We start from the raw sequence: 57671 nt of genomic DNA, 5'->3' as shown, positions 1-57671 counted from the left end.
ATGATGTCTTCAAAATCTTCTTTAGGCTCAAAATTCCCTGCCGAAAATACATCGACACCGCTGACTTTTAATTGGGTCGGAACCGTTGGGGCTTTAAAGGTCAAACTGCCATGTTCTGCCAAGTGACTTGCACAAATAAAAGCTTGTCCCCATAAAGGCTCGACTAAACCAAAGGTCTGACTGCGATGTTCAATACATTCACCCACTGCATAAATACTTGGGTCAAAAGTTTGCATGGTGTCATTCACCATGACGCCACGGTTGGTTCTGAGTCCTGCGCTTTGCGCTAGGCCAATATTCGGGCGAATACCGACTGCAAAGACCACCAAATCTGCATCTAACACAGTACCATCTTTTAAACGCACTTGGCTGACTTGACCATCTGTACCGATTAGCTCTTCAGTATTGGCTTCGGTAATAATCCGAATTCCTTTTTGTTCAATACTATGGCGAAGCATTTGACTGGCACGATCATCCAGTTGACGTTCCATAATTCGATTCATTAAATGTAAAACGGTGACATTCATGCCACGGCGTTTTAAACCATATGCCGCTTCTAAACCAAGTAAACCACCACCAATCACCACGGCATTAGGTTTGTTTTTACAATATTCCAGCATGGTATTGACATCATAGATATCACGGAAACTCACGACACCTTTTAGATCTGCGCCTTTTACTGGTGGCACAAAAGGTTTAGACCCTGTGGCTAAAATGAGTCGGTCATAATCCACCACAATGCCTGTTTGGGTATGTACTTGTTTGCGTGGACGATCAATTTTGACGGCAGGATCATCTGCAATAAAACGCATACCTTTGTCGCGATACCATGCATGTGGATGTAGCATAATGTCTTCAACTGTTTTTTCACCTGATAACACTGGCGACAGCATAATGCGGTTATAGTTGCCCCACGGTTCTTCACCAATGACGGTAATTTCATAACGATCTGGTGCCATATCCAATAAATCTTCCAGACAGCGCATACCTGCCAAACCATTTCCAATCAAAACCAACTTCATTTTTTCTGAAGAAGGTCCATTGTTGGTGATATAAGTCTTTTGTGCTGTAGGACTCACCCAAACACGACCATCCTGAATTTTGGTTGGGAACACCAGTAGTTTTTGATCTTTATCTTCTAAGCAACGTCCAGTGGCTAAACTAAAATGCTGCTTATAAATGGGCGATGCAATGACGCGTTCACCTTGTAAGTCGCCAATAATGCCACGGCTCATGACATTGGCTTGGCTGAAAGGATCTTTATTGCTCAGTGCATAAACGCGTTTTTCTGTCCCTACACGGAACAAAGCTATCGCTTGTCCTTCAACCAAAGCCCCTACACCCGTATTCGGGGTGATGTCATTTAAATCACAGACCTCAACCCAGTTTTGATCTGGAAGCATATTTTTATCATTTAAAATAGTCATTTGCGTTCTCCTTATTATGCTTCAACCATTGGAATACGGTCTTCAGCGCGTTCTGCGCTGTTTAATGGGCGAATTTGTCCGCGTTCTTGGGTAAATTGAATATGCGGATCAGCTTGCTGCTCAGCATTGGCATTGATATAGGTTTGGAAACGTTTACGAATTTCAGGGTTCTCAACTGCGGTACGCCATTCATCTTGATAAGTCCCAACAATGTGCTGCATACGACGTTCAAGTTCTGTGGCTAAACCCAGTGAATCTTCAATAATCACGGATTTTAAATAGTCTAAGCCACCTTCCATGTTGTCGCGCCATACACTGGTACGTTGTAAACGATCCGCGGTTTGAATGTAGAACATAAAGAAACGGTCGATATAGCGAATCAGCATTTCGGTATCTAAGTCAGATGCAATCAATTCTGCATGGCGTGGTTTCATGCCACCATTACCACAGACATAGAGGTTCCAACCTTTTTCAGTGGCAATCACGCCAACATCTTTACCTTGAGCTTCTGCACACTCACGGGTACAACCCGAAACTGCCATTTTTAATTTATGTGGTGAGCGTAAACCTTTGTAGCGGTTTTCGAGGAAAATGGCTAAACCGACTGAATCATCCACACCATAACGGCACCATGTACTGCCGACACAAGATTTAACCGTACGTAATGATTTGCCGTAAGCATGACCAGATTCAAAACCTGCGGCATTCAACTCTTCCCAAATCAACGGCAGTTGATGCACTTGCGCGCCAAACATATCAACACGTTGCCCGCCCGTAATTTTGGTGTACAGGTTGTATTTTTTGGCAATTTGACCTACAGCAATTAAGCCATCTGGTGTGACTTCACCTCCTGCCATACGTGGTACAACGGAGTAAGAACCATCTTTTTGGATGTTTCCTAAGTAGTAGTCGTTACTGTCTTGTAAACCTGCATGACTTGGTTCAAGTACGAAATCATTCCAGCAAGAAGCCAAAATGTTTGCAGCCGTTGGTTTACAAATATCACAGCCCAAACCATGCCCATGCTGATGAATCAAATCGTCGAAGGTTTTAATTTCATTCACACGAACCAAGTGATACAGCTCTTGACGTGAGTATGGGAAGTGTTCGCAAATATGATTATTGACCGTGACGCCTTGACGTTGTAATTCAGACTTCAATACCTGCGTTACTAATGGTGCACACCCTCCACAAGCCGTCGCAGCTTTGGTACATTTCTTTAACGCACCCAAAGAGGTCGAGCCGTCACTAATGGCTTGGCAAATATCGGCTTTCGACACGTTATTACATGAACAGATGGTGGCACTGTCTGGCAGTAAATCGACACCGCTACCGCCTGCTTTGGCGCCTAAGTCCGCAAACCCTGGCATAATGAGACTTTCTGGAACTTCGGGTAATGCCAGACCGTTCAGCATCATTTGTAGCAAGTCGCTATATTCTTTGGCATCACCCACCAATACAGCACCCAAAAGTTGGGTTTTTTCTGCATTCACCACGATTTTTTTATATACCAATGCAGCTTCATCGGCATAGAAATAGCTTAACGAATTTGGAGTCATGGCATGTGCATCACCGATAGATGCGACATCTACCCCCATTAACTTCAATTTGGTGCTCATGTCTGCACCAGCGAAAATATTGCATTCTTGCTGCATCACATGCTTGGCTGCAATACGTGCCATGTCATAGCCCGGTGCCACTAAGCCAAAAATTTTATTGTTCCAAAGCGCACATTCACCAATGGCATAAATATCTTCATCACTGGTTTGGCAATAATCATTAATCACAATACCGCCACGTTCACCAATGGCTAAACCACTTAAACGTGCAAGTTCATCGCGTGGGCGAATACCTGCCGAGAATAAAACGATATCCGTTTCGAGTTCTGAGCCATCGCCAAATTTCATTACATGAACTGCGGATGCCCCATCTTCAATACATTGAGTGGCTTTTTGGGTATGAACTTTAACCCCGAGGTTTTCAATTTTAGTGCGTAGTACTTTGCCGCCTAAGTCATCAATTTGCACGGCCATTAAGCGTGGCGCAAATTCCACCACATGCGTTTCTAGGTTCAGGTCACAAAGTGCCTTTGCGGCTTCTAGTCCCAATAAGCCACCACCAATCACCACCCCTGTTTTTGCATTTAAACTGGCAGCTTTAATGGCATCTAAGTCTTCAATGGTACGGTAAACAAAACAGTTTTGACGTTCATTACCCGGAATTGGCGGTACAAAAGCATAAGAACCTGTGGCTAAAATTAATTTGTCATAGCTAAGTGTTTCACCCTGATTGGTGGTCACGGTTTTATTGAGGCTATCAATTGCAGTGGCTTTGGTATTTAAACGCAGGTCTATTCCATAGGCATCGGCAAAGTCTGCACGTGCAAGTGATAAATCTTTGGCAGTTTTACCAGAAAAGTATTCAGTTAAATGCACGCGGTCATATGCCAAACGTGGTTCTTCTGCCAAAATGGTAATTTCTACTTCGTCACCTGCCTGCTCAAGTACACTCTCGATGAACTTGTGCCCGACCATACCGTGACCAATCATAAGTAGTTTCATATTCTTTCTCCTTAAATTTTTTTACTTATGCCATGTTGTTACGATCAAGCACGGCTTGTTCAAATAGACGTTGTTCTTTCTCTTTATGTTCAACCGAAAAGCGAATCATGAGCACAAAACTTGCTGCAATCACCACCAGTCCACCCAGAACCATGAGGCAAGTTTGAATATCTAAGACACCTTTGAGGAGGAAGCCTGCTGCAACCGCACCCACGTTGCCGCCTGCGCCAATAATGCCTGCAACCCCGCCTAAGGCATCACGATCAATAAATGGCACCAATGCATAGGTTGCGCCGCAAGCCATATGGGTGAACAAGGCAAACACTGTCATGGTTAAAATGGCCAACATCGCAGTGTTCATTTGTGAGAATACGATCAGGAACAGACCTTCCATAAGGATCATGCCGAACAAGACTTTAGTACGACCATCCAAACCCTTTTTGGTTGCCACTTTGTCAGAAATAATGCCACCCAAAGCACGAGCAAACAGTGCCAAAAGTCCGAAAATACCCGCAGCCAAACCTGCTTCTTTTAGTCCAAAGCCAAAGTTTTCGACGTAGTACATGGCCACAATGTTATGAATAAAAATTTCGATACCAAAGCATGCCGCGTAAGAGCCAAATAGAATCCAGACACGATAGTTACGGGCTGCATGCATTAAGATGTTTAAGCCACCTTTTTTCTCACTGCCAACTTGAATGCCTTGAGCGCGTAATTCCTTAAAGTTGCCTTGTGGGCAATCTTGTGTGTATTTCCAGTACAGCCCGCCCACAATCAGCATCATGATGCCAGGAACAAGTAAGGCAATTCTCCACCCCATAGCTTGTTCGACACCGAACATCACTAAAGCTGAAAGTAGAAGTGGCATTAAAGCTTGAGTGGCACCACCACCTGCATTTCCCCAACCCGCAGTAGTTGCATTTGCAGTCCCGACAACATTCGGGGCAAACATAATGCTGGTATGGTATTGAGTGATGACGAAACTTGCGCCAATTGCACCGATGAGCAGTCTAAAGAACAGAAAAGATTCATAACTGTTGGCCGATGCAACGCCAAATACAGGAATGCTGCCAAGAATAAGTAATGCGGTATAAGTTTTACGTGGACCGTATTTGTCACAGAGTGGACCAACAATCAAGCGAACCAAAATCGTAATCGCAACGGCTGCAATATTAATATTCGCAATTTGATCTTTAGTCAGATGAAATTCGCCTGCGATGACAGGCATGAGCGGTGCACAGGCAAACCATGCAAAGAAGCAGACAAAAAAGGCGAGCCAACTCATGTGGAAGGCTCGCATCGCTGAAGTCTTAAAATTAAAAAGACTTATTGTTGTGGCTTTTTTCTCATATAAATTTGAAGACATAACCCTCTCCTTCCTGAACTGAACGTATATAAATTCCCACTCGGCAGGTTTCTCTGCTTTACAGGTCGATCAGAACGGACATCGTTGGCCGTCTTACAAATTTTTTAAGAGTCGTCTTTGACTCATAAGGGATAATGCAATTGCTATGCCAATATTAATACCATTAACTTAAGTTACTATTTTATTTGAATAAATTTATAAATAACTATGTTTTCTTATATTGAAGCTGAAATTATGTTCAATCTCAAGTATTGGATAATTACTAGAAAAACATCGGAATTTGAGCTTCTGCCACTAAATTGCACATTTTGCTTTGTAATGGTGCACAGATAAATTTTAGGATTTGCTTATTTGTATTGTTTTGTATGTTTAATCACCAAAATGGTACATCGGCATGTTTATTGCTTGTTAATGCTACAAAATAAACATCAGTTCTGCCCTGATTAGCAGCCCAATAGCGATAGCTCAAATATGCCAAAGCTTAAAATTGCCCTGATTGATGATGATCAAGATCGTGCCAACTATATAAAAGATTCACTGCTTCAGCACGATTTTGACGTGGTGGCCTGCTTAACCATCGATCATTTAAATATGTTCAAATTAGAGCACTTACAGGCCGATGTCATTTTGCTGGATATGGATCATCCGCATCGTGACATTATTGAAAGTTGTGTGAGCCAGTTTGATTTACCGACTGTGCTGTTTACCCAAAACAGCCAAAAAGAGATGATTAAAAGTGCCATTGATGCTGGAATTACCGCTTATATTGTCGATGGTATTGATCCTGCAAAATTGGACAGTATTTTAGAGATTTCTATTGAACAGTTCAAAAAGCATAAGAAATTACTGACAGATTTAAAGGAAACCCAGAATAAACTGGCCGATCGTAAAGATGTCGAGAAAGCCAAAGTTCTTTTGATGCAACTGCATCAACTCACTGAAGATCAAGCATTTCAATTACTCCGTAAAAATGCCATGAGCCATCGAATTACTATGGGAGAAATGGCACGTCGCCTACTCGATGCGCAAGAATTACTACAAACCAAGTTGAAGGATTAAGCTATGCTAGAACTCGAAAAAACACATATTCAACTTGGCTATATTCCATTGCTCGACTGTATTTCTATACTTTGGGCAAAACATTGTGGTTATTTTGATGAGCTTGGATTAGATGTCACACTGGTTAAAGAAGCCTCTTGGGCCAGTCTGCGAGACCGTTTGGCTTTTGGATTATTAGATGCAGCACACTGTTTATCAGGTATTTTACCCGCAGCCTCAATAGGCACAGATCATATTGGCATTCCGTTTCAAACACCTTTGGTTTTAAGTGTAAATCGCGCTTATATCAGTTTAAGTCAGAAATTATGTTTTGATCTGGGCATTACCCATAACGACACCGCAACGGAAGTCGCAGCTAAAGTTGTTGCCGCGATTCAAAATGGACAAAATATTCAATTGGCACATGTATTTGCCAATTCTATTCATCATTTTTGCATTCGTGAATGGCTCGCATTGGCAGATGCAGAATTAGCCCAAAGCATTAAACTCAGAATTTTACCGCCACCTTATATGGTAGAAGCATTGAGCAATAATGTGATTGATGGTTTCTGTGTTGGGGAGCCTTGGAATACTCAAGGCGAAGTCTTAGGATTGAGTCAGATCGTGGCTTCTAGCCAGAATATCATTCCTGAAATTGCCGATAAAGTGTTAGCTGTGACCAAAGAATGGGCTACAGCACATCCGAATACTTTACAAGCAATTACTCAAGCCATTCAAAAAGCACAGCATGAAATCAAAACCATGCAGGATTTTAGCCAGATTTGGGCATTATTAACTGAATATGAGGTTTTACAATTTGAGTGTTCAGATCGTATCCATGTTCAAGAATTTTATAAAATTCAGAATATTATCCGAAATTTAATTGAAGATACGGCTACCCCTAAAGTTGAAGATTTTGAATGGCTGATTCAGCAAATGGCGAAATGGAGCAATGTTCAAGTGAATCATGCTGAGCTTAAAAACTTAAGTCAGCAATGTATCATTCAACTTTAGCTTTTATGGCTTAGATTAGAGTTTTCGCAAGGTTAAGATTTGTTCGCTGCGACCAAAAGGGCCATGTACATCATGCAGGACAGCACTGGTCAGACCAATACCATCTGTACCATATTGCTGTTCGACGTCTAAACCTAACCATTGTCCCTGAGGAATGCGATACAAATGAATTTGCAAATCTAAATTTGGAAATGCCCAGCCCGCTTGAGGGTCTTGGCGTGGCACAACACCATTTGCAGTATCCACCATGCCCATCAGTTTGACAAAATCTGACGTGGTTTTACCTTCCACCATGTTACATTGGTTGGTTAGCCAAACGAGTCCTTTTCCTGCCCTACGGGACGCTTCCGTACGGGTTTCAATGCTCTGAATATATCCACCTGGCCAGCATTTCATGCCATCCCAAATAGGTAATTGCTCTGGATGCTGAACTTTTTGGTCTTCAAGTCCCGCAATACTATGCGTGTCCTGTGTAAGCATTTTCCATGCACGGGCAACAATACAGGTTTTACCATTGGCTTGCATTTCGCTTTCAATCAACTCAATGGTTTTCCCACCTCGAATCATACGGGTGCTAATACTAAAATCGCCAAATCCAATTAAACCAAAAATATCGAGACTAATGCGCCCTATTCGCATGTCATCTCGGGGTAAAAATTGTTCCAATTCTGCACAAATTACGCCTGTTGCAGGTGCCATATGTTGCTCATGCGGATTCCAAGCACCTTGCGCATGAATATTTGATTGATAATGTGCAGTTACACTCCCATCCGCATGTTGTTCGCGTTGTATTAAACGATAATAAGCAGGCATATTCATATCCTTATTCTTTTGTGTATTCCTTAATTAAGTTTGTTGTTTCAATGGGCATTATTTCACTGCACAAAATCCGTAATAATTTAGAATTTGGCTGTAGGTTTTAACTTTTTTAAATCCAACATTAGATAAGAGTTGCTGCCCCATTCTTGGCGACACCAAGAAAAAATCTTGCTGTAAACGTTCAACCATTTTTTCACTTTGAACTGTGGTTAAGCCATTATTTTCACAAAGTTGCTTTAGTACAAAAATCTCATGTGCTTCGGTTTCTTTCATTAAGTCATAAGTCAGCAGCATCCCATTGGGCTTTAGTTGAGTAAAGATGTCTTTAAAGAAGTTTTGCTTTGATTCCAATGGAATAAAATGAGCCACCAGAATAGATAATACAGCGTCAAAAGTATGAGTTGTACCGATGGATTTTGTATCGCCATGAATAAAGCGAATACGGCTTAAAACACCTTTCTTTTCTAGAAGTTGCTTTGCCTTACATAACATGACATGTGATGGATCTAGCGCAGTAAAGTTCCAAGTTGGGTGCTTTTGCGCCAAATATTGAATTTCATATCCTGTTCCACAGCCCACCACCAGAATGTCTACATGTTCTTGTTCGGCATAATGATGAGTTAAAATGGCATCGATTTGCTGATGCGTTAACTCATAGCCTGGAATAAGCTTGCGGATATGGTCATCGTATCCATCCACTACTTGTTGGTTATTAAAGTCTTTCGCCATATTGCACTCTATTTAATTGTTATGCAGACGATATGAATGTGCTAAATGCTTTTCATCATTGCGTACTGCTTTCAGATTTTGCTTAAGCCACCGACATTGCATCCAAAGTCAGTTCCGCAATGGATGGTTTTGTCTTTTCAACCGTTAAACCTAATTTTTGAAATAATTGTTGATCTTTGCCCTGTGCGACATTTGGCGTCGTCAGCAGTTTTTCACCTGAGAAAATGGAATTTGCACCAGCCATGAATGCCAAGGCTTGGTCTGAATCAGTCAATGATTCACGACCCGCAGAAAGTCGAATATAGCTTTTTGGCATAATGATACGTGCAACAGCAATGGTACGAATCCATTCAGTCACATCGAGCTTTTCTACATCTGCCAATGGGGTGCCTTCAATTGGAACCAACATGTTAATTGGCACAGATTCTGGGTGAATAGGTAAAGTCGCAAGTTCAAGTAATAGCCCAATACGATCAGCAGTGTCTTCACCCAAACCAACAATACCGCCACTACAGACTTTCATGCCTGCACCACGTACATATTCAAGCGTATTTAAACGATCATCGAACGTACGGGTACTGATGATATTTGAATAATACTCACGCGAAGTATCAAGGTTGTGATTGTAGTAATCGAGTCCTGCATCTTTTAAGCGTTCAGCCTGAGACTGATTTAACATGCCTAAAGTCATGCAAGTTTCCAAACCTAAAGCTTTGACTTCACGAACCATTTCAAGTACATAAGGCATATCACGCTCATGCGGGTTACGCCATGCAGCACCCATACAGAAGCGAGAAGAACCAGACTCTAATGCTTCTTTGGCTTCACTAATCACTTTGTCTACAGCAATACGCTTTTCTGCTTCTAGTTTTGAATCATAACGTGCAGATTGAGAGCAATATTTGCAATCTTCAGGGCATTTGCCTGTTTTAATCGATAATAAAGTGCTGACCTGAATCTGGTTCGCATTAAAATTTTGTCGATGGATTTGTTGTGCTTGAAAAACCAAATCTAAAAAGGGTTGCTGATATAGATTTTGTATTTCTGCGCGAGTCCAATCGTGACGAAGTTCCATCATGATTTCCTTATTCTGTTTGATTTATTCAGACTTTTTCATTTTTTCCCTTTACCCTGAAGCAGAGTAAAGGGAAACTCCAAGTCAGAAGATCACGTTATGCAATATCTTCCAGTAAATTCAGCTCTTTACGCATAAATTCTTGAAGTCGGAATTTTTGTGCTTTACCAGATGCGGTCATTGGAAACTCTGTAAAGAAACGCACATAACGTGGTACTTTATTATGTGAAATATGTTCAGCACAGTAACGTCGAATACTTTCTTCCGTGGTTTCATGGTGCTCATGTAAAATGATACAGGCACATAGTTCTTCACCATAACGTGCATCTGGCAGACCAATGACCTGTACATCGCTGACATCTGGATGGGTATATAAGAAATCTTCAATTTCTTTCGGAAACAGGTTCTCACCGCCACGAATCACCACATCTTTAATGCGACCTTTAATTTTTACAAAGCCGTCATCATCCATTTCAGCAATATCACCCGTATGCATCCAACGCGCGTTATCAATCACTTCTTGGGTTTTTTCACCATCTTCCCAATAACCCAACATCACTGAATAACCACGAACACACAGTTCCCCTAGCTTGCCACGCGGTACGACTTTGCCTGCTTCATCCACAATTTTGATTTCTAAATGCGGATGTACGCGACCTACCGTACCGACACGTTGTTCCACCGTATCACTGGTCGAGCTTTGCGCACTTACAGGTGCCGTTTCGGTCATGCCATAACAAATGGTAATTTCCGTCATGTGCATTCGCTCCATGACACGTTGCATGATTTCGCGCGGACACGGGCTACCTGCCATAATGCCTGTACGTAAACTACTCAAATCAAAGTCGTTGAATTGTTCATGCTCTAAAGTGGCAATGAACATGGTGGGCACACCATAAGCTGCTGTACATTTCTCTTGCTGAATGGCTTTTAAGGTGTCTAATGGATTAAATACAGCCGATGGATAGACCATGGTTGAACCATGTGTAATACAGGCTAAATTCCCCATCACCATGCCAAAACAATGAAACAAAGGGACTGAAATACACACGCGATCTTGCGGAGTTAAATGAATCGCTTCACCGACAAAATAACCATTATTTAAAATGTTATTGTGCGTGAGCATGGTGCCTTTCGGGTTGCCCGTCGTTCCAGAAGTAAACTGAATATTAATGGTTTCATCAAACTGCAACTCACTTGCAACCCCTTCTAAATGATTAAGTTGTTTTGCGGTAGGTTGCCCCAACAGATCTTGGAAACGATGAATACCAGTATGCACGGCATCATCAATTTTAATCACGTGTTTTAAATGAGGTAAACGTAGCGCATTTAAGATTTTATCTTCAGCTTCTTGCAGCTCAGGTGCAATTTTGGTTAAAAGCTCTTGATAATTTGTGGTTTTAAATTGCGATGCAATGACTAAACCTTTACACGACACCTTATTCAGCACGTATTCTAGCTCGTTACTTTTATACGCAGTGTTTAGGTTGACGAGAATAATGCCTGCTTTAAATGCAGCGAATTGAGTAATGGTCCATTCCACACAATTGGGTGACCAAATGGCAAGCCGATCGCCTTTTTTGAACCCCAGTTTGAGTAAGCTACAAGCAAAAGCATTTACCTGTGCTTGTAGCTCTTTATAGCTTAACCGTACATTCTGATGCACACTGACCACAGCATCTTGATCTGCATATTGCGCACATGCCTGATCAAATTTTTCACCAATCGTCATGCCCAATAAAGGTTGACTGCTGGTTCCATACGCATAGCTTAACCGTACCTGTGTCATTTGAATCACTCTCCTTGATTCTTTGTAATTCTGATTCTTACTGTTTTATTTTGATCACAGAGATTACTTTGTACGGATTTCCCTCCTTTGCATATAAGACTATTTAATTACGATCCTGTAATTGCACAGCTTGTACACAAAAGTCTGCAACCTGTTTCACAAAGTAATCTTTGTAGTTTTGATCAAACATGACATTACGAGATGGATTTAAAGGTTCAATTACGACAAAAGTCATGCTTCCGACAATGCATAACGCCACCGTATTTAAATCTTCAAAACCGAACTCACCATTGACTTTCCCTTCGGCAAGAATCTCGTTAATCGTTTGTTTAATTAACTGTTTACTGCGAAAACGCTCATGCTCAACAATTGGATCTACAGGTTCGAACATGAGTGAATACGACAGTTGAGGACTGTTGAGTGCCCGCTTAACAAAGGTCGTGACAGCCTTATGTAATTTTTGTTGTGCTGTTAACCCTTCACTGCTCGCAATCGTATTCAAAATATGAATTTCATGCTGAATCGCTTCAGACAACACTTCAATTAAGACTTCACTTTTATTATCAAAATAGCGATAAACCAAGCCACTAGAAACGCCTGCACGTTCCGCAATCGCTTGAATTTGGGCATCTTTAAATCCCCCTTGAGCAATAAGTTCTCGCGCAGATTGCAAAATCGACTGTCGATTTTGTTCCATTCGCTCTTGCATCAATGTCGATCTTTTATAACTCATAATCTTATTCTCATCCAGATAAAATGAATTGTAAATCATTTTGTGAATTTTAGTTCACTTTTTTAAAAAATAGATGTATTGTAAAACTACAAGCACAACAACAATGCTTATTGGACAACAAATATAACCTCAGGATGAACAGCATGAACGCACACGTTCCATTACAACTTAGTCTACAAACCTTAAGTTTCGGTTTAGATGAAACTTTGATCGCACTGCGTGATTCAGTTGCTGCATTTTGTGCAAAAGAAATAGCACCAATTGCTCAACAAGTGGATCGTGACAATGTATTCCCTGCACACCTTTGGAAGAAAATGGGTGACATGGGCTTACATGGTTTAACAGTAAGCGAAGAGTATGGTGGTTCTAACCTCGGTTATTTAGCGCATATTATTGTTATGCAAGAAATCTCACGCGCATCTGCCGCTATAGGATTATCTTACGGAGCACATTCTAACCTATGTGTGAACCAAATTAAGCGAAATGGTAATGAAGAACAAAAACAACGTTATTTGCCTAAACTTATTTCTGGTGAATTTGTAGGTGCATTGGCAATGTCTGAACCAAATGCAGGTTCTGATGTGGTCAGCATGAAATTAAAAGCAGAAGAACAAGGCGATCATTACCTATTAAATGGCTCAAAGATGTGGATTACCAATGGTGGTGATGCCGATGTCTTGGTGGTTTATGCCAAAACTGATTTACAAGCAGGCGTTAAAGGCATGACGGCATTCTTGGTTGAAAAAGATATGCCAGGTTTCAGCCATGGGAACCATCTCGATAAATTGGGGATGCGCGGTTCAAATACGTATCCATTGTTTTTCGACAACGTTAAAGTGCCAAAAGAAAATGTACTCGGCGGTGTGGGAAATGGCGTAAAAGTGCTTATGAGCGGTCTGGATTATGAACGTGCGGTACTCAGTGCTGGCCCTCTAGGCATTATGGATGCCTGCATGGATACCGTAATTCCTTATATTCATGATCGTAAACAGTTTGGACAAGCACTTGGTGAGTTCCAGCTCATGCAAGGCAAAATTGCCGATATGTATTCAACTTGGTTAGCTTGTAAAGCGCTTGTGTATGCGGTGGGTGCTGAATGCGACAAAGCTGAACATAGCCGTAGCTTACGAAAAGATGCTGCCAGTGCCATTCTTTATGCTGCTGAAAAAGCAACGTGGATGGCAGGTGAAACCATTCAAGCATTGGGTGGTAATGGCTATATCAACGAGTTTGCAGCAGGTCGTTTGTGGCGTGATGCAAAACTTTATGAAATTGGTGCAGGAACTTCTGAAATACGCCGTATGTTAATCGGTCGTGAATTATTTAACGAAACGGCTTAACGCTTCTGGCTCACTTTATACAAGGAAGTTTATATGAATCAATTACAAACCCAAATGCAAAGCGGTCATGAAGAGTTGAATCTGGTGCAAATGCCAAAACAAACCAATCAGAACATCACTTTTGCTGGCGGAACTACAGATTTAAATCAACTGCAAAGCAAAATTAACAGCCGCAGTGAAGAATTTAAAAACAATCAGGCAACGATGTTAAATCTTGTTCAAGATTTAAAACAAATCAGCCAAAAAATTGCCTTAGGTGGTGGTGAAAGCGCGCGCCAAAAACATATTGCTCGTGGCAAATTGTTAGCCCGTGACCGTATTGATCAACTGATTGATGCAGGAACCGCTTTCCTTGAAATTGGACAATTGGCGGCACATAAAGTCTATGCCGATGATGTACCTGCTGCGGGCGTAGTTGCTGGGATTGGTCAAGTGAATGGTGTCACCTGCATGATCGTTGCTAATGATGCAACGGTAAAAGGCGGAACTTATTATCCACTGACGGTGAAAAAGCATTTACGTGCACAAGAAATTGCAGAACAAAACCGCTTACCTTGCATTTACTTGGTGGATTCAGGCGGTGCATATTTACCCATGCAAGATGAAGTGTTTCCAGACCGCGATCACTTTGGGCGTATTTTCTATAACCAAGCCCGTATGTCGAGCTTAGGTATCGCTCAAATTGCAGTGGTAATGGGCAGTTGTACCGCAGGTGGTGCTTACGTTCCTGCCATGTCGGATGAAACCATTATTGTGCGTAACCAAGGCACCATTTTCTTGGGTGGCCCACCATTAGTAAAAGCTGCGACAGGTGAAGTGGTCAGCAGTGAAGACCTTGGTGGTGGCGACGTGCATACTCGCCTTTCTGGGGTCGCTGACCATTTGGCCGAGAATGACGAACATGCCCTTCAGATTGCGCGAAATATTGTAGCGAATTTAAATATTCAACCGAATAAAACAGCAGAAGGAATTGAAGAACCACTTTTCCCTGCCGAAGAACTTTATGGCATTGTGCCAAGTGATACCCGTAAGCCTTTTGATGTTCGTGAAATTATTGCCCGAATCGTCGATGGTTCGCGTTTAGACGAATTTAAAGCACGTTTTGGAACAACGTTAATTACGGGCTTTGCCAAAATTTACGGTATGCCTGTCGGAATTATTGCCAACAACGGGATTCTATTCTCTGAGTCAGCGCAAAAAGGCGCGCACTTTATCGAGCTCTGTGTACAACGCAATATTCCATTATTGTTCTTACAAAATATCACAGGCTTTATGGTCGGACGTCAGTACGAAAATGAAGGGATTGCTAAACACGGTGCCAAACTGGTCATGGCAGTTGCTACAGCCAATGTGCCTAAGCTGACTTTGATTATTGGTGGATCATTTGGGGCTGGAAACTACGGTATGTGTGGTCGTGCTTATTCGCCACGTTTCTTGTGGACTTGGCCAAATTCACGGATTTCGGTGATGGGGGGTGAACAAGCAGCGAGTGTACTCTCGACCATCAAACGTGACCAAATTGAACAAAAAGGTGAATCTTGGTCTGCCGATGCAGAAGATGAATTCAAACAACCCATTCGTGATCAATACGAACATCAAGGTCATCCATATTACTCTTCTGCACGTTTATGGGATGATGGCGTAATTGACCCGGCTCAGTCTCGTCAAGTGTTGGGTTTAAGTTTGGCTGCGGCACTGACGGCGCCAATTCAACCAACCAAGTTCGGCGTGTTCCGCATGTAAGGGGTGAAAAATGGACTATCAATTTTTACAACTCGAACAGCAACAGCAAGTAGCAACGGTTTGGATCAATCGCGCTGAACTTCATAATGCGTTCAACACGACAGTGATTGAGGAACTACATCACTGCTTTCAACAGTTGAATGAACGTCATGATATTCGCGTAGTGGTTTTGGCGGGTCGTGGTAAAAGCTTTTCTGCTGGTGCTGACTTAAACTGGATGAAACAAGCAGGACAAGCCTCTCAAGCAGACAATGAAGCAGATGCGTTAAAACTTGCGAAAATGCTGCAAAGCTTAGCAACTTTAAAACAGCCAACCATTGCGCGTGTACAAGGTATTGCCTTTGGTGGAGGTATGGGACTTGCTTCTGCTTGTGATATTTGTGTAGCCAGTACAGATGCAAAATTTGCAACGTCAGAAGTTCGTTTGGGGTTGGCACCCTCAACCATTAGTCCGTATGTGATTCGTGCGATTGGTGCACGTCAGGCTTCACGTTACTTTCTCACGGCTGAACGTATTACGGCTGAGCAAGCGCTACAAATTGGTTTAGTCCATGAAGTGACCACACCTGAATTACTGGATGCCAAAATTGATGACATGATACAAGCCTTATTATTAGGTGGACCTGAAGCACAAGCTGCGTCGAAACAACTGATTCAAATGGTGAATCAACAAAGTGTCGATGAAAGCCTATTGCTTAAAACCGCGCAACATATTGCCCATGTGCGTCAAGGTGAAGAAGCAAAAAATGGACTGAATGCTTTTTTAAACAAACATAGCCCAGCTTGGATTAAGGCAACGGCATAACGATAATAAGGACAGAACAATGTTTGAAAAAATTCTAATTGCAAACCGTGGTGAAATTGCCTGTCGTGTTATTCGCACTGCGAAAAAAATGGGCATTGCGACAGTTGCCGTCTATTCAGATGCCGATGCTCAATCACAACATGTCAAACAAGCAGACGAAGCCATTTATATTGGTGAATCCCCTGCTTCTCAAAGCTATTTACAGATTGACCGTATTATTCAAGCGGCTCTAACTACAGGCGCACAAGCAATTCATCCAGGTTATGGCTTTTTGTCTGAAAATGACCAGTTTGCAGAAGCTTGTGAAAAAAATAACATTACCTTTATTGGTCCTCCTGTTTCTGCCATTTTAGCTATGGGTCTAAAAGCAACCTCTAAAGCACTTATGGAAAAAGCGGGTGTGCCCTTAACTCCGGGTTATCATGGCACCAATCAAGATGCAGCTTTCCTAAAACAGCAAGCAGACCAAATTGGCTATCCAGTGTTAATTAAAGCCAGCGCAGGCGGTGGCGGTAAAGGGATGCGTTTGGTTGAACGTGAAGCTGACTTCTTAAGTTCCCTTGCTTCTTGTAAGAGTGAAGCCAAATCAAGCTTCGCCAATGATGACGTGTTAATTGAACGCTATGTGATACAACCACGCCATATTGAAGTGCAAGTTTTTGGTGATACCCACGGTAATTATGTGCACCTATTCGAACGTGATTGTTCAGTGCAACGTCGCCACCAAAAAGTACTGGAAGAAGCACCTGCGCCATTGATGCCACAGCATAAACTAGAGGCGATGCGTCAAGCTGCAATTGATGCTGCACGTGCAGTGGATTATGTTGGTGCAGGTACGGTTGAGTTTATTGTAGAACAAGATGGTACAGCGTATTTCATGGAAATGAATACTCGCCTACAAGTAGAACATCCTGTGACTGAAATGATTACAGGACAAGACTTGGTCGAGTGGCAACTCCGCGTGGCTTATGGCGAGCCATTACCGAAGCAACAACATGAATTACAAATTCATGGCCATGCAATTGAAGCGCGGGTTTATGCAGAAGAACCTGAAAAAGGCTTCCTTCCTGCGATTGGTCAAATTAGTTATTTACATTATCCAAATCAAAATCAGCATGTCCGTGTGGATAGCGGAATTGTTGAAGGCGATGAAATTACCACGTTCTACGACCCAATGATTGCCAAGTTAATTGTTTGGGGCGAAAACCGTGAAGCAGCATTGGTCCAAATGCACCATGCTTTAGGTCAGTTTCATGTCGAAGGCTTAGGCAATAATATTGCATTCTTGGACCGTATCATTCGCTGTGATTCATTTAAAAATGCCAAACTGGATACTAATCTGATTCAACGTGAAGATGCGTTTTTAATGAATGCGGAAGTTGCTTCATCCGAAACCATTGTATCAGCGGCATTTATTGAACTATTGAAGCGTTTTCATCAGCAGCGAAATGCAAATCCTGTTTGGTCATCATCACCGCTTTGGCGTGTCAATGTGAAGACTCAATACGGCATAAAATTGCAACTGAATCAACAAGCTATTGAAGTCCATTTTAGCGCTATTGATAACGGTTTTATCGCGACCTATCAAGGTCAAGAATATCCAATTCAGGGGCAACTGTTTGATGCTCATTCAGCTCAACTCAATCTGAATGGCAAACAATCAAAATTGGCATTTAGCATTGATGCAGACCATTTAACTGTTTTCGAAAATGGGCAAACGCATAAATTTGCTTATATCCGTCCAAACTATGGTCATGACGATACTCAACAAAATGAGGGCAATCTAAAAGCACCAATGCCGGGCGTGATTACCCAAGTTTTGGTAGAAGCCAATTCACAAGTGAAAAAGGATGACATCTTACTCACTTTAGAAGCCATGAAAATTGAATATGCCATTCGTGCTCCACGCGATGGTGTAATTACTTCAGCCTACTTCCAGCCTGGTGATCAAGTCAAAGCAGGTGATGAACTGGTGGAATTTCAGGCTTTAGCAGAGGAAGTGGCATGACTGAATTTGTAAAAATTGTCGAAGTCGGTCCACGTGACGGGTTGCAGAATGAGAAAACCTCACTCACCCTTCAAGATCGGAAACAACTGATTCTGGATTTAATGCAAACGGGACTTAAAGCCATTGAAGTCGGTTCTTGTGTGTCACCCAAATGGGTGCCGCAAATGGCATTGAGTGATGAACTCTATGCTCAATTGCCAAAAGACCCGAATGTCCAATTCAGTTTGCTCACCCCAAACATGAAAGGTTTTGAATCTGCTTTGGCTGTCGGTTGTAAAGAGGTTGCGGTTTTTACCGCAGCTTCTGAAAGCTTCACGCAAAAAAACATTAATTGTTCAATTGATGAAAGCTTTGAAAAATTTGCCGATATTCTAAAAGCAGCCAAAGAACATGACATCAAAGTCCGTGGCTATGTGTCTTGTGTGGTTGATTGCCCTTATGAAGGTGCAATTGACCCGAAACAAGTCAGCAAAGTTGTAACCCGTTTATTTGATATGGGCTGTTATGAAGTCTCTTTGGGTGAAACCATTGGTACAGCCACTCCCAACCGTGTCAAAAACATGTGGGAAGCTTGTTTAAGCGAATTAGATGCTCAATTCATAGCAGGACATTTCCACAACACCTACGGCATGGCCATTGCCAATATTTACCAATCCTTAGAACAAGGCATTCGTGTTTTTGACTCTTCAATTGCAGGGTTAGGCGGCTGTCCTTATGCCAAAGGCGCTTCAGGGAATGTCAGTACCGAAGATTTATTGTATTTACTCAATGGCATGGGTTTTGAAACAGGGATTCATGTTGATGCGCTGATGCAAGCCAGTCAAAATATCAGTCAACGTTTAGACCGAAAAAATCCCTCGAATTATGCCAATGCCTATATGCAAACGCGTTGTGCTTAACAAATATAATATTATAAATCAGCCGCTTATTCAGCGGCTGATTTACGTTTTATACAGATCAAACCAACTTAATCAGCAGAAATATCTTCAAACAGAACTGAAGATAAATAGCGTTCACCGCTATCAGGTAAAATCACCACAATGTTCTTGCCTGCATTTTCAGGACGCGCTGCCAACTGTGCTGCCGCTGCCATCGCTGCACCGCTAGAAATACCCACTAAAATTCCTTCTTGAGTTGCAGTTTTACGCGCCCAGTCAATTGCATCTTGGCTAGTAATCGCAATAACTTCATCCACCAAATCGAGGTCCAAATTCTTTGGAATAAAGTTTGCCCCAATCCCTTGGATTTTATGTGGCGCTGGTGTGATAGTTTCACCACGCTTGGTTTGTCCAATAATTGCAGATTCAGCAGGTTCTACTGCAACTGAGTAAATTGGCTGGTTTTTCACTTTTTCAAAGAAACGTGAAATCCCTGAAATTGTGCCACCTGTACCTACACCTGCCACTAAAATATCGACCTGACCGTTGGTCGCTGCCCAAATTTCAGGGCCTGTCGTGTCTTCATGAATTTGTGGATTGGCTGGATTTTCAAATTGTTGTGGAAGGAAATAATGTTCAGGTTGCTCAGTGGCTAAACGTACTGCTTCATCTACAGCACCTTTCATTCCTTTCGCTGGCTCAGTCAATACCAAGTTTGCACCCAATGCTTTTAACACTTTACGACGTTCAATACTCATGCTTGCTGGCATGGTTAAAGTAATCTCATAGCCTTTTGCCGCAGCAACAAACGCTAAAGCAATTCCTGTATTACCACTGGTCGGTTCTACAATATGCATACCTGCTTTTAACGCGCCACGTTTTTCTGCATCGGCAATCAGTGCCGCACCAATACGACATTTCACTGAAAAAGCAGGGTTTCGGCTTTCAACTTTGGCAAATACATTTGCACCACCCGAAATGACACGATTAATACGTACTAATGGTGTATTACCAATCGCTTCGGCATTGTTACTATAAACTGCGATACCTAAATTATTTGGTGTTGGAAAGGCTGAATCAGTACTCATGTTATATCCCTAAGTTTATTGACTATTTATAACAGAATCATGATACAACCAATTTTGCTGAAATACAGATGACACTGAGCATTTTCTGTAGATTTCGTTTTAAAAACCTTCTTCGTGAAGATCTAGATTTCGGCATTTCCCTATGCCATTGCAACTTTAGGCTTCTAATATCGTTTGGTTCCATTGTTCGAGTACAGACACAGCCGCGGTGAAATCCATCTGCTCGGCTTGCGCTGTTGGAATCTCCTTAAACAACGCTTGAATACTTTCAAAAATTGGCACGTTTGAATCCTGTTGTTGTGCTAAATCTAAGCCAATGCCAATATCCTTTTGTAATAAATTCAAGGCAAAGGTTTTAGGAAAACTACGGTTCAATACCTTTTGCGCCATGATCGAATCAGACACCGTACTTTTACCACTTGAATGATTAATACAATTCAATGCCGCTGAAACATCAACCTGTCGCTGCTTCAGAATGGTCAGTCCCTCCGCCAAAGCCCACAAATGGGTGGCCATCAGAACATTATTTACGGCTTTTACCGCAAACCCTGAACCACTAGATCCAACATATTCAACCAAGCCAGCAAATGCAGAAATGATCGGTAAAGCACGCTGATAAGCTTGTTCATCTCCACCCAACATCACGGTTAAGATTCCCCGTTCCGCGCCAATCGTTTGACCTGATACAGGTGCATCTAAATAAGCAACCTGATTTTGCCCAAGCTGCTGAGATAACTTGCGTGCTGAATCTGGCACACCACTGGTACAGTCAATCCAGATACTGCCCGTTTTGGGTGGAAATTCAGCAATCAGTTGTTCAACATCTGCACTGGTTGGCAAACAGGAAATAATAAAATCGGCTTGTACGGCTTGTTCCAAACTCACAGCCTGTGTACCAAACTGCTGTGCATGTAGAACGGCTTTTTCAACTGTACGGTTCCAGACATACACGGGTAAACCGAGCTTGGGAAGATGGGAAGCCATATGCCAACCCATCGCACCTAATCCAATAAAAGCAATACTTTGACTCAATTGATCTCTCCATTCAGGTTCATTAAGAACCTTGCACAACGCTGTTGTTCGCTTCACTTTCCACACTTTGAACTTTTGCTACAGTCTCTTCACCACGGTTTAAAAATAGGTTGAGTAAAATCGCAGCTAGTGTTGCGGTACCAATACCGCCCAAGTCAAATGATCCAATGTGTAAACTGAAGTTGCCTGCGCCCATAATTAAACTCACGGCTGCAATAATTAAGGTGCTGTTTTGGGTAAAATCAACTTTGTTATCGACCCAGATTTTTGCTCCAGCGACGGTAATCAAGCCAAATACGACGATGGATGCTCCACCTAACAATGCGACTGGAATGGTGCTAATCACGGCACCAAATTTTGGTGATAAACCAAGTAAAATAGCGAAGATCCCTGCGACTACAAAAATGGTGGTTGAATAGACTTTGGTGACTGCCATTACGCCAATATTTTCTGCATAGGTGGTCATACCTGTACCACCAACCGAAGCGGATAAAGAAGTACACACACCGTCTGCGAAAAATGCGCGGCCCATATACGGCGACAGGTTTTTCCCTGTCATGGCTGAAACTGCTTTGAAATGTCCTAAATTTTCCGCCACTAAAATAATCGCGACAGGTGCAATCAGTAACATGGCATTTGCATTGAATACAGGAGTATGGAACGTCGGTAATCCAAACCATGCAGCATTGCCAATGATTGAGAAATCAATCGGTTTACCCCAACCCATGACATTCGCAAGCAAGAAGTATACAAAATAAGCAGAACACAGCCCAATCAGTAACAACAAACGACGCACCATGCCGCGAGTAAACACTGCAACAGCACTAATACAGACAATGGTAATCACTGCCATCCACGTATCGAATGTATTGGTAGATACACTTTTAATGGTAATGGGTGCAAGGTTCAAACCAATGATCATGACAATGGCACCTGTGACAATCGGCGGCATCAACTTTTCGATCCAACCTGTTCCCGTCTTCATCACCACAAGACCAATACCTGCATACACCAGACCACAAGCAATTGTTCCCCCAAGGGCTAAAGCGATGTTCGGATTTGAACCTGCACCTGCGTAACCTGTTGCGGCCGCGACTGCCCCAATAAAGGCGAAACTTGAGCCCAGATAACTTGGCATACGACCACCCGTCATCAGGAAGAATAAAATCGTGCCTATCCCTGTAATGAAGATGGTTAAATTAGGATCGAAGCCCATCAGCAACGGTGCCAGTACCGTTGCTCCAAACATGGCAAAAGCATGCTGCAAGCCTAGAACGATACTGCGACAGACTGGGAGATATTCATCAATTTGAACAGGTGTTGTATCTAAGTCACCTTGGTAAGGCTTAAATTTTGGAAACCACGATTGTTTTTCTTGCATGGGTTTCCCCTCCTTCTTATAGGGTTTGGTCTTTAGCACATACGGTGTGGTTCACAATAAGCACGGTTAAAATACATCAACGCATTTAAGCCCTGATTGTGTTGAATCGCTTTGACCTGACAGAACAAAACATCATGACTCCCCACACTCATGCTTTGCACAATTTCACAGTCAAAACTAATCAAGGCATCCTGTAAAACAGGCGCTTGAGTAGCCAGCGTTTCCCACTGACCCGCAGCAAAGCGTTCAGGCATTGGCGTTTTGCCACCAAAAATATTGGAAAGTGTCATCTGATGTGAAGCTAAAGTGTTCACACATAACACTTTATTGGTCTTAAAAGTCTCAAATACAGATGCAGAACGATTGAGACATACCAACAACGTCGGTGGTGTATCTGTCACACTACACACAGCCGAGGCGGTAAAACCTGCAACACCTGCGGGTCCAGAAGTAGTAATCACATTCACCGCAGCGCCCAGATTTGACATGCCTTCGCGGAATGCTTTCTGATCGACTTCAATATGTGTGGTTTTTTGCGTGTTATAGATTTTTTCTAAACATTCTTCTTTGATTAAACTTTTGAGTAATTCTGCATTCATGTTTGTTCTCCTGTCGGGGCTGATCTCGCTACTACCTAAGCAGTAGCGACATGGGCAACACTGGCTATTTCAACGAGGGCATCAGGCTTCACCAAACCAGCCTGAATGCAGTAACGTGCAGGTTTATCTCCCGGGAAATACTCGGCATAGACTTGATTAATCGCGGCATAATCCGCCCAATCTTTGACAAAAACATGGTTGAAGGTCACATCTTCCAGACTTCCACCTGCTTCTTTCAATACTGATTGAATGGTTTCTAAAATATGTCGGGTCTGTGCTGCTGCATCTCCGACATGAACCACATTGTTATTTTCATCAAAAGCCAATGTGCCTGAGACATACACAATATTGTCTGCCTTGGTGGCTGGAACATAGGGTGCTAAAGGTTTTGATGTTCCTGCTGGAATAATGACTTGTTTCGGCATCGTGATCGCTCCGTATTAGGCAGATTTTGCAAGTGGGTTGGTATTGGGAACAAAAGTGTCGACAAAACTTTGCGTATCGGACACCCAGCCAAAGAAGGTTTTGATGTTGTAGAGGCTTGCAGCTTGAATTTCTGCTGAACCCGCCTGATAACACGCATCTTTTAATGCCACCCCGAAGTATTCGAGGAAAAAGCCATCTCGTAAGGTCGATTCCACGCAAACATTGGTCGCAATGCCAACAAAGACTAAATTACGAATACCACGGGCACGTAACATGCTGTCTAATGCAGTATTAAAGAAACCGCTGTAACGAGGTTTTTCAATGACAATGTCTTGCGCTAAGGGTTGTAATTCATCGATCAGTTCAAAATCCCAACCGCCTTTTGCCAGTAATTTGCCTTGTAGCTCGGGTTGTTTACGCATAGTTTTAAGTGCATTAGATTTATGAAAATTTGGTGAACCGCGCCCCCCTGCTTCTACATATTGATTATCCCAGCCATTTTTAAAGTAAATCACCTGAATATGGGCTGCATGTGCTGCTTCGACCGCCTTTTTAATGTTCTGCACCACAGGTTGGGTCGCAGAAACATCAAAACCCGCTAAATCCAAATAGCCACCAATCGAGGTATAAGCATTCTGCATGTCAATCACAATTAATGCCGTTTGCTCAGGTGCAAACTGAATATTTTCAGGTTCTGCTTTTAAGGTTTTGCCTTGACCTGTGGCTTCGGTAAAATCGCTGATAATTGTATGTGTATTGACTTGGCTCATGCTGATTTCTCCAAAACTGTGACAGGTACTTGTTCCGCCAGATCCATCACAACATGTTGACGGCACTGCATAAGCGGTTGAATTTTTTGACCAAAATCTTCGACGCCCTGAACGAAATCATCAAAGGTTAATAAAATGCCCTCCGTACCTTTAATTTCACCAATTTCATCCAACATGGCTGCGACTTTTTCATAAGAACCGACCAAGGTGCCCATGTTGATATTGACGGGAGATACGCTCGATGCCATTTGGCGAATATTGGTATCGGTTCCTGAAGTGGTGTCTTTGCCGCCTTGATTCATCAACCAGTTAATCGCTTCCATATCTGCGCCATCGTTATAGCTTTGCCATTTTGCAAATGCTTCTTCATCAGTTTCAGCAGCAATCACCATAAACAACACATAAGTTTGAACATCACGTCCTGTTTTATCCGTATGTGCTTTTAGGCGATCATTGATTTCTGCATAAGCGGTTGGTGTGTTTAAACCTTGACCAAAGACAAAGTTGTAATCTGCATATTGCGCAGAAAATGCGAGTCCTGTATCCGATTGACCTGCACAGATAATTTTCATATCCGCTTGTGGTGTTGGGCTGACACGACAATCTTGCATTTCAAAATGTTCACCTTTGAAATCAGATTTGCCTGTAGCCCACAGTTCACGAAGAACTTGCACATATTCAGATAAATAGTCATAGCGCTTACCAAAATACTCATCACCTGGCCACATGCCCATTTGCGTATATTCAGGCGCTTGCCAGCCAGTCACGACATTTAAGCCAAAACGACCATTTGAAATGGAGTCAATAGTCGAAGCCATACGTGCAACAATTGCAGGTGGCATCACCAAAGTTGCTGCGGTTGCATAAATTTTAATTTTGCTGGTAACCGCAGCTAAGCCTGCCATAAGTGTGAAGGTTTCTAAGTTGTGATCCCAAAATTCGGTTTTGCCACCAAAACCACGTAGTTTGATCATGGACAAGGCAAAATCGAAACCATAATGCTCAGCACGTTGTACAATTTTTTTGTTGAGTTCAAAGCTCGGCATGTACTGTGGTGCATTTTCAGAAAGTAACCAGCCATTGTTACCGATTGGGCAAAAGACACCTATTTTCATGTGTTACATCCTCATTCAATTATGAAATTTCTAAAAACCTATACCTTGTTATTTTCTGGGATATAAATTTTTATATTCTTGATTTTATGAGTGCATGGAGTGTGCCAACTTTTTAAATTTACTTAAAATCAAATATTTAAAATCATTAATAATTTTATGTATTTTACCAATGGGTAAAATTACTATTTTTCACATGCACTTTTTTTGTGATTCATGATCTAAATTCGTGCACTTTTTTGACCAAATGGAAAAATAACCACAATAAAAAAGGCACTGAGCTAAGCAGTGCCTTTTTGAATTTTATATCAACCTATAGAATGCTAGAGATGAACCTCGGTTGTTAACTTGCAGCTAAATTTTCAGCAGGTTTCTTCAATAGTTTTTCCAAGAGTAATGTATTGAATATTTCAGGTTGCGTAACCATTACTGCATGCGCACCATGCGGCAGCACATCTAATTCAGCATGTGGAAATAGCTGTTTTAATTGATAACTTTGTTTATACGGCACCAGAAAATCATCTTCAGTCGCGATTAAATACATTGGAATTTTATTTAAACTCGAAATCGTTTCAGCCTTCAGTTCATAACGCATTAAAGCTTTAAGTCGGATGAAGACATTAAGTAAAGGAGGAAATTGTTCAATCTGCTTATTTTCCTGAATTTCTAAATCTAAAATATGTGCAGAAATCCATGCTGGCGGATATAAGAACAATGCTTGCGCTCGGACATACGCTTCGACACCTGCGTATTGCAATAAGGCGATTCGTGTACTAAAGCACTTGAATGTATGTGCATCTAACTGTTGCCAGCCATTTACAACTGTGAGAGACAACATAGTTTTTTCAGATTTTTCAAGTAAAACAGCCAGTTCCGCCCCAATAAAACCACCCAACGCATGTCCAACAAAATGGAATTCTTGAATATTCAATATAGATAATAAATCCATGACCTGTTTGGCTAAGTGGGTCATACTATAGTCTTCATTAAGGATGGCCGCATTTTTATGGCAACCTTCTTGATCATAAATCACCACATGAAAATGTTGTTGTAGTGCTTGTATTTGCGATGTCCAAAACTGTCCATGTCCACCTAAACCTGCCGATAAAATGATATATTCAGCGGATATTTTTTGTGAAGAAAAAACCTGATAATGCATAATGATTGATCTCTAAGAAAAATGTACTTTCTTGGGTTCAGCAAGAAATATGCCCATTTACTTTTCTTCAATGATTCAAAAAACGTTTTGATCTTTATTGTCGTATTTTCTAAAGATACGATCTGTTACATGCTTTATGTTCTATTTAGCAACAAAAGCATTTGTATTCTTAGACAAGATTGAACAAAATAATCTCCGAAACATGGTTCATAGGAATAACAATGTCCAATAAAGGTTATCGCCAATTTTATCGTCAACTCACACAGAAAATTCTAAATAAAGTGGTGAGTCCACAAGTATTAGGCACGACCTCTGAACTGGAACAGCAATATTCAGCTTCGTCCAACACCCCTATTTGCTATGTATTACAAGATGCCTCGCTCAGTAATACTGTACTGATTGATCATGAAGCGCAAAAGAGACAGCTACCTTCAGTCTATCAGCCCTTAAAGATTGGAACGGTTCAAGAAGAAGATTCCATTTTAGTTTTGAATGAAAAAAACCATCTTAAACAAGGATTACATTATCCTGAAAAACTTATTCATTTAATTGAAGTTTTAGAGAAAAACCTAGAATTGGATGTCGATTTAGTGCCTGTGACTATGTTGTGGGGACGTGCGCCAGAATACGAGGATTCTTGGTATAAAGCCTTGTTTGCTGATGCATGGTCAACACCATCTCCACTCAAACAAGCCATGAATATTTCTTTGTATGGCCGTGAAAACTATCTAGAGTTTCACAAGCCACTTTCTTTAAGAAAGTTACTCACTGAAGCCAAGGAATTGAGTCCGAATTTCTCGCCTGCTCACCACATAATGAAAGAGCTGAATGCCAACTTTAATAAATATAAAGAGGCAATTTTAGGGCCAGACTTATCTGACCGTCGTAATGTCATTAATAACCTTTTGATTAGCGATGGCGTTAAACATGCCATTCGGAAAGAAAGTATTGATGAAAATATCAGTATGTTTGAAGCTGAAAACCGTGCACGTCGTTATTTAACTGAAATTGCGTCTGACTTTTCCTATTCCACGTTACGCTTTGGCTATCTTGCTTTAACCAAATTATGGACTCAACTTTATGATGGTATTGAAGTTCATAACTTTGATACCGTACGTGAATTGGCGCAGGACTATGAAATTGTTTATACCCCCTGCCACCGTAGCCATATTGATTACCTGTTACTGTCTTATGTAATTTTTAACCGTGGTTTGATGGTGCCGCACATTGCCGCAGGTATTAACCTGAATTTACCGATTGTAGGTCAACTCTTTCGTGGTGCGGGTGCTTACTTTATTCGCCGTAGCTTTAATGGCAATGAACTGTATACTTCTGTATTTAAAGAATATTTACATAGTCTACTGATGCGTAATACCCCTTTAGAATATTTTATTGAAGGTGGACGTTCACGTACGGGGTTATTGTTACCAGCCAAAAAAGGCATGTTGTCGATGACCATTCAAAGCCATTTAAGAGGAAATTCCAAACCTATTGTTTTTATTCCGACTTATTTTGGCTATGAAAAACTATTGGAAGGCACTTCATACTTAAATGAACTCAGTGGTAAGCCCAAAGAAGCTGAATCACTTTGGGGAATTTTAAGTTCAGCGCGTAAAATTGAGAAAGTGTTTGGTCAAGTGTATGTTAACTTTGGCGAACCTATTTTTCTGGATGATGTATTAAAACAGCAAGATGCTGAAAAAATTAAACTAAAACTCAATGATAAACTGCCTGCTTCAGTGGTTAATACTGTCGATCAAACAGCACAATCGATTTTAGAAAATATCAATAAAGCTGTGGTGATTAACCCGATTTCAATCATTTCTTTAATTTTACTGAACGCACCAGAACATCAATTGACTGAATCAAGTTTAGTTACGGCGCTTGATCAATATCGGAAATTACTGCAACACAACCGTTATGATGATCGAATGATTATTTCTGAACTTTCTAGTGCAGAAATCATTCAATATGCATTGAAGTTAAAGCAAGTTGAAATTCATCATCAAAACTCAGAAACATGGGTTCGCGTTGCAGAGAGCCAAAAAATTCTATTGAGCTATTTCAGTAATAACATTCTGCATTGCTTTATTTTACCTGCTCTGGTTGCACGCATTATCCAACATTATGAAAAAATTGAGGTTTCTCAGTTAATTCAATTGGTACAGTCTTTATATCCATTTATTCAAGAAGAATTCTTTTTGAAATGGCAGCCAGAAGATGTCGAAATACAGATAAACGCTATTTTAGATCATTTTGTGGACGCGCAGTGGATAGAGCGTGATGCAACGCAAGTCGCGCAATTACCAGCCCATGTCGCAGGATTACAAACGCTTGCAGCGTTGTCTGAGCGTAGCTTAAATAACTTTATTGTGATGCAGAGCTTAATCACTCACTATGCAAATACGCAAACCTTCTCAGAAAAAGTGTTTGAGAAAATGGCAAAAGCAGCATTGCAGCAATTAAGTCAAAACAAGGTTATTACTCAAGGCTACTATTTTGACAGTGCTACTTTAAAAGGCTATTTAACGACCTTGAAAAAGCTAGGACTTGCCGAAATTACCCGTGAACATCTGCTACTGGCTCCAGATTTTGTACCCCAAATGCAACATCGTTTAGCATGGTATGCGCAAGATCACCAAGATGCATTTGATCATGCAAGCCTATTTAATGAAAAAGAACTTAAACATTTCTATGACAGTGTAAAAGTAAAAAAGAGTTAAGCGCCATCAATTACAGCATGTAATTTTAATCAAATTGCATGCTGTAATCAGCATTACTTATAAGAAAATCTGATAATTGTTTTCATTAAAAACCATCTAGATTGAAATTTTAGCTACATGTAATCTGCACATTGTAAGCTTATAATAGTGAGCTGATTTTAATGAGACGTACCAATGGAAAATGATTTTGAAATTACATCGATGCGAAATTCCGCTGAACATGTGGTGAGTATTTTAAAATCACTGGCTAATACGGACCGTTTACTCATTTTATGTCATTTGGCAAAACAAGAACTGAATGTTTCGCAAATTGAACAAATCACACAAATTACCCAGCCTACGCTGTCTCAGCAACTCATGATGTTAAGAAAAAGTGATGTTGTTAGCACACGCCGTGACGGTAAGCAAATTTTTTATTCGATTAAAGATGAAAAATTAGTACAGGTGCTGCAAACCTTATATGAACTGTATTGTACCAAGACTGTATTAAGTTAAATAAAATCATTATTCTATTTTCTTTCTTCTTGTGATTTCTGTGCATAATATATTCAAAATTACGCTTTAGATCAGCCTATGTCTAATTCAAAGAAATCATACTCAAAATATTTTCCAGCTTCTACTTGGCTTGCAGAATACAATTTTTCCAACTTTAAATCTGATCTGCTTTCCTCGGTCATTGTAATTGCCATGCTGGTGCCACAAGGCATGGCATATGCAATGCTCGCAGGTTTACCCCCAATTACAGGCTTGTATGCCAGCATGTTGCCCATGATTGTTTATGCATTCTTTGGCAGTAGTCCGACACTTTCGATTGGCCCTGTGGCCATTATTTCGATGATGACCTTTGCCACACTGACGCCATTTTTTGAGGCAGGTTCAGAAGCATATATTCAAGCAGCCTGTTTACTGGCAATGATGGTCGGGATTATTTCTTTCTTATTGGGCATCTTCAAATTTGGTTTTCTCATCCAACTGATCAGCCACCCTGTCATCCATAGCTTTATCATTGCATCGGCTTTACTCATTGCTTTGGGGCAAATCAAGTTCTTACTGGATATTCCGCTGCAATCCAATAACATTCTTGAATTGATCATTAGCTTTTACCACCATGCGAACCAAACACATTGGGGCACTTTGCTATTTGGCGTGGCAGCCATGCTGTTCTTAATTTATATACCCAAATTGCTAAACTTAGGTCATATCCAACAACGGTTTAAATTTTCAGGCTTTTTGATTAAAGCGATACCGCTGCTTCTCGTGGTTTTGTCTATTACTTTGGTTTCTATTTTACAACTTGAAAATGTTGGAATTAAAACGGTAGGTGCAATCCCATCTGGCTTCCCACCTTTAAGTGTTCCGAACTGGAGTTGGGATTTAGTACTACAACTTCTACCTGGCGCAAGCATGATTGCCATGATTAGCTTTGTCGAATCACTTTCAATTGCTCAGGCAACAGCGTTACAACAACGTAGCGCTTTAAATAGCAATCAGGAACTGATTGCTCTCGGGCTTTCCAACTTGAGTGCAGGCATAAGCTCTGCTTTTCCAGTCACTGGAAGTTTGTCACGTACCGTCGTAAATGCCGATGCTGGTGCCAAAACGCCAATGGCTGGTATTTTATCGTCCTGTTTTATAGTGGTTGTCAGCTTATTCTTTACTGGATTTTTTAAAAACCTCCCTTTAGCTATTCTCGCTGCAACGATTATAGTTTCAATTTGGAAATTAGTTGATTTAAAACCCTTTTTTGAAACATGGCATTATTCTAAAGCAGATGGTATTGCCATGTGGATTACATTTTTTGGGGTGATTTGCATCGATATTTCTACAGGATTAATTTTAGGGGTTATTTCAACCTTTCTGTTAATGCTCTGGCGTATTAGTCGTCCGCATATGGCTGTCATTGGATTGGTTGAAGGTACACAGCATTTTCGGAATCAACAACGCTATCCAGTCAAAACAGTAGACACGATTCTTTCCCTGCGGATTGATGAAGGTCTGAACTTTTTAAATGCCAGTAGTTTTAAAAGCTTCTTTATTAATGCGGTCAGTGAAAAGAAACATGTGCAATTTGTAATCGTAAATTGCTCTGGAGTAAGTAGTATTGATTATAGTGCCTTGGAAGTATTAGAAGAATTAGATGCCGAACTGCATAAACTCAATATCGAACTACATCTTTCCGAAGTCAAGGGACCTGTAATGGATAAACTCATTCATTCCCGACTTTATGAGAAGTTAGATGGACGTATTCATTTAACCCATTACCAAGCCATTCAGGCTTTAAATCCAGAATTTTTAAGTTTAACTTGAAAAGCTAAGTAAATAATTTCAAAGCTGTTATTTCAGATGAACGACATTCTAAAATCAATTTTTTGCAATAAAATTCGGTTTTTCCTCGTTTTAAATCAGAAAATATCAACTTTAAAAAGAATAAGTTAGTTTTTATATCAAAATATCTTTTATCCATTTTAAATTTTAGGTATAGAATTGCACACTTAATTTTTAACTCTCTGCCCTCGTAATACTGACAAGGCTAACCTATGTTTTCAGCTTTTGCGCGTTTAAGTTTAGTTACGCGAATCCTCATCGCCATTATTTTAGGGATGGTCGTTGCCTTTGTATTCCCTAATGCTGCTCCTTATTTGAGCCTTTTAGGTGACTTATTTATTAAGGCCCTAAAATCCGTTGCGCCTATTTTAGTTTTCGTTTTGGTCATGGCATCCATCTCCAATTTTAAAGTTGGACATAGTGCAAACCTTCGCCCAATTATGATCTTATATGCAGTGGGTATGTTGCTAGCTGCGTTCAGTGCTGTGGCTGCGAGCTTGGTTTTCCCAAGTACTTTATTTTTGGACGTTCCGGCACAAGCTGAATTACAACCACCAGGAAATTTGGCAGAGATTTTAAAGAATTTACTTTTAAGTTTTATTGCAAACCCTGTTACTGCAATTAGCGAAGCCAACTTTATTGGTATTTTAGCTTGGGCAATTGCACTAGGTGTAGCTTTCCGTCACGCTCATGACAGCACCAAAGTGTTTATTGCAGATGCGGCGAATGCAGTGAATCATGTCATCCGTATTGTGATTAACTTTGCACCAGTCGGTATTTTTGGTTTAGTCGCTGTAACTTTTGCAGATTCTGGTTTAAAAACCTTGTCTGCTTATGCGCATCTTTTAGCGGTATTGCTTGGAACAATGTTCTTTGTTGCGTTGGTGATTAACCCAATTTTGGTTGCTTTAACAACTCGTCAAAATCCTTATCCGCTTGTATTGCAATGCTTACGTGAAAGTGGGATTACTGCATTCTTTACCCGTAGTTCGGCTGCAAATATTCCAGTCAATCTTGATTTAGCAAAACGCTTAGGGGTAAATGAAGCTACAGCCAGTGTTGCCATTCCTTTAGGTGCGACAGTCAATATGGCAGGTGCATCAGTGACCATTACGGTATTAACTTTAGCGGCAGTCCATACTTTAGGTATTTCAGTTGATTTTACCACCATGATAATTTTATCTGTTGTGGCTTCAATCTCGGCTTGTGGTGCATCGGGTGTTGCGGGTGGCTCATTATTGTTAATTCCAGTTGCATGTGGTTTATTTGGTATTTCTTCTGATATCGCAATGCAAGTGGTCGCTATTGGTATGGTCATTAGTGTTCTACAAGACTCAACTGAAACGGCATTAAACTCATCTACAGATGTTTTATTTACTGTAGCAGTTGATCGTGCGTCACGTTAATATTATTTTATAAATAATAATTTAGACATTTATTGGATGGTTGTATCGAGATATGCCATTTCAAACTTTACCGTTTTGGATGCAACTAGGGGCATTCTTTCTCGCAATTAATGCGGGCATGATTAACGTACTCGGACTGGTGACCGTATTGCACCAGTCTGTTTCTCACATGACTGGAAACGTGAGTATGTTATCGATGGCAATTGTCCATTGGGACCCTGCTTCAATTCTCTATCTCTTTCTGGTTATCCTCTGCTATGTCGCGGGGTCTTGCTATAGCGGACTTATACTTGGAAATAGCACGTTCCAACTGGGTCGACGCTATGGTGTTCCACTGAGTCTAGTTGCTCTCTTTATCCTACTGTGTTGGCTCATTTTGCCCTATTTACCGCGTTATGCTTTATTGTGGGCTTGTGCGGCTATGGGAATCCAGAATGCAATGGTCAGCCATTATAAGGGGACTATTATTCGTACCACCCACTTATCTGGTGTTCTCACCGACTTGGGGCTTGCCTTAGGCTACCGATTGATCGGTTTAAAAGTTGGGCGGCGGCGAATAATTTTGCATTTACTCATTTTATTTGGCTTTCTGCTAGGTGGACTGGTTGCAAGCCTGATTTATCCTTATTTAAAATTAAATGCGTATCTCATTCCAGTCGCTTTAAGTTTCTGCTTAAGTCTGGTGTACTGGATCATTTACTTTCAATATCGTCATCATTAACCCTTTTGGAATTTATTATGGTTAAAAATGCTTTACAGGCACAGTTATTAAAAGCGGGTCTGGTAGACAATAAAAAGGCAAAAAAACTGTCTAAACAGGCGGTGCATGAGCAACGCACTGGACAAAATGACGATGCTGATATCAAAGCAAAAATTGCCCAAGACAAACAAGATAAAATGGCAAAAGACCAAGCTCTTGAGCAAGAAAAGAAAAGTATTTTACAAGAGAAAGAATTAAAAGCCTCAATTGTGCAAATGATTCAGCAACATAAAATTAAAGATGTTGCTGGTGATGTGGTCTATCAATTTATTGATGAAACCAAAATCAAAAAAGTGTATTTACAGCAGCAAGTGTATAACGCATTGGTATCTGGTAGTTTAGTGATTGCGAAAGATCTAGACAGCTATGCATACTTGCCTAAAGCACTGGCAGATCGTATTAATGAAAAAATGACTGGCTTCATTATTGTGAACAATTCTGAAAAGAATGAACAAGTGACTGATGAAGAAGATCCTTATGCAGCGTATGTGATTCCAGATGATTTAATGTGGTAATCAAAATCAAAAGGGCGTCATTTAGACGCCCTTTTCTATAATGATAAACAAAAATATCTTTAGAACTTCATGGTGGCTTTTAATACTGCCTGACGCGCATCACCTTGTGAAACAGTTAAATTGCTGACACTGGCTGTGTAATAGGTCGTATCAAAGAGATTATTGAGATTGAGTTTAAAGTTGACATCTTGCTTAGCAATTTTGGTGTCATAACTCACAAAAGCATGAGCGACTGTATAGTCTGGTAGAGTAAAGCTATTTTCAGTATCGCCTGCTCGCTTACCGACATAATTACCACTCACTCCCATGCGTAAATTACCATTGCCTAGTTGTCCATAGTCATAGGCAAAACTTAAAGAGGCGGTATTTTTGGCCACATTATTTAAGCGATTGCCAATTAAATCAGTATCTTCATCCTGTAATACCTTGGCATCTGTATAAGCGTATGTGAATGTAGCATCAAGCTGATCGGTAATTTGACCAGTCAGATCAAATTCCAAACCTTTAGACCCCACTTCACCAGAGGTATGTAACTCATTCTCACCCGTTGTAGTGTTGGTTACACTGGCCAGTACGTTGCGTTTTTTAATGTCATATAAAGCAAAATTGGCCTTTAGACGATCATCTAATTCATATTTCAAACCAACCTCATAGGATTTGGCTTTTTCAGGTTGTACATCTGAATCAATTTGACCGCCACTTAACGGCGCAATTGAAGAGTTTGGTTTCAATGACTCAGTATAACTGGTGTATACAGATAACTGATCATTCCATTTATAGACCAAACCTGCACGTGGTAACCAAGCATCATCATTGGTATTGGTGTTAATGCTGAAAGGTCGTCCTCGACCTGCCATTTGCTGATAATGGGTATATCGACCACCTAAAACGGCAATCCACTGATCTGTTAAATGAATCACATCTTGCAAATAGAAGCCATAAGTGTGCAATTTATCAGTTTGTTCACTGGCATTCGTATCAATACTGCTAGATGCAGTCACTTTGCCAAAAACAGGATTTAAATAATCAAGTGTGCTGTTTTCACCTCGAACCATGTTTGGTCGATAATATTTTCGGTATTCGATATCAGAACCAATTTGAAGGTCATGTTTAAATCCGAGCGCATTAAAGTGCCCTTCTAAATACGCTTGGCCCGCACTATCAACACTTTCTGCGCCCAATGTGCCATCAGTCCGTCGTGTAACGGTATGATTATTGGTATTCAGTTTGGTAATACGTAATTGATTCGCATCATAAGTTTCATAATTATAGCTATAACCCAAATGCCCAGACCATTGATCATTGATGTGATGATCTATACTTAACTGAGCCAGATGATCTTCACCGTTAGTTTGGTTAAAAGCTTCATCTAAACGCGTGTATTTTGAAATAGGCAATGCCTTATTGGTTGTCGGATCAAAAACTGTCGTACGGTCAAAAGGCACATCAAAATCACGATATTGATAGCTTAGATTCACTTGAGTTTGACCGTTATCCCACGCCAATGAAGGTGCAATTAAAGTTTGCTGGTTATAACCAAAATTGCGCCAATAATCTTGGTCTGAATAATCTGCAATGAAACGGTAAGCAAAATTACTCTGACCAATAGCACCTGTGGTATCCACGCTACCACCTAAACCATTTTTTCCATTTCCAAAGCTTGAACCATAAATAGAAACTTCAGATGCTTGTTCACGTTGTGGTTTTTTCGTCACCACATTGACCACACCACCAGGGTCCATAATGCCATATAAAAGTGATGCTGGTCCTTTAAGTACCTCAACTTGCTCAACAGCAGCATTCATTGCACGACCTTGTATAATTGGCATGCCGTTAATCATGATAGAACCATCACGGTTATCACCAAAACCTCGTTTCATTACCGTGTCTTGAGTCCCCGCCAAAGTGTTGCCTTGCGTAATCCCACTGACTTGAGTCAATGCCGCATCTAAAGTTGCAGGCTTAAAATCTTCAATATATTGGTTTGAAACCACATTCACCGTTTGTGGTGTTTCTAAATTCTTTTGTTTTCCCTTTAAGGTACTTGCAGTTTGCTGCCCTATTTTCTTATGTTCCGATTGTTTTGCAGTTAAATGAATGGTTTCTAATATTTCAGATGTCTGTATTTCGGCTGCATAAACCCATATTGGGCTGAGTGTAGTGGTCAATCCTAAAAAAACTTTAATGCTTAGGCTCAGTGGATGTAATGATTTCACTAGGTTGTAAACTCGATTTTGGGAGGAAATACTTTAAATTTGCGGCACATTCTAGCGCTAGTCATCAATAATGAGAATACTTATTATTTATCTTATGTAAATATTTTAAATAGATTTCCATATTTGTTTAATTATTTTAATCAAAATAGAAAAATTCAGGCTGTTTTTTAGCCTTTAGAAACTCTTGAAAAAATCATGGTATGTTTAAGAAATGTTATTCAACTTCATTCTGAAGCTGTTAATTTATAAAATATAAATCGATTAAAAATTGGAATTGAGGAAAACTTTGGAGCATTTTACTTTTATTGAACGTATTACAGCGTGGTCAAATCAATATGCTTGGTTAGATATGTCTTTATCTTTAAGCCTATTGATATTACTCGCGATTTTAACCAATTTTATTGCGAAAAAAATTGTTGTTCGCGGCATTCGTAAAGTCATCTCCAAACTAAAATTTACCAATCACGATATCGTGACTCAACATAATGTCATTCGTAGAATTGCCAATATTGTTCCTGCCATAGTCATCATGAATGGTATTGTGACAATCCCTCATTTATCCGTGAAAATTATTAGCTTGGTACAAATGGCGACACAAGCTTTTATTTTTTTCACCTTCGCGCTTGCCATCGGTGAAAGCTTAAATATCTTTAATGCAATTTATCAACGCAATCCCAAATCCAGAAACAAGCCGATTAAAGGCTATTTGCAGTTGGTGAAACTGGTCATTTTTGTGGTCTGTGCTTTGATGATTATTGGCACATTCTTGAAAAAAGATGTCTTTACGCTACTCGCTGGTTTTGGTGCGATGGCAGCCGTATTGATGTTGGTGTTCCAAAATACCATTTTATCCTTGGTGGCTTCTGTACAGATTTCATCTTATGACATGGTTCGCATTGGAGATTGGATTGAAATGCCTTCGTTAAATGCAGATGGCGATGTCATTGATATGTCATTACATACAGTCACCGTTCAGAACTTTGACAAGACTTTTACCACCATTCCCACCAATAAACTTGTGACGGATACCTTTAGAAATTGGCGTGGTATGGCACAAGCAGGTGTACGTCGTATAAAACGCGCGATCTTTATTGATCAGAGTAGCGTGCACTTTATGAATAAGGAAGAACAACAGAAATTGAAGGAATTCTTACTCTTAGATCAGTATTTAAATACCAAACAAGAAGAAATAGAAGAGTTTAATTTGCAACTCTCAAATCAGGCCGTTTATAACCAACGTCGTCTGACTAATTTGGGGACGTTTCGTGCCTATGTCGAGTTTTATTTAAAACAACATCCAGGTATTGCACAAAATCAGACCATTATGGTGCGTCAATTACAACCAACCAGCGAAGGTCTACCTCTGGAAATTTATAGTTTTGCCAACACCACGGTATGGAAAGACTATGAAGCCATTCAAGCTGATATATTCGATCATTTAATTGCAATTTTACCTGAGTTCGGTTTAAGAATTTACCAAGCGCCTTCAGGTTCAGACATGAACGTTTTAGCACAACATTCAGTACATGCACCGAATGACTATCTGCTAGACCGTACTAAATCCCATATTTAATCATGCATCCCCTTACTTTTTGTGAGGGGATTTTTTAACTCAAATGTACTATTCAAGGAAACAGTAAAAATACTTGATTTAAGTTGTTCTACCCGAACATTATTCACTGGCTTCAGCATGTTCACAATAATCAAAATATTCTAATTTAAAACTTTCTACGGCTTGCTGCTTTTGGGTTTCATTGAGAAGTATAGGTAAATCATAAGCATCTTCTACAATTGCCTCATACAGCTCTCTTGCCCCGTCTTCATATTCAAGTGCAATACTTTTCTGAAGGCTGAGCGGAACTTCATCTTGTCTTTCTTGCATCACATTCCCTGCAACAATCGCAATTGCTTGGCAAAAGCTAATGTTATCTTGAACAGATGCAAATACCGCTCCAGAATACAAACAACAGCAACACATTATTATTTTTTTCATAATGCACCTGTTTTATGTGCTTTAGTCACATTTTAACAAGCGGAATGTGAAGCTGCTGTAATTTCTTGTTGGACTAAAATAAAAGTATTGCCTTCTTATTTTGTTTCATAACTTTAACTAACGCTTGCTCATTACAAGCTTTAGGGCAAATAACAAGAAAATAGCTCCTGTAATTTGATCTAAGCATCGCACAATCTTTGGCTGTTTAAGAAACCTAGAAATTGGCTGCATCATAAAAATAAGTATGCTTGACCACAGGAACCCTAACACAACATGTATGGCAACCAGTCCCATAATCCAAATAAATGGGGTTACATCTTTTGGAATGAACTGCGGTAAAAAAGTGATATAAAAAAGCCCAACCTTGGGATTAAGAATATTGCAAAAAAATCCTTTTAAGAACCAATTAGTTGTTCTTTGTATGTCCATGTTGTTTTCTAGACTACTACGTGACTTGACCAACAACTGTAATCCTAGCCAAGCCAAATAAGCAGCTCCAATCCATTTTAATACGTTAAAAGCAAGTTCAGAGGTTGCCAATAATGCCCCCAACCCACATGCAACAACTATTCCCCATACCATGCACCCGAAGTTAATGCCTAATGCCGTTTGAAAAGCCTTTTGACGGGTTTCAAGTGTGGCTGTACGAATAATTAACGTGGTATCTAAACCTGGGGTAATGGTCAAAATAACGATTGCAATTGTATAAGGGATGAGTATTTCAAGCATGTTTGATCTAACTTAATTTTTTAAGTATGAGCACAATCAATAGTGGATTCATCCATATTTGGCAAGTTTTTTACTTAAGCCCTTAATATAAATGGATACCAAGGCAAATTCTGTAAGAGAGATACAGTAAACCGTAGTTACAACAATTAATGAGCTTTCACCTCATGGTGGGTGTCATTTGTGTAGTCCTGGATATCTTTATAACCCAAACTAATACAAATAATTCACCCGTGAGAGTTTTATCGGCTTGTACCCGAAAAATTCAGGACATCACAATACTAAAAATATGAATTACCACTAAAATTATTATGCATACACTTAAATTCAATTAAAACCTAAATCATTTAAAATAAAAAAATATGTTTTATCAAGTAGCCAATGTAATTTATATTTAAAAAAAATTTAAATAACTTCATCCTAATTAATCATATATTTTTATTTAAAATCACACATTTTACAATGAAAAAAAATGTCACATGAAGTGGGTAGCTTTATAATGATAAATATGCAAATTTATCATTAACTCATTTTAAAATGGATGGATTTAGCATGGCTAATCAAGAAAGTAATCAACATAGGCAACAAGAAATTGATCAAGAGCTCGAAAAAAAACAGCAAGATCAGCAATATCATCAAAACAAACAGGATCAGCAACAAAAGCAAGCTCATCAACAACATCAACACTATAGACCAGATCAACAGCGCCAACAAAATCAGAAGGATTACGAAGATATACAACGGAAAAAAGATCAAAAAAATCAGTAAAATGTTCACTGATGTATAAAAAAAGCCCCAATATCTTGCTGAGGCTTTTTTTATACACCTGAGTATCTCAGAAATCACCTTTATCGCCATTTGGTATAAGTGTTCTCACTTCAATCATTTCAAAGCATTTTTCTCATAGTTGAAACAGGATAAAAGTCATTTATTTAAAAGCTTGCCTTGTTACCAACGTATGATTCACTTGATGCATATGCATCAGTTAGCACTACATGCTTTACATATAGCTTTATGAAAGGTCAATACAAACAATATTTATGGATTGACTCAACGACATTAACTGTCTGTAAAAATCAGCAGATTCAACGACATAAATTCCTAGCAGTAATTGCAACCGCAACACGTGAAAAAAGTTCCATGGGGTGGTTCTTTGGCTCTAAGCTACGTTGAATGATGAATTCATCAGGAGAGATTGTGAGTACAGCTTTATCGAATGGACATACAGCAGATATCAGAATGGTTGAGCAATTAGTCGAAGGATTAGAAGTAAAACTCTATGCTAATCGAGAATATATTAGTCAGGAATTAAAGAGCAGATTAAAAGTACAAGGCACTGATTTAATTACTTATCATCGAAAGAACATACAATCTATGCAGTGCTCAAAAGCAGATGAACACCATCTGAAACAACGTAATAAAATAGAAACTTTATTCAGCTTGCTAAAAGGGACTTACAATCTAGTGACGACTAGAGCCCGAAGTGTTACAGGCTATTTAGCGGGTATTTATGCATTTTATGTGTATACCAATTAAATCACCGAAATAAGCCAACCATTCAAATTATAGAATCATTGGCTTAAACAGGATTCGGGGTAGATTAATAAATCAGGTCTACCTAAGTAGACCTTATTCAATGTTTTTTGAAGAGTGAATAAAGCTGAAAATAAAATTAATGCGTATTTGTTACTTCCCAAACAGAAGTTACGTCAGCACCGTCTATGACAAAATCAACAATTAGACCATCAATAGGTAAATTATTAGGATCGTTCCATTGCTCCACCGCAAAATAGAACCATTCACCACACTCATCACGAATCATGCCCAATTGTGTTTGGGAATCGTATCGTTCTACACATCCTCTCATATTGTCACCTTTATTATTGATTCAATTATTTAAGTTAACAATTACAGGGTATTAAAGTTATCAATAAGCCTGTATCGATAAAAATTTTATCATTTTTTTCCAAAAAAATACGACTCTTTGCACATTTTTCTAATAATTATTGACGGCGTATTCCATATTAAAATATATTTTTATAGAAATAACCGATCATTATTTTTCAATTCAATTCCCCGTTATTTCACTTGAAAATAGTGTTTATCCGTAACCAAAGTAATTCTGAGTTTTTGATAAAATCTACAGATTGGATTTTCATTTCCTTTCATGATTTGATCTGCGAATTTATCATCTTGCATGAGTACTGCATAAGTTTTATAGCCAAAAACTAACTCGCTTGGTATTTTTCCAGTTTGTGTAAATTCGTCAATTTGCTTGTTTATTTTCTTTACAGATAAATCATTCATGTGTTTTTAAAGTTTCGGATTAGGCTTACTTTTTTATAATTGAAAAACATGACAACAATGTGAACATCAACACCATCCGTGTTAGCTGACTTTATGATGGTGCGTTAGATTGATATGGATTACAATGAATTCAAACAAATTTCGGTTGTACTTTTACATATGAATTTAGGACAAATGAACGTTTTCATCTTCCTAATCCGTTATCTTTGAAAATACAATCCCGACTTTTTTCTTATGAAAATTTTATTTATCTTATTGTTATTTCTAAATTATGCAATTTTACCAAGAGGTTAATATTAATGCTTAGATGGTTCGAAAAGCGTGTAGATCCCTATCCTAGTCAAGGTTTAAAAGATCCACTGCCTACAACTTTCTTTGCATTTGTCTGGAGTGCATCCAAAGGCATACGTCCTTACCTGCTTATTTTAGTGCTTTGTACCGCAGGCGCTGCAAGTTTTGAAGCCTTGTTGTATGCCAAAATTGGCGACTTAGTCAATTGGCTCAGTAAAAGTCAACCCGATACGTTTTTGGCACAACATCGACAAAATTTAATGCTTCTGAGCATGATATTGCTGGGCAATATCTTTTTTGCTAACTTCCAGTCCATTATTAAACACCAAATTCTATTTAGCAGCTTCCCAATGCGTCTGCGTTGGAAGTTTCATAATTTATTATTACAGCAAAGTCTTGATTTCTTTCATAATGATTTTGCAGGGCGACTTTCTGCCAAAGTCATGCAAACAGCCCTTGCGGTGCGTGAATTCTGGATGATTTTAGGCGATATGCTGGCTTATGTTCTGATCTACTTCTTTACAGTCAGTATTGTACTCGGCTCAATCTCCCCATTTCTGATTATTCCCCTATTGGTCTGGTTAGCTTTATTCCTGCTCGCAGCGTGGTATTTCATCCCTCGACTCAGCAAAATTTCCAATGAACAAGCCGATGCTCGTGCGGTCATGACCGGTCGAGTAACCGATGCCTATACCAATATTCAAACGGTAAAGCTGTTTGCTCATGCTGGTCGTGAAAGTGAGTATGCCAAGTCATCCATGCAAGAGTTTATGCGAACAGTATATAAACAAATGCGATTGGGTTCAGGTTATGAAATAAGCATTAACTCACTCAGTATTGTGCTTTATGCAGGTGTACTTGGAACAGCTTTATGGTTGTGGATGGAAGGTCGTGCAGAGCTGGGTATTATCGCTGCAACTACCGCCATGATTTTAAAACTCAACAGTATTGCCGAATTTATGATGTGGCAAACATCTGCTTTATTTGAAAATGTCGGCACTATTCAAGATGGTATGAAAACATTAGGGCGTCCTATTAGTATTCAGGATAAACCGAATGCAACTACGCTTGAGGTGAAACACGGCGAAATTAAGTTTGAAGATGTCTGTTTTGCCTATAATGAAAAAAATGTCATTGATCACTTTAATCTCACCATACGTCCAGGTGAAAAAATTGGTATTGTCGGGCGTTCTGGTGCTGGTAAATCTACGCTGATTCAATTGTTATTACATTTCTATACCATCAACCAAGGTCGTATTTTAATCGATGGACAAAATATAGAGGATGTAAGCCAAGACAGCTTGCGTAAAAGTATTGCCTTAGTCACGCAAGATACATCGCTATTGCATCGTACCGTTGCAGAAAATATCAAATACGGACGTCCAGATGCCAGTGATGCAGAAATGTATGATGCCGTTCGTAAAGCCAAAGCAGAAGATTTTATTCCACAACTGACCGACCTTCGTGGTCATAAAGGTTATGACGCTTATGTAGGCGAACGTGGGGTAAAACTTTCGGGGGGACAACGTCAGCGTATTGCAATTGCACGAGTATTCTTAAAAGATGCCCCTATTCTGATTCTTGATGAGGCGACCAGTGCTTTAGACTCTGAAGTTGAAGCTGCAATTCAGTCCAGTCTGGATGATTTAATGCAAGATAAAACAGTCATTGCAATTGCACATCGTCTTTCTACCATTGCACAAATGGACCGTCTGATTGTCTTAGATCAGGGCCGAATTGCAGAACAAGGTACGCATGATGAATTGGTTGCCTTGAATGGTATTTATGCGCAATTATGGCAACGTCAAACTGGCGGTTTTTTAATTGAACAACATGAACTGAAAAATAAGGATAGTGCTTGATGTTGTATTTGGAAGATCTACACGTAGGTGATCGCTTTAAAAGCCGTGCTTATGAAATGACTGTCGACGAAATTAAGCATTTTGCGCATCAATTTGATCCGCAACCGTTTCACACCAACGAGATAGCAGCAGCTAACCATCCTATTTTTAAAGGATTAGCTGCTAGTGGTTGGCATACTTCTGCGGTAACCATGCGATTGTGGACAGAATGTTTTCCTGTAGCGTATGGCTTAATCGGTTCCGAAGCCCAAGTCCGTTGGCCTAGACCCACCCGCGCAGGTGACCAGATTCATGTTGAGGTAGAAATAACTGAAATTAAACCGTCAAAATCCAAACCTGATCGAGCTATTGTGAGTTATACCACCGAAACACTCAATCAAAATGGTGAAGCGGTATTACTGGGTAATACCAAAATTTTAGTGTTTAGTAAAAACTATCGACCTGATCTTTAAAAGATAATGATTCTAAAATCACACATGATTTTAGAATCAGCTTTGTTCGGTTTGTCGAACAATTTATAAGGCACCTGCTTCTGTTTCATGCCAATATAAAAACTGATTGATATAACAACATTAAACGTGCAATGGATCGCGCATGAATACTATTTCGTCTAGACAAGACCAAGGAATTCCTGGAGTCTATGGTCTGTTACTTTTAGATGTCGTGTCACGCTGGGGTTATAATGCAGATACTTTATTTGCCCCGTTTCAACTCAATAGTGAAAAATTAGCGGAGCCAGATTTTCGAATCTCGACTTCAGTCGCCAATGCATTACTTCAACACGCCTTGACCCTGACAGGTGAATCAACACTTGGTTATCATTTAGGTACGCAAATGCGTATTTCTATTCATGGTTTTATTGGTTATGCCATTATGACCGCAAATGATATTACCGATGCCCTTGTCCTCGCCAACCGCTTTGTGCAATTAAGATTGCCCTTCTTACAAATCTATTTTTCTACTTTTGCTGAAAAAGCAACTTTGCAGCTCAGAAGTGATATCAATATAGAACCCTTACGTTCAGAAATTTGTATTGCATTAATCATTGGTATCATTTCTATGGCCAAAGCCATTACAGGGGTAACAGATTTAGGTGGTGAGATTGATTTTGATTTTCCCCAACCTGAAGGTTTTGAACGCTATATTACTAAGTTCCCAAATCATCAATTTCGTTTTGATCAACCTCACTTATTGATGAGCTTTGACAAAAAATACCTCGCATTGAAAATGATGAATGCTGACCCGATTGCGAGTCAAATTGCAATTAACCAATGTGAAGCCGAACTTTCGGCTTTAGGTGAGCGCAGACGGCTCTCTATGGCGGTTCGCGACATTTTGACGCATTCAGAGCAGCATTATTTAAGTATTGAAAATGTGGCCTATCGCTTACATATGTCTGATAGAACCTTGAAGCGCCAGTTAGCGACCGAAGGAACCTCTTTTTCAACGATTGTCGATGAAGTACGCTATCGACATGCAACGTCGCTACTCTCCCGAACGGATTACACCCTTGAACAAATTGCAGATGAACTGGGCTATAGTGATGTTGCCAATTTCAGTCGTGCTTTTAAACGTTGGAGTGGACGTAGCCCAAGTAATTGGCGTAAAGATCCATACCTATAAGCCTTTTGTTTTTATGTAAAAACATGTATAAAGCATGACAAAAATAAATGAATACTTTTAAGGAGTCATCATGAATCATCCTTCAGATTTGAAATATGCGAGCACGCACGAGTGGGTGAAAATTGAAGGTGATCTTGTTGTAACTGGGATTTCAGACCATGCGCAGGATGCCTTAGGCGATTTAGTTTATGTCGAAATGCCAGAAGTAGGACAACAAGTGACTGCTGGTGAACAAGCAGGTGTTGTTGAATCTGTGAAAACAGCTTCTGATATTCATGCGCCTATTTCTGGGGTTGTCGTTGAAGTAAATACAGCTTTGGAAGATGATCCTGACTTTGTAAATGATGCACCCTATGGCAAAGGTTGGATTTATAAAATCAAACCAAATAACATCGATGATGTAAACACATTGTTGTCTAGTGCGGACTATGAAGCAGGACTCTAAGTTATCCTTGCTTCTTAAAAATCAGCTTTCGGGCTGATTTTTTATATTTAAAACCTGCCAATATCAAATAACGATAATTTTATTAAATATAAAAAACATTAATATAAATAAATATATCAAAATATCAATTTACTTTATTTTTCATCTTTACTTGGTTATGATTAAACCTCATCTTCATGACCTTGGTATGCTTAGGGAATACATAAAAATAGTGATAGCCACATTGTCATGATTCCCTTTCTACTTTTGGGTCAATTATGTCGCATTCATCTACAATTCAGCTTTGGAATAAGTCTTTTATACTGTGTCTAGCCAATAATTTATTTCTATTTATCTTTTATTTTGCGCAAACCACAATTCTACCCATCTATATTTTACAAGACTTACATGGCAGCCTTGCTCAAGCAGGACTAGCCATGACTTTATTTATGGCATCTTCTATTGCGGTACGTCCTTTTAGTGGATTAATCATTGAAAAGTTTGGTCGAAAAAAAACACTTTTTATCTCTGAGCTTCTGTTCTGTTTATTTTCCGTTGCCTACATCTTTGCAGATAATCTAGAGGTTTTACTCTGGCTACGTTTTTTACATGGAATTTGGTTTAGTATTTTAACCACAGTCACTGTGCCTATTGCCAACGAATTCATTCCAGATTCACGCCGTGGCGAAGGTATGGGCTATTTCGTCATGTCAGTCAATTTGGGCATTGTCTTAGGTCCACTCATTGGTTTATCACTCATTCAACCATTGTCCTATGCTGTTGTTGCAAGTATTCTCGCTGCAATTGTCTGTCTCGGTTTTATCTTCTGTTTTTTAATCCCCATTCATACGACGACTTCGAACACGCTAGCTCCACAGAAAAGACAACTCTCGATTCATGATTTTATTGAGAAAAAAGCGCTGCCTGTTTCTATTATGGCGATGATGGTTTCATTTGCTTATGCCAGCATTATGTCATTTATCTCGACCTATTCCGCATCGAAAAACTTACTTGCTTATGCCAGTCTATTTTTTATTGTTTTCGCAATTTCGATGATGAGCCTACGCCCTTTCACTGGAAAAATTTATGACCGTAAGGGTCCAAGCTATGTCATTTACCCAGCTTTAGCTTTGTTTTCAGTGGGTCTTATTGTATTAAGCCAAATCAATAGTTTAATTGGATTTATGTTTGCAGCTATTTTTATTGGTATGGGATTTGGCTCTGTGCAACCCTGCCTGCAAACGCTGGCTATTCAACGCGCTGCACCTCAACGGATTGGTCATGCAACATCCACCTTTTTCACTTTTTACGATTTAGGCATTGCATTGGGTTCAATACTTTTAGGTATTTTAATCACAGCACAGGGTTATAGCATGTCCTATCTCTTATGTGCGGTCATCGTATTACTGAGCCTATTGTTTTATAAATTTTGTGTGGTCACGACCCCAAAATAGCATACAAAATTAAGCCCCTGATTCCAGGGGCTTTTTACAATCAATATTTTATTATTGTAGTTTTTCTAATTGCTGTGCAGCTTCTAACAATAGGTGTTCAGTTTGTTCCCAACCAATACAACCATCTGTTACAGACTGACCATAAATCATGTCGCATGAAATCTTTTGATTCCCTTCGACCAAATGACTCTCTAGCATAACCCCACGAACATTTGTTTGCTCACGCTCACTCACAATTTGACGGAGCACCTCTGACTGCAATTGAGGCTTCTTATTGCTATTACCATGGCTACAATCGATCACTAAAGCAGGTAAAACCCCTTTGGTTTTGGCCTTAATTTTGTTGATTTCTTCTGCCTGATAGTTCGGACCTGTATTTGAGCCACGTAAAATTAAATGTGCAAGTGGATTACCATGAGATTGAAGCATACAAGGTAAACCTGACTGACTCATTCCCAAGAATTGATGCGCATTTGAAGCCGATTGAATGGCATCTAACGCAATTTGAATTGAACCATCCGTACCATTTTTGAAACCAATGCTGTATGGCATTTGGCTCGAAATTTCACGATGAATTTGTGATTCACTGGTGCGAGCACCAATCGCTCCCCATGCCAATAAATCATCAAAATAAGCTGTAGCCATTGGGCTTAAAATTTCGCTCGCAATTGGTAAGCCCATTTCAAGAATGTGTAAATATAACTGACGAGACTGTTCCAAACCTGACTGTAAATTGGATGAACCATCTAAGTCAGGATCATACATAAAGCCTTTCCAGCCCACTGTGGTACGTGGTTTTTCAATATAAGCACGCATGACTAGAAAAATTTGATCAGAAACTTGCGCTTGTAATTGTTGTAGTTTTTGCGCGTATTCCAAAGCTGCGACAGGGTCATGAAGGGAACATGGTCCTGTAATCACCAATAGGCGTGAATCTTCACCAGATAAAATATTTTGAATAATTTGACGATGTTCAGCAATCTGAGCCGCAAGTAGTGCAGAAAGAGGAAGTTGTGCTTTGAGTTGCTGAGGCAAACTCAATAGAGCTTCTTGTGTATTCGTTTGATGTTGTAGTGCAGTATTTAAAGCATTCATTGGTCTTTCCTTTGGACTGTTGTTCAGTCCGATCTTTTATTTGTGCGTTTTGGGTCTATGGGATGATAAGGATTGAGTCATAAGCTGACTAAAGTAAAACCAATAACCGTTGCTAAAATATGAAGTGTTAAATGCGTACATGTGAATCTCCTAAAAAATTTATAAAAAACAAAGCATAAAAAAACCTGACCGGGGTTGCCGATCAGGTATCAACTGGTGGGCAACCTTTATTTTGCCCAAACGCATTCAGGCAATTAGCTAAACTGCCAGAAATAAAAATAAGCGTTTGCGATTAAAGGTTGCTTTAACATCTTTGTTTCATCAAAAAAGTATCTGAAATTAAAAATACGCCTTATTACTGCCTTTGACAACCTTTATTTTAGGAATAATAGTTATGTCTAGAGCAACTTTTACTTATCAATCCATTGAATGATCGAGATTTTAAACCCATCGCTTCAATTTCTTTTGCATAGTCAGTTTCAACTGCTCCTTCCAGTCATTGGGTAATGAACATTTGGCGAGTCGAACCCAAACGCTTGCAAACTGTTTGGTGAAACTGGCTTCATTGTAATGAATTCCATACTCGGCACATAATGCTTTAATTTTTGGAGCTACTTCTGCATAACGATTGGCAGGCATGTCTGGAAATAGATGGTGCTCAATTTGATGGCTTAAATTCCCACTTAAAATATGTAGCCCTTGCGTACCCGAAAAATTACTCGAACCCCGAATTTGGCGTAAATACCACTCTGCCCGAGTTTCATTTTCGGTATTGTCTAACTCAAAGGTTTCTGCATCTTCGGTAAAATGTCCATTAAAGATCACTGCTGATGCCCATAAACTACGGATCACATTGGCTACGGCATTGCCTGCAAAAACTGGAATGGCATTTGGTCCCGCAATCAATGGAAAAAAGACATAGTCTTTAATCACTTGGCGCGTTACTTTTTTGCGTAATTTGATTGAATCTTGCCAAACTTCACGCCATGTTTTGGTTCTATATGCCAGTACATCTTCCAAATGTAAATTTTGTACGCCCACATACCATTCAAAAAAAATCATCAGTTGAATGGCTAAAGGAATGTTGAATAAAAATCTTGGCTCCCAAGCTTGGCTTTCACTCACACGAATTAGTCCATAGCCGACGTCGTGGTCTTTTCCAACAATATTGGTATAAGTATGATGAACATAGTTATGGGTATATTTCCAATCATCGCCTGTTGCGATGGTATCCCAATCATAGTTTGCACCATTTAGGCTTGGGTCATTTAGCCAGTCAAACTGACCATGCATCACGTTATGCCCCAACTCCATATTTTCAACAATTTTAGAAATTCCCAACAGCCCTGTCCCCAATAACCAAACAGGTGGTAACCAGCCAGCGAACATCAACATACCGCGTGAGGCAATTTCACTATAGCGGACAAAATTTCGGATTTTATAGATATAAGCAGCATCTGGTTCACCTAAACTTTGCATCGTTTCACGGCGAATGGCTTCGATCTTTTCTCCAAAGGACTGAATTTCTTCATCTGTTAGATACTGAGATTTGCTATTGCTTTGGAAATTAACGGGTTTATTCATTTTATTTGTCCCTACATTAAACTTTTATAAATTAATCACAACTGGGCTAATCGCCTGTGAAATGCACAGTTTGATCTGAGTATTACGCTGCTCATCAATTTCGCCTGTGAGCACATTTCGAACTACCCCCTGTACTTTGGTGCAAGAACAAGTATTGCAAATTCCCATACGGCAGCCATGTGCGGGTTTAAGCCCTGCTTTTTCTGCACTTTCCAACAAATTATCTGTGGCTAAAAACTCTTGTTGTGCACGGAGGAAAGTCACAGGTTGCGCTTCGAGTGTTTGATCAATCTGGATTTTAAAATATTCTGTCTTGAGCAAATGCGAGATGCTTTGATCGGCATAAAGTTGCTGCACATGCTTCATCATGTTATTCGCACCACAAGCATAACACTCGCGCTGTTGATAGTCTGGTACGAGCTGCTGAAGTAGCGATTCACTAAGATGTTGCTTATTTTTCAATGTGTTAAATGAATGATATTTAAACTGCGGATATTGTGCTGCTAAGGCTTCTAGTTCTGCATGGTAGGCATTATCACGCGTAAAATATATCAAATCGATAGAATGTTCTGTGCTTTTCAACGCCTGTTTGACTAAAGCATAAATGGCGGTAATACCACTTCCTGAAGCAAGGAATAAGCTTGCTTGACTCGATTGCGGTTTAAATACAAACTCGCCCTGAGCTTGAGAGATTTCAATGACTGCGCCTAAAGCTAAGTTGGTTACTGCTCTTGAAACAGAGCCCTGTTGTTTTATGGCAATCAGCACATCACCATTGTCGAGGATGTCAACTATAGAATAACTGCGCTGTTGTCGAACACCTGCGATCACAACCGTGAGCAGCAGGCTTTGCCCTGCCTGAGCTATCTCAGATCTAAAATTTTGATTTGGTCGTAACTGTAACTGAATAAAATCATCACTCAATGCTTTACGTGCAATGAGTTGAGCCTTAATTTTTTTCCACGCCCAAATTGGATGAATTTTTTCTGCGATGAAATCGACAAAGTCTTCGCGTATCCACTCTGGCTTATATTGCACATGATTTCCCATAATAATACCCCTCTGAATCAATCTATATTTTTATACAACTGTCTTTTATTGCTAAGTTTACAATAAATTTAACTGTTGTAGTGCTCTATGTCAGATGAGGACAAAACATGTCATTTGGCATTTATTATCATTTTTTGTCTAACAAAAGTTACTTTTTGCCAATCTATTTCCATAAAAATTTTAGATGTAGATAAAAAAAGACCAAGCATTTGCTCGGTCTTTTCTAGTAACTAGACTCACTTATTCGGAAAAATGAACGACAGAGCGGATGGATTTTCCTTCATGCATTAAATCAAATGCTTCATTAATTTTGTCTAAGCCCATGGTATGGGTTACAAAAGGTGCCAGTTGAATATCGCCTTTTATCGCATCTTCAACCATGCCTGGGAGCTGTGTACGTCCTTTTACGCCACCAAAAGCTGTACCCATCCATTTACGCCCCGTAACCAATTGGAATGGGCGTGTTGAAATTTCCTGACCCGCACCAGCCACACCAATAATTACTGATTGTCCCCAACCTCGGTGCGCACATTCCAATGCTGAACGCATAACGTTGGTGTTACCAATACATTCAAATGAATGATCAACACCCCAACCCGTCATTTCAACAATCACTTGCTGAATTGGTTGTTCGTAGTCTTTTGGATTTAAAAAGTCTGTCGCACCAAACTGTTTGGCTAACTCAAATTTGTCAGGATTCATATCTACGACAATAATACGACCTGCTTTCGCTTGTTTTGCCCCTTGTACCACGGCCAGACCAATACCGCCCAAGCCAAATACTGCAACTGTGTCGCCCTCTTGTACTTTGGCTGTGTTATGTACTGCACCAATCCCTGTTGTTACACCACAACCCAACAAGCAGACTTGCTCAGGATTGGCTTCTGGATTAATTTTTGCCAAAGAAACTTCTGCAACCACAGTGTATTCACTGAACGTAGAACAGCCCATATAATGATAAATTGGTTCACCATTATATGAAAAACGTGTCGTACCATCTGGCATGACACCTTTGCCCTGAGTTGCGCGAACCGCAACACAAAGATTGGTTTTACCTGATTTACAGAATAAGCATTCACCGCATTCTGCGGTATAGAGTGGAATAACATGATCGCCAGGTTGAACACTGGTTACACCTTCACCCACCTCTACGACAATACCTGCACCTTCATGCCCCAATACAGCAGGAAAAACGCCTTCTGGATCATCACCTGATAGCGTAAATGCATCGGTATGGCATACACCCGTATGGGTGATTTTAACCAATACTTCCCCTTTTTGGGGTGGAGCAACATCAATTTCTACAATTTGAAGTGTCTGTCCTGGCGCAAAGGCTACGGCTGCGCGTGATTTCATGCCATGTTCCCTTATATCGATATTTAACAGATGGACTACAGTAACCGCTTTTTAAGCCTTAATTCAACAATAACCGCATGATAATATGTATTTATATTGGTAATAATGAATTAGAACAAGATGCAAAAAAATACCAGATATTTCTCCTTATTATTATGTGCAAACTTAGGTTTACTCACGGCTTGTAGCCTTCCACCAAATCAGGCAAAGAAAGAATCTGCTTCAAACTACCACACTGAACATTGGATACAACGCCAAAATGTTGATGCCCAACTCAAGCAAGGTCTTACTGCCTATTTAGCATTAGATGATGCATTTATGAGTATCGCATCACGTATTCACTTAATACGAGAAGCGAAACATACGCTCGATTTACAATATTATATTTGGGAAGATGATTCCTTAGGTCATATGATGCTGACCGAACTGTTAAAAGCCGCAGACCGTGGCGTTAAAGTCCGTCTCATGATTGATGATCAAAATGGCACCAAATTAGATCCATTACTTGAAAAGTTGGTTGCACATCCAAATTTCGAAATCAAAATCTACAACCCCTACAAATACCGTAATTTTAGGGTCATTGATTATGCTTTCCGCTTGAAACAAATCAATCATCGTATGCATAACAAGCTAATTATTGCCGATGGTGCCATTGCAGTGACTGGGGGACGTAATATAAGTCGTGAATATTTTGATGCAGGTAATGATTTTCAATTTACCGATATGGACATTTTGTTCTTTGGTAATGCCGTAAAATCTGCCAATCAAATTTTTATTAATTTCTGGAATAATGACCTAAGTTATTCAGTACAGCAATTGATTGGGGTTGGATCGGTAGATGATTTAGATTTACTTCGTAAAAGTCATGCTATGAACGATCTCGGAAGAGAACAGTTTATTAACCGACTAGATTTTGCACAAAAACAAATTATGACGCAATTACGGGAACGTAAGATTGAATGGGTTAAAGCACAATTTTTGGCTGATTATCCAGAAAAAACGCTTGGCAATATCGCACACGATAAATTGCTCTATTCTCAACTGAAACATGCCATGGGTATTCCTAAAGAACATTTAGAATTAGTCTCGGCTTATTTTGTACCCACTAAAGATGGAACAGCTTTCCTTGCAGATATTTCACATCAAAATATTAAAGTTCGTGTTTTAACCAATTCATTTTTAGCAAATGATGTTGCTATAGTACATGCCTTCTACCAGAAATATCGGAAAGAACTGCTTAAAAATGGTATTCAACTTTATGAGTTTAAACCTGATATTCAGAGAAAACAGCGTACTTGGTATGAAGTGCTCACAGGTAACCTGATTCCTGCTAAAGCAAAAAGCTCATCAAGATTACATGCCAAATTCTTTGACGTAGATGGCAAAGTTTTTATTGGTTCATTTAATTTTGACCCTCGTTCAGTGAACTTAAATACTGAAGTTGGATTAGTTGTCGAATCTGATCATTTACAAAACCGAGTCACAAGTGCGATGGATCACTATTTACCACAAGTTGCCTACGAATTAAAACTCAACCCTCAAGGGGAAATCATTTGGCTCGAACATCATGAGAATGGGCAAGTGACTGAATATAATGTTGATCCGCACACCACTAAATTTCAGCGATTTACTTTTAAAAGTTTGTCCTATTTACCAATTGAATGGATGATGTAATGACATAATCATTACATCTTATATATTTTCTCATCTAAAGAAGCTTAATTCGATTGTGTTTCATTGTTGTTGGTCAGCATTTCGGAATTAGGTTTTTCATGATCAAAACTAAAGCTATCCATCACTTGCGCAATAATCTCAAATATTTGGGGATTCATACACTGCGCCACATTAAAACGCATTAAATGTTTTGCACCTTCTGATTGGCTAAATGCGTGTCCTGGAGCAAGAATTAATCCGCGTTTTAAACAGCGTCGAGATAATTCTGCCGCATCAATCTCTGAAGGCAGTTTACACCATAAGAAAATTCCAGCTTTGGGAATAAGTACAGGTTCAATACGCAGTTGCCTTAATCGTTGAATGCACAATCCCATACTGGTATTGAGTTTCTTTTTTAATGACTCGATATGTTTTAAATATTGACTGTCCATAAGTGCAGCAAACACAATTTCTGCATTTAAATGTCCACTACTAAAATTCGTTGCAATTTTTAAATCAATGTATTTTTCAATATCCTGACAATTAGAAACGATATAACCACAGCGTAGCGAAGCGGTTAAGGTTTTAGAGAAACTGCCAATTTGAATCACCCGCCCTAAACCCATAAGTGTGGAATAACGTGGCGCGGGAACATATTCAAATTCTGAAAAAATATCATCTTCAACAATCAATAGATTTGCTTGATCCGCCAATTTGGCAACTTGATAGGCTCTTTGTATCGATAAGGTTGCCCCTGTCGGATTATGAATTCCAGAGTTGGTTAAATAGAGTTTAGGTTGATATTGTAAGGCTTGTTCGAAACTTTCAATATCAGGACCTTGAGTTGTAAATGGAATAGCAATTGCTTGTAAGCGATGGGCTTGAATGAGAGCTTGGAAGTTAAAATAGCATGGATCATCGACTAGAATCACATCCCCGGCTTTCAAATGTACACGAAAAATTAAGTCGATGGACTGAGTACCTGAGTCTGTAATTAAGATTTGTGAGGGTTCAACTTGTATTTCATATTGATTATTTTTACGGGCAATCCATTGTCTTAGGCCCATATGACCATGCGGTACGGGGTATTCTACCAACATTTTTAAAGATGATTTCGCTGCATGTTTTAAAGCTTTACGTAAACTACTTTCAGGCATCCACTCTGGAGGCAACCAGCCGCAACCAGGTTTAAGCGTTTCTTCATTCGCATCCAAAGATTGGCGTGAAATCCATAAAGGATTAATTTCCCGATCATATTGAACATGATGTTCTGCTATTTTTTTCGCCTGCATCTGCCCTTTAACATAAAAACCAGAACCCGCTCTTGCCTCGAGTACACCCTCTGTAACTAAGCGTGCATACGCCTCTACCACTGTCGAAATTGAAAAATTTAGATCTTGCGCTAAACGCCGTACGGAAGGTAAGCGCGCCCCAGCAACAAAACGCTGGTTCGCGATTTGTGATTTAATTTGTTCAATCACAATATCAATTTTGCTTTGCGTATACATAGCTGAGTATTCAATTTAATAGATCTCTGACAGTAGGAATTGTATACCAATACAGTTATTTAAAATTGTACTGGATTGTATCTGTTTAGAGCTTCTCATTTGGCATGTAATTGAACCATATAAAAATGAGATTTAAGCATGAAACAAAGTAATATGGGTTGGATACATGGCTTTCTAGGCATGGTCATTTTCGCAGGCTCTATGCCAGCCACACGTCTTGCTGTGGCCGGATTCAGCCCAGAATTTCTTACTGGCGCTCGTGCTGTGATTGCTGCTGGGTTTGCAATTGTATGCCTAATTTTGTTTCAACAACCCTTCCCGAACCTGAAACAAATCAAATCTTTAATTGTGATTGCGTTTGGCGTTGTATTTGGTTTTCCATTTTTCACCGCTCTTGCCTTAGAAAACATGACTGCTGCACGTGCCCTTGTTTTTGTGGCATTACTCCCTTTAGCTACCGCCATTTTTGCCGTGTTACGTGCAGGCGAAAGACCTTCGAGTAAATTTTGGCTTTCTGCAATCATAGGCAGCAGCTTTGTTGCCATATTTATGTGGTTTCAAGATCAGCAAAGTTTTGATCTTAGCAGTGATCTATATATGCTTATTGCTGTATTGGTTTGTGGTTTAGGTTATGCCGAAGGTGGACAACTCTCAAAACAGCTCGGTGGTTGGCAAGTCATTTGCTGGGCATTGATTATTGCTTTGCCTTTAATGTTGCTGTTATTTGGAATTTATTATCCTGAAAACTGGGCATCTATTCCTCTTACAGCATATGCAGGATTGTTCTATGTTTCCCTATTTAGCATGTTGATTGGTTTTGTGTTTTGGTACAAAGGTTTGGCATTAGGCGGCGTTGCACGTGTTGGGCAAATTCAACTGTTACAACCCTTTTTGGGACTCATACTTTGTACCTTAGTACTTCATGAATCTATCGATTTTGCCATGATTGTCGTTTGTTTTGCCGTCATTATGTGTGTCTTCTATGCCAAAAAGTATGCTTAAAGCTTTAACTTGAAAGATACATCTATTTAAATTAAACCAATTTTTTGAAAAAGCTGTTGATAGGCTTCAGCTTTTTTCTCTAATGCTAATGGGTAAGCGCGCGAAGATGATGGCATTCGAGATAAAGTTAACTCGCGCTCTGCAAAAAAAGTCTGTGAACTTGCCCCGATTACAGGTTTTTCAGTGCTTTCAGGCATCGATAACATGAGCGTGTCTGTCGCCTTATCTCCTGTAGTGACAATATTTTGACAAAGAGGAATCTCGGCTAATAACGCCGCTAGATCGGTCGGCGTTTCTATATGTAAAAATTTATCTGAGGCATTGTCTTTTAAACGAACAACTTGATACGCCGTATCAAAAATAGCGATCCCTTTTTCAGTTAAAAAATCACGGATTTTCTGCTCATAAAAATTCTTATTTGGAAGGTCTAGAAAATACGCCTTGTCTTGGAAAAAGATCAGCCCAAAGATTCGCCACATGTCGTTTTGATAATTCGGATAATAAAAATCCATTTTCCAACGAGTTTTGGGTGGTGGAAAACTACCCAGCATCAGTAATTTTGCATTTGCTGGTAAAAATGGTTCGAGTGGGTGGGTTTCTATTTTAAATTCAGACATTTAATTCAATATATAAAAGAGATTTTTACTCACCGATCTTAGCATAATTGTATGAAATTTATCGAATGAGCTTTTCAGGTTTTTGAGTTCTAAAAATCATTCACAATATTTTCACAAAATATTCGAAATATCATTTACAAACATATTTGTTTGATTGACCATTTTGACACGCTAAAATTGTTTAATTTTTTGCTAGGGCGTGTCCTCATTTGGCTTTGCAGCAAATAAATATGCAGGCTATACGGATCATAGATTTATAATTGCGTGCCAGTTTATCAAATCGAGTTGC

49 protein-coding genes and 1 pseudogene (1 of these 50 running past the window's edge) are annotated in these 57671 nt (G+C 39.7%); 23 read left to right on the top strand and 27 right to left on the bottom strand.

Annotation, left to right across the window (positions count from 1 at the left end):
• The 3 genes in view from nirD to DCO44_RS09175 are tightly spaced (at most 25 nt apart) and all read right to left on the bottom strand, a layout consistent with a single transcriptional unit that may run on beyond the window.
• A protein-coding gene (gene nirD, locus DCO44_RS09185; RefSeq protein ID WP_116761214.1) for a nitrite reductase small subunit NirD crosses the window boundary here: on the bottom strand, positions 1-1427 show its 5' portion. It extends 193 nt beyond the left edge of the window; 1427 of the gene's 1620 nt are visible here — the first part of the coding sequence; its start codon is at positions 1425-1427; its stop codon lies beyond the left edge, outside the window.
• Positions 1428-1441: 14 nt separating this feature from the next.
• A complete protein-coding gene (gene nirB, locus DCO44_RS09180) occupies positions 1442-3988 on the bottom strand; it encodes a nitrite reductase large subunit NirB (protein ID WP_116761212.1) in 2547 nt (848 codons plus the stop codon).
• 25 nt (positions 3989-4013) lie between these two features.
• Positions 4014-5354 carry an MFS transporter gene (locus DCO44_RS09175; protein WP_116761210.1) on the bottom strand — a complete coding sequence of 447 codons (1341 nt, stop codon included), beginning with the start codon at positions 5352-5354 and terminating at the stop codon, positions 4014-4016.
• A 471-nt stretch (positions 5355-5825) separates the two neighbouring features.
• On the opposite strand from DCO44_RS09175, the gene DCO44_RS09170 reads away from it, so the two are divergent.
• Complete coding sequence (locus tag DCO44_RS09170; protein ID WP_116761208.1) at positions 5826-6413, top strand: ANTAR domain-containing response regulator; 588 nt, start codon at positions 5826-5828, stop codon at positions 6411-6413.
• A gap of 3 nt (positions 6414-6416) precedes the next feature.
• Complete coding sequence (locus tag DCO44_RS09165) at positions 6417-7406, top strand: ABC transporter substrate-binding protein (protein ID WP_116761206.1); 990 nt, start codon at positions 6417-6419, stop codon at positions 7404-7406.
• A 15-nt stretch (positions 7407-7421) separates the two neighbouring features.
• Here DCO44_RS09165 and DCO44_RS09160 read toward each other — a convergent pair whose 3' ends face one another.
• From DCO44_RS09160 to DCO44_RS09140, 5 genes are all read right to left on the bottom strand, one after another.
• Positions 7422-8219: a thioesterase family protein gene (locus DCO44_RS09160; protein WP_116761204.1), complete on the bottom strand. Its 798-nt coding sequence runs from the start codon at positions 8217-8219 to the stop codon at positions 7422-7424.
• Between the two features lie 57 nt (positions 8220-8276).
• Complete coding sequence (locus tag DCO44_RS09155; RefSeq protein ID WP_116761202.1) at positions 8277-8954, bottom strand: class I SAM-dependent methyltransferase; 678 nt, start codon at positions 8952-8954, stop codon at positions 8277-8279.
• Positions 8955-9036: 82 nt separating this feature from the next.
• Positions 9037-10029, bottom strand: coding sequence for a biotin synthase BioB (gene bioB / locus DCO44_RS09150; RefSeq protein ID WP_116761200.1), 993 nt, complete (start codon positions 10027-10029; stop codon positions 9037-9039).
• Between the two features lie 97 nt (positions 10030-10126).
• Positions 10127-11818, bottom strand: coding sequence for an AMP-binding protein (locus DCO44_RS09145; protein WP_116761196.1), 1692 nt, complete (start codon positions 11816-11818; stop codon positions 10127-10129).
• 103 nt (positions 11819-11921) lie between these two features.
• Positions 11922-12551, bottom strand: a complete 630-nt coding sequence (locus DCO44_RS09140; RefSeq protein WP_016168030.1) for a TetR/AcrR family transcriptional regulator — start codon at positions 12549-12551, stop codon at positions 11922-11924.
• 143 nt (positions 12552-12694) lie between these two features.
• On the opposite strand from DCO44_RS09140, the gene DCO44_RS09135 reads away from it, so the two are divergent.
• The 5 genes from DCO44_RS09135 to DCO44_RS09115 all read left to right on the top strand — a co-directional run bounded on the left by DCO44_RS09135 (position 12695) and on the right by DCO44_RS09115 (position 19346).
• Positions 12695-13891 (top strand): isovaleryl-CoA dehydrogenase, encoded by a 1197-nt coding sequence (locus DCO44_RS09135; protein WP_116761194.1) that lies wholly within the window; start codon positions 12695-12697, stop codon positions 13889-13891.
• A gap of 90 nt (positions 13892-13981) precedes the next feature.
• On the top strand, positions 13982-15634 hold the full coding sequence (locus tag DCO44_RS09130; RefSeq protein WP_116761271.1) for a carboxyl transferase domain-containing protein: 1653 nt from the start codon (positions 13982-13984) through the stop codon (positions 15632-15634).
• A 10-nt stretch (positions 15635-15644) separates the two neighbouring features.
• Positions 15645-16439 (top strand): enoyl-CoA hydratase/isomerase family protein, encoded by a 795-nt coding sequence (locus DCO44_RS09125; protein ID WP_116761192.1) that lies wholly within the window; start codon positions 15645-15647, stop codon positions 16437-16439.
• A gap of 19 nt (positions 16440-16458) precedes the next feature.
• A complete protein-coding gene (locus DCO44_RS09120; RefSeq protein ID WP_116761190.1) occupies positions 16459-18447 on the top strand; it encodes an acetyl-CoA carboxylase biotin carboxylase subunit in 1989 nt (662 codons plus the stop codon).
• Positions 18444-19346: a hydroxymethylglutaryl-CoA lyase gene (locus DCO44_RS09115; RefSeq protein WP_116761188.1), complete on the top strand. Its 903-nt coding sequence runs from the start codon at positions 18444-18446 to the stop codon at positions 19344-19346. Before DCO44_RS09120 ends, DCO44_RS09115 begins: the two co-directional genes overlap by 4 nt.
• 68 nt (positions 19347-19414) lie before the next feature.
• Here DCO44_RS09115 and cysK read toward each other — a convergent pair whose 3' ends face one another.
• The 8 genes from cysK to rutD all read right to left on the bottom strand — a co-directional run bounded on the left by cysK (position 19415) and on the right by rutD (position 26892).
• A complete protein-coding gene (gene cysK, locus DCO44_RS09110; RefSeq protein ID WP_116761186.1) occupies positions 19415-20413 on the bottom strand; it encodes a cysteine synthase A in 999 nt (332 codons plus the stop codon).
• Between the two features lie 156 nt (positions 20414-20569).
• Positions 20570-21409, bottom strand: coding sequence for an NAD(P)-dependent oxidoreductase (locus DCO44_RS09105; RefSeq protein ID WP_416224526.1), 840 nt, complete (start codon positions 21407-21409; stop codon positions 20570-20572).
• A gap of 58 nt (positions 21410-21467) precedes the next feature.
• On the bottom strand, positions 21468-22826 hold the full coding sequence (rutG, locus tag DCO44_RS09100; RefSeq protein ID WP_116761182.1) for a pyrimidine utilization transport protein G: 1359 nt from the start codon (positions 22824-22826) through the stop codon (positions 21468-21470).
• A gap of 32 nt (positions 22827-22858) precedes the next feature.
• Entirely contained in the window at positions 22859-23425 is a 567-nt protein-coding gene (rutF, locus tag DCO44_RS09095) for an NADH-dependent FMN reductase RutF (RefSeq protein WP_116761180.1), read from the bottom strand.
• A 35-nt stretch (positions 23426-23460) separates the two neighbouring features.
• On the bottom strand, positions 23461-23850 hold the full coding sequence (gene rutC, locus DCO44_RS09090; RefSeq protein ID WP_116761178.1) for a pyrimidine utilization protein C: 390 nt from the start codon (positions 23848-23850) through the stop codon (positions 23461-23463).
• A gap of 15 nt (positions 23851-23865) precedes the next feature.
• The gene (gene rutB / locus DCO44_RS09085) at positions 23866-24621 is read right to left on the bottom strand and encodes a pyrimidine utilization protein B (protein WP_116761176.1); all 756 of its coding nucleotides are present in this window, start codon (positions 24619-24621) and stop codon (positions 23866-23868) included.
• A complete protein-coding gene (rutA, locus tag DCO44_RS09080) occupies positions 24618-25736 on the bottom strand; it encodes a pyrimidine utilization protein A (protein WP_116761174.1) in 1119 nt (372 codons plus the stop codon). Before rutA ends, rutB begins: the two co-directional genes overlap by 4 nt.
• 340 nt (positions 25737-26076) lie before the next feature.
• Positions 26077-26892 carry a pyrimidine utilization protein D gene (rutD, locus tag DCO44_RS09075; RefSeq protein ID WP_116761172.1) on the bottom strand — a complete coding sequence of 272 codons (816 nt, stop codon included), beginning with the start codon at positions 26890-26892 and terminating at the stop codon, positions 26077-26079.
• A gap of 221 nt (positions 26893-27113) precedes the next feature.
• Between rutD and plsB the strand changes: the two genes are divergently transcribed.
• The 6 genes from plsB (at position 27114) to DCO44_RS09045 (ending at position 34621) form a co-directional block, all read left to right on the top strand.
• Positions 27114-29615, top strand: coding sequence for a glycerol-3-phosphate 1-O-acyltransferase PlsB (plsB, locus tag DCO44_RS09070; RefSeq protein WP_116761170.1), 2502 nt, complete (start codon positions 27114-27116; stop codon positions 29613-29615).
• A 174-nt stretch (positions 29616-29789) separates the two neighbouring features.
• On the top strand, positions 29790-30110 hold the full coding sequence (locus DCO44_RS09065; protein WP_116761168.1) for an ArsR/SmtB family transcription factor: 321 nt from the start codon (positions 29790-29792) through the stop codon (positions 30108-30110).
• A gap of 78 nt (positions 30111-30188) precedes the next feature.
• Entirely contained in the window at positions 30189-31922 is a 1734-nt protein-coding gene (locus DCO44_RS09060; RefSeq protein WP_116761165.1) for a SulP family inorganic anion transporter, read from the top strand.
• 230 nt (positions 31923-32152) lie between these two features.
• Positions 32153-33346, top strand: a complete 1194-nt coding sequence (gene sstT / locus DCO44_RS09055) for a serine/threonine transporter SstT (RefSeq protein WP_116761163.1) — start codon at positions 32153-32155, stop codon at positions 33344-33346.
• 52 nt (positions 33347-33398) lie between these two features.
• Positions 33399-34067: a YoaK family protein gene (locus tag DCO44_RS09050; protein WP_116761161.1), complete on the top strand. Its 669-nt coding sequence runs from the start codon at positions 33399-33401 to the stop codon at positions 34065-34067.
• Positions 34068-34084: 17 nt separating this feature from the next.
• A complete protein-coding gene (locus DCO44_RS09045) occupies positions 34085-34621 on the top strand; it encodes a DUF2058 domain-containing protein (protein ID WP_116761159.1) in 537 nt (178 codons plus the stop codon).
• Positions 34622-34680: 59 nt separating this feature from the next.
• On the opposite strand, the gene DCO44_RS09040 is transcribed toward DCO44_RS09045, so the two are convergent.
• Positions 34681-36837 carry a TonB-dependent siderophore receptor gene (locus DCO44_RS09040; RefSeq protein ID WP_116761157.1) on the bottom strand — a complete coding sequence of 719 codons (2157 nt, stop codon included), beginning with the start codon at positions 36835-36837 and terminating at the stop codon, positions 34681-34683.
• 286 nt (positions 36838-37123) lie between these two features.
• On the opposite strand from DCO44_RS09040, the gene DCO44_RS09035 reads away from it, so the two are divergent.
• Positions 37124-38410 carry a mechanosensitive ion channel family protein gene (locus DCO44_RS09035; protein WP_116761155.1) on the top strand — a complete coding sequence of 429 codons (1287 nt, stop codon included), beginning with the start codon at positions 37124-37126 and terminating at the stop codon, positions 38408-38410.
• 99 nt (positions 38411-38509) lie between these two features.
• Here DCO44_RS09035 and DCO44_RS09030 read toward each other — a convergent pair whose 3' ends face one another.
• Both DCO44_RS09030 and DCO44_RS09025 read right to left on the bottom strand, forming a co-directional pair.
• Complete coding sequence (locus DCO44_RS09030) at positions 38510-38830, bottom strand: hypothetical protein (RefSeq protein WP_133243154.1); 321 nt, start codon at positions 38828-38830, stop codon at positions 38510-38512.
• Positions 38831-38947: 117 nt separating this feature from the next.
• Positions 38948-39559 (bottom strand): LysE family translocator, encoded by a 612-nt coding sequence (locus tag DCO44_RS09025; protein ID WP_116761151.1) that lies wholly within the window; start codon positions 39557-39559, stop codon positions 38948-38950.
• 549 nt (positions 39560-40108) lie between these two features.
• Between DCO44_RS09025 and DCO44_RS09020 the strand changes: the two genes are divergently transcribed.
• Both DCO44_RS09020 and DCO44_RS09015 read left to right on the top strand, forming a co-directional pair.
• Positions 40109-40324 (top strand): hypothetical protein, encoded by a 216-nt coding sequence (locus tag DCO44_RS09020; RefSeq protein ID WP_116761149.1) that lies wholly within the window; start codon positions 40109-40111, stop codon positions 40322-40324.
• A 58-nt stretch (positions 40325-40382) separates the two neighbouring features.
• Positions 40383-41139 (top strand): annotated as a pseudogene (locus DCO44_RS09015) (IS982 family transposase); the annotation flags it as partial.
• Positions 41140-41228: 89 nt separating this feature from the next.
• Here DCO44_RS09015 and DCO44_RS09010 read toward each other — a convergent pair.
• Entirely contained in the window at positions 41229-41423 is a 195-nt protein-coding gene (locus DCO44_RS09010; RefSeq protein ID WP_116761147.1) for a hypothetical protein, read from the bottom strand.
• A gap of 212 nt (positions 41424-41635) precedes the next feature.
• A complete protein-coding gene (locus DCO44_RS09005) occupies positions 41636-41863 on the bottom strand; it encodes a hypothetical protein (RefSeq protein WP_116761145.1) in 228 nt (75 codons plus the stop codon).
• A 299-nt stretch (positions 41864-42162) separates the two neighbouring features.
• Here DCO44_RS09005 and DCO44_RS09000 point away from each other — a divergent pair, with 299 nt between their 5' ends.
• The 5 genes from DCO44_RS09000 to DCO44_RS08980 all read left to right on the top strand — a co-directional run bounded on the left by DCO44_RS09000 (position 42163) and on the right by DCO44_RS08980 (position 47517).
• Positions 42163-44016, top strand: a complete 1854-nt coding sequence (locus DCO44_RS09000; protein ID WP_116761143.1) for an ABC transporter ATP-binding protein — start codon at positions 42163-42165, stop codon at positions 44014-44016.
• Entirely contained in the window at positions 44016-44468 is a 453-nt protein-coding gene (locus DCO44_RS08995; protein ID WP_116761140.1) for a MaoC family dehydratase, read from the top strand. The genes DCO44_RS09000 and DCO44_RS08995 overlap by 1 nt, the downstream gene beginning before the upstream one ends.
• A 142-nt stretch (positions 44469-44610) precedes the next feature.
• Positions 44611-45639: a helix-turn-helix transcriptional regulator gene (locus DCO44_RS08990; RefSeq protein WP_116761139.1), complete on the top strand. Its 1029-nt coding sequence runs from the start codon at positions 44611-44613 to the stop codon at positions 45637-45639.
• Between the two features lie 70 nt (positions 45640-45709).
• Positions 45710-46084: a glycine cleavage system protein GcvH gene (gene gcvH / locus DCO44_RS08985; RefSeq protein ID WP_116761136.1), complete on the top strand. Its 375-nt coding sequence runs from the start codon at positions 45710-45712 to the stop codon at positions 46082-46084.
• A 257-nt stretch (positions 46085-46341) separates the two neighbouring features.
• Positions 46342-47517 carry an MFS transporter gene (locus DCO44_RS08980; protein WP_116761134.1) on the top strand — a complete coding sequence of 392 codons (1176 nt, stop codon included), beginning with the start codon at positions 46342-46344 and terminating at the stop codon, positions 47515-47517.
• Between the two features lie 51 nt (positions 47518-47568).
• On the opposite strand, the gene DCO44_RS08975 is transcribed toward DCO44_RS08980, so the two are convergent.
• The 4 genes from DCO44_RS08975 to DCO44_RS08960 form a co-directional block, all read right to left on the bottom strand.
• A complete protein-coding gene (locus DCO44_RS08975; protein WP_116761132.1) occupies positions 47569-48612 on the bottom strand; it encodes a 3-deoxy-7-phosphoheptulonate synthase in 1044 nt (347 codons plus the stop codon).
• Between the two features lie 441 nt (positions 48613-49053).
• The gene (locus tag DCO44_RS08970; protein WP_116761130.1) at positions 49054-50196 is read right to left on the bottom strand and encodes a fatty acid desaturase family protein; all 1143 of its coding nucleotides are present in this window, start codon (positions 50194-50196) and stop codon (positions 49054-49056) included.
• 24 nt (positions 50197-50220) lie between these two features.
• The gene (locus DCO44_RS08965; RefSeq protein WP_116761128.1) at positions 50221-51246 is read right to left on the bottom strand and encodes a flavin reductase family protein; all 1026 of its coding nucleotides are present in this window, start codon (positions 51244-51246) and stop codon (positions 50221-50223) included.
• A gap of 240 nt (positions 51247-51486) precedes the next feature.
• Positions 51487-52602, bottom strand: coding sequence for an S-(hydroxymethyl)glutathione dehydrogenase/class III alcohol dehydrogenase (locus DCO44_RS08960; RefSeq protein ID WP_116761126.1), 1116 nt, complete (start codon positions 52600-52602; stop codon positions 51487-51489).
• 120 nt (positions 52603-52722) lie between these two features.
• Between DCO44_RS08960 and DCO44_RS08955 the strand changes: the two genes are divergently transcribed.
• Complete coding sequence (locus DCO44_RS08955) at positions 52723-54276, top strand: phospholipase D family protein (RefSeq protein ID WP_116761124.1); 1554 nt, start codon at positions 52723-52725, stop codon at positions 54274-54276.
• A 44-nt stretch (positions 54277-54320) separates the two neighbouring features.
• Here DCO44_RS08955 and DCO44_RS08950 read toward each other — a convergent pair whose 3' ends face one another.
• Entirely contained in the window at positions 54321-55763 is a 1443-nt protein-coding gene (locus DCO44_RS08950; protein ID WP_116761122.1) for a PLP-dependent aminotransferase family protein, read from the bottom strand.
• Positions 55764-55901: 138 nt separating this feature from the next.
• Here DCO44_RS08950 and DCO44_RS08945 point away from each other — a divergent pair, with 138 nt between their 5' ends.
• The gene (locus DCO44_RS08945; protein WP_116761120.1) at positions 55902-56765 is read left to right on the top strand and encodes a DMT family transporter; all 864 of its coding nucleotides are present in this window, start codon (positions 55902-55904) and stop codon (positions 56763-56765) included.
• A 26-nt stretch (positions 56766-56791) separates the two neighbouring features.
• On the opposite strand, the gene DCO44_RS08940 is transcribed toward DCO44_RS08945, so the two are convergent.
• Positions 56792-57382, bottom strand: coding sequence for a uracil-DNA glycosylase family protein (locus DCO44_RS08940; protein WP_116761118.1), 591 nt, complete (start codon positions 57380-57382; stop codon positions 56792-56794).
• Between the last annotated feature and the right edge of the window lie 289 nt (positions 57383-57671).

This window comes from Acinetobacter sp. AM (assembly GCF_003105055.1).
In the GTDB taxonomy this organism is placed as follows: domain Bacteria; phylum Pseudomonadota; class Gammaproteobacteria; order Pseudomonadales; family Moraxellaceae; genus Acinetobacter; species Acinetobacter tibetensis.
The sequence above is the reverse complement of the archived record's forward strand: the minus strand, read 5'-3'. Positions and strand labels throughout refer to the sequence as shown.

What these genes read in the sequence shown, in the direction of transcription:
- nirB (WP_116761212.1), bottom strand. Translation starts at nt 3,988, where the DNA reads ATGAAACTACTTATGATTGGTCACGGTATGGTCGGGCACAAGTTCATC.
- DCO44_RS09175 (WP_116761210.1), bottom strand. Translation starts at nt 5,354, where the DNA reads ATGTCTTCAAATTTATATGAGAAAAAAGCCACAACAATAAGTCTTTTT.
- DCO44_RS09170 (WP_116761208.1), top strand. Translation starts at nt 5,826, where the DNA reads ATGCCAAAGCTTAAAATTGCCCTGATTGATGATGATCAAGATCGTGCC.
- DCO44_RS09165 (WP_116761206.1), top strand. Translation starts at nt 6,417, where the DNA reads ATGCTAGAACTCGAAAAAACACATATTCAACTTGGCTATATTCCATTG.
- DCO44_RS09160 (WP_116761204.1), bottom strand. Translation starts at nt 8,219, where the DNA reads ATGCCTGCTTATTATCGTTTAATACAACGCGAACAACATGCGGATGGG.
- DCO44_RS09155 (WP_116761202.1), bottom strand. Translation starts at nt 8,954, where the DNA reads ATGGCGAAAGACTTTAATAACCAACAAGTAGTGGATGGATACGATGAC.
- bioB (WP_116761200.1), bottom strand. Translation starts at nt 10,029, where the DNA reads ATGGAACTTCGTCACGATTGGACTCGCGCAGAAATACAAAATCTATAT.
- DCO44_RS09145 (WP_116761196.1), bottom strand. Translation starts at nt 11,818, where the DNA reads ATGACACAGGTACGGTTAAGCTATGCGTATGGAACCAGCAGTCAACCT.
- DCO44_RS09140 (WP_016168030.1), bottom strand. Translation starts at nt 12,551, where the DNA reads ATGAGTTATAAAAGATCGACATTGATGCAAGAGCGAATGGAACAAAAT.
- DCO44_RS09135 (WP_116761194.1), top strand. Translation starts at nt 12,695, where the DNA reads ATGAACGCACACGTTCCATTACAACTTAGTCTACAAACCTTAAGTTTC.
- DCO44_RS09130 (WP_116761271.1), top strand. Translation starts at nt 13,982, where the DNA reads ATGCCAAAACAAACCAATCAGAACATCACTTTTGCTGGCGGAACTACA.
- DCO44_RS09125 (WP_116761192.1), top strand. Translation starts at nt 15,645, where the DNA reads ATGGACTATCAATTTTTACAACTCGAACAGCAACAGCAAGTAGCAACG.
- DCO44_RS09120 (WP_116761190.1), top strand. Translation starts at nt 16,459, where the DNA reads ATGTTTGAAAAAATTCTAATTGCAAACCGTGGTGAAATTGCCTGTCGT.
- DCO44_RS09115 (WP_116761188.1), top strand. Translation starts at nt 18,444, where the DNA reads ATGACTGAATTTGTAAAAATTGTCGAAGTCGGTCCACGTGACGGGTTG.
- cysK (WP_116761186.1), bottom strand. Translation starts at nt 20,413, where the DNA reads ATGAGTACTGATTCAGCCTTTCCAACACCAAATAATTTAGGTATCGCA.
- DCO44_RS09105 (WP_416224526.1), bottom strand. Translation starts at nt 21,409, where the DNA reads ATGGGTTGGCATATGGCTTCCCATCTTCCCAAGCTCGGTTTACCCGTG.
- rutG (WP_116761182.1), bottom strand. Translation starts at nt 22,826, where the DNA reads ATGCAAGAAAAACAATCGTGGTTTCCAAAATTTAAGCCTTACCAAGGT.
- rutF (WP_116761180.1), bottom strand. Translation starts at nt 23,425, where the DNA reads ATGAATGCAGAATTACTCAAAAGTTTAATCAAAGAAGAATGTTTAGAA.
- rutC (WP_116761178.1), bottom strand. Translation starts at nt 23,850, where the DNA reads ATGCCGAAACAAGTCATTATTCCAGCAGGAACATCAAAACCTTTAGCA.
- rutB (WP_116761176.1), bottom strand. Translation starts at nt 24,621, where the DNA reads ATGAGCCAAGTCAATACACATACAATTATCAGCGATTTTACCGAAGCC.
- rutA (WP_116761174.1), bottom strand. Translation starts at nt 25,736, where the DNA reads ATGAAAATAGGTGTCTTTTGCCCAATCGGTAACAATGGCTGGTTACTT.
- rutD (WP_116761172.1), bottom strand. Translation starts at nt 26,892, where the DNA reads ATGCATTATCAGGTTTTTTCTTCACAAAAAATATCCGCTGAATATATC.
- plsB (WP_116761170.1), top strand. Translation starts at nt 27,114, where the DNA reads ATGTCCAATAAAGGTTATCGCCAATTTTATCGTCAACTCACACAGAAA.
- DCO44_RS09065 (WP_116761168.1), top strand. Translation starts at nt 29,790, where the DNA reads ATGGAAAATGATTTTGAAATTACATCGATGCGAAATTCCGCTGAACAT.
- DCO44_RS09060 (WP_116761165.1), top strand. Translation starts at nt 30,189, where the DNA reads ATGTCTAATTCAAAGAAATCATACTCAAAATATTTTCCAGCTTCTACT.
- sstT (WP_116761163.1), top strand. Translation starts at nt 32,153, where the DNA reads ATGTTTTCAGCTTTTGCGCGTTTAAGTTTAGTTACGCGAATCCTCATC.
- DCO44_RS09050 (WP_116761161.1), top strand. Translation starts at nt 33,399, where the DNA reads ATGCCATTTCAAACTTTACCGTTTTGGATGCAACTAGGGGCATTCTTT.
- DCO44_RS09045 (WP_116761159.1), top strand. Translation starts at nt 34,085, where the DNA reads ATGGTTAAAAATGCTTTACAGGCACAGTTATTAAAAGCGGGTCTGGTA.
- DCO44_RS09030 (WP_133243154.1), bottom strand. Translation starts at nt 38,830, where the DNA reads ATGAAAAAAATAATAATGTGTTGCTGTTGTTTGTATTCTGGAGCGGTA.
- DCO44_RS09025 (WP_116761151.1), bottom strand. Translation starts at nt 39,559, where the DNA reads ATGCTTGAAATACTCATCCCTTATACAATTGCAATCGTTATTTTGACC.
- DCO44_RS09020 (WP_116761149.1), top strand. Translation starts at nt 40,109, where the DNA reads ATGGCTAATCAAGAAAGTAATCAACATAGGCAACAAGAAATTGATCAA.
- DCO44_RS09010 (WP_116761147.1), bottom strand. Translation starts at nt 41,423, where the DNA reads ATGAGAGGATGTGTAGAACGATACGATTCCCAAACACAATTGGGCATG.
- DCO44_RS09005 (WP_116761145.1), bottom strand. Translation starts at nt 41,863, where the DNA reads ATGAATGATTTATCTGTAAAGAAAATAAACAAGCAAATTGACGAATTT.
- DCO44_RS09000 (WP_116761143.1), top strand. Translation starts at nt 42,163, where the DNA reads ATGCTTAGATGGTTCGAAAAGCGTGTAGATCCCTATCCTAGTCAAGGT.
- DCO44_RS08995 (WP_116761140.1), top strand. Translation starts at nt 44,016, where the DNA reads ATGTTGTATTTGGAAGATCTACACGTAGGTGATCGCTTTAAAAGCCGT.
- DCO44_RS08990 (WP_116761139.1), top strand. Translation starts at nt 44,611, where the DNA reads ATGAATACTATTTCGTCTAGACAAGACCAAGGAATTCCTGGAGTCTAT.
- gcvH (WP_116761136.1), top strand. Translation starts at nt 45,710, where the DNA reads ATGAATCATCCTTCAGATTTGAAATATGCGAGCACGCACGAGTGGGTG.
- DCO44_RS08980 (WP_116761134.1), top strand. Translation starts at nt 46,342, where the DNA reads ATGTCGCATTCATCTACAATTCAGCTTTGGAATAAGTCTTTTATACTG.
- DCO44_RS08975 (WP_116761132.1), bottom strand. Translation starts at nt 48,612, where the DNA reads ATGAATGCTTTAAATACTGCACTACAACATCAAACGAATACACAAGAA.
- DCO44_RS08970 (WP_116761130.1), bottom strand. Translation starts at nt 50,196, where the DNA reads ATGAATAAACCCGTTAATTTCCAAAGCAATAGCAAATCTCAGTATCTA.
- DCO44_RS08965 (WP_116761128.1), bottom strand. Translation starts at nt 51,246, where the DNA reads ATGGGAAATCATGTGCAATATAAGCCAGAGTGGATACGCGAAGACTTT.
- DCO44_RS08960 (WP_116761126.1), bottom strand. Translation starts at nt 52,602, where the DNA reads ATGAAATCACGCGCAGCCGTAGCCTTTGCGCCAGGACAGACACTTCAA.
- DCO44_RS08955 (WP_116761124.1), top strand. Translation starts at nt 52,723, where the DNA reads ATGCAAAAAAATACCAGATATTTCTCCTTATTATTATGTGCAAACTTA.
- DCO44_RS08950 (WP_116761122.1), bottom strand. Translation starts at nt 55,763, where the DNA reads ATGTATACGCAAAGCAAAATTGATATTGTGATTGAACAAATTAAATCA.
- DCO44_RS08945 (WP_116761120.1), top strand. Translation starts at nt 55,902, where the DNA reads ATGAAACAAAGTAATATGGGTTGGATACATGGCTTTCTAGGCATGGTC.
- DCO44_RS08940 (WP_116761118.1), bottom strand. Translation starts at nt 57,382, where the DNA reads ATGTCTGAATTTAAAATAGAAACCCACCCACTCGAACCATTTTTACCA.